Annotated in this window: 58 protein-coding genes and 2 tRNA genes; 57 read left to right on the top strand and 3 right to left on the bottom strand. The window is 42.8% G+C overall.

Annotated features, from left to right (window positions below; genetic code table 11):
* The first annotated feature begins 243 nt into the window (after positions 1 to 243).
* The 11 genes from ASU00_RS20910 (at position 244) to rsmI (ending at position 7,983) form a co-directional block, all read left to right on the top strand.
* Complete coding sequence (locus ASU00_RS20910; RefSeq protein ID WP_082630540.1) at positions 244 to 462, top strand: sigma factor G inhibitor Gin; 219 nt, start codon at positions 244 to 246, stop codon at positions 460 to 462.
* Between the two features lie 208 nt (positions 463 to 670).
* A complete protein-coding gene (locus ASU00_RS20905) occupies positions 671 to 2,125 on the top strand; it encodes an aminotransferase class I/II-fold pyridoxal phosphate-dependent enzyme (protein WP_057915392.1) in 1,455 nt (484 codons plus the stop codon).
* Positions 2,126 to 2,164: 39 nt separating this feature from the next.
* Positions 2,165 to 2,806 carry a dTMP kinase gene (gene tmk / locus ASU00_RS20900; protein WP_057915391.1) on the top strand — a complete coding sequence of 214 codons (642 nt, stop codon included), beginning with the start codon at positions 2,165 to 2,167 and terminating at the stop codon, positions 2,804 to 2,806.
* 102 nt (positions 2,807 to 2,908) lie between these two features.
* Complete coding sequence (locus tag ASU00_RS20895; protein WP_057915390.1) at positions 2,909 to 3,238, top strand: cyclic-di-AMP receptor; 330 nt, start codon at positions 2,909 to 2,911, stop codon at positions 3,236 to 3,238.
* Positions 3,239 to 3,262: 24 nt separating this feature from the next.
* Entirely contained in the window at positions 3,263 to 3,703 is a 441-nt protein-coding gene (locus ASU00_RS20890) for a YaaR family protein (protein WP_057915389.1), read from the top strand.
* A gap of 8 nt (positions 3,704 to 3,711) precedes the next feature.
* The gene (holB, locus tag ASU00_RS20885; RefSeq protein ID WP_152983809.1) at positions 3,712 to 4,716 is read left to right on the top strand and encodes a DNA polymerase III subunit delta'; all 1,005 of its coding nucleotides are present in this window, start codon (positions 3,712 to 3,714) and stop codon (positions 4,714 to 4,716) included.
* Position 4,717: 1 nt separating this feature from the next.
* The gene (locus ASU00_RS20880; RefSeq protein ID WP_057915388.1) at positions 4,718 to 5,548 is read left to right on the top strand and encodes a PSP1 domain-containing protein; all 831 of its coding nucleotides are present in this window, start codon (positions 4,718 to 4,720) and stop codon (positions 5,546 to 5,548) included.
* Between the two features lie 14 nt (positions 5,549 to 5,562).
* Complete coding sequence (gene yabA / locus ASU00_RS20875) at positions 5,563 to 5,937, top strand: DNA replication initiation control protein YabA (protein WP_057915387.1); 375 nt, start codon at positions 5,563 to 5,565, stop codon at positions 5,935 to 5,937.
* A 166-nt stretch (positions 5,938 to 6,103) separates the two neighbouring features.
* Positions 6,104 to 6,847 carry a tRNA1(Val) (adenine(37)-N6)-methyltransferase gene (locus ASU00_RS20870; RefSeq protein WP_057915386.1) on the top strand — a complete coding sequence of 248 codons (744 nt, stop codon included), beginning with the start codon at positions 6,104 to 6,106 and terminating at the stop codon, positions 6,845 to 6,847.
* Positions 6,834 to 7,094: a GIY-YIG nuclease family protein gene (locus ASU00_RS20865; protein WP_057915385.1), complete on the top strand. Its 261-nt coding sequence runs from the start codon at positions 6,834 to 6,836 to the stop codon at positions 7,092 to 7,094. The genes ASU00_RS20870 and ASU00_RS20865 overlap by 14 nt, the downstream gene beginning before the upstream one ends.
* A gap of 1 nt (position 7,095) precedes the next feature.
* Positions 7,096 to 7,983, top strand: a complete 888-nt coding sequence (gene rsmI, locus ASU00_RS20860; RefSeq protein WP_057915384.1) for a 16S rRNA (cytidine(1402)-2'-O)-methyltransferase — start codon at positions 7,096 to 7,098, stop codon at positions 7,981 to 7,983.
* A gap of 45 nt (positions 7,984 to 8,028) precedes the next feature.
* Here the strand turns inward: rsmI and ASU00_RS20855 are convergent, their stop codons facing one another.
* The gene (locus ASU00_RS20855; protein WP_057915383.1) at positions 8,029 to 8,313 is read right to left on the bottom strand and encodes an AbrB/MazE/SpoVT family DNA-binding domain-containing protein; all 285 of its coding nucleotides are present in this window, start codon (positions 8,311 to 8,313) and stop codon (positions 8,029 to 8,031) included.
* A gap of 611 nt (positions 8,314 to 8,924) precedes the next feature.
* On the opposite strand from ASU00_RS20855, the gene metG reads away from it, so the two are divergent.
* From metG to ASU00_RS20705, 30 genes are all read left to right on the top strand, one after another.
* Complete coding sequence (metG, locus tag ASU00_RS20850) at positions 8,925 to 10,886, top strand: methionine--tRNA ligase (protein WP_057915382.1); 1,962 nt, start codon at positions 8,925 to 8,927, stop codon at positions 10,884 to 10,886.
* 172 nt (positions 10,887 to 11,058) lie between these two features.
* On the top strand, positions 11,059 to 11,826 hold the full coding sequence (locus tag ASU00_RS20845; protein WP_057915381.1) for a TatD family hydrolase: 768 nt from the start codon (positions 11,059 to 11,061) through the stop codon (positions 11,824 to 11,826).
* 278 nt (positions 11,827 to 12,104) lie between these two features.
* On the top strand, positions 12,105 to 13,259 hold the full coding sequence (locus ASU00_RS20840) for a G5 and 3D domain-containing protein (protein ID WP_236712792.1): 1,155 nt from the start codon (positions 12,105 to 12,107) through the stop codon (positions 13,257 to 13,259).
* Positions 13,260 to 13,603: 344 nt separating this feature from the next.
* Entirely contained in the window at positions 13,604 to 14,167 is a 564-nt protein-coding gene (gene rnmV, locus ASU00_RS20835; RefSeq protein ID WP_057915379.1) for a ribonuclease M5, read from the top strand.
* On the top strand, positions 14,160 to 15,038 hold the full coding sequence (rsmA, locus tag ASU00_RS20830; RefSeq protein WP_057915378.1) for a 16S rRNA (adenine(1518)-N(6)/adenine(1519)-N(6))-dimethyltransferase RsmA: 879 nt from the start codon (positions 14,160 to 14,162) through the stop codon (positions 15,036 to 15,038). Before rnmV ends, rsmA begins: the two co-directional genes overlap by 8 nt.
* A 190-nt stretch (positions 15,039 to 15,228) precedes the next feature.
* Positions 15,229 to 16,107 carry a sporulation peptidase YabG gene (yabG, locus tag ASU00_RS20825; RefSeq protein WP_057915377.1) on the top strand — a complete coding sequence of 293 codons (879 nt, stop codon included), beginning with the start codon at positions 15,229 to 15,231 and terminating at the stop codon, positions 16,105 to 16,107.
* A gap of 314 nt (positions 16,108 to 16,421) precedes the next feature.
* A complete protein-coding gene (veg, locus tag ASU00_RS20820; RefSeq protein WP_034316343.1) occupies positions 16,422 to 16,673 on the top strand; it encodes a biofilm formation stimulator Veg in 252 nt (83 codons plus the stop codon).
* 139 nt (positions 16,674 to 16,812) lie between these two features.
* Positions 16,813 to 16,989 carry a protein sspF gene (locus ASU00_RS20815; RefSeq protein WP_082630538.1) on the top strand — a complete coding sequence of 59 codons (177 nt, stop codon included), beginning with the start codon at positions 16,813 to 16,815 and terminating at the stop codon, positions 16,987 to 16,989.
* Between the two features lie 323 nt (positions 16,990 to 17,312).
* Complete coding sequence (gene ispE / locus ASU00_RS20810; protein ID WP_057915375.1) at positions 17,313 to 18,182, top strand: 4-(cytidine 5'-diphospho)-2-C-methyl-D-erythritol kinase; 870 nt, start codon at positions 17,313 to 17,315, stop codon at positions 18,180 to 18,182.
* A gap of 61 nt (positions 18,183 to 18,243) precedes the next feature.
* A complete protein-coding gene (gene purR, locus ASU00_RS20805) occupies positions 18,244 to 19,068 on the top strand; it encodes a pur operon repressor (RefSeq protein WP_057915374.1) in 825 nt (274 codons plus the stop codon).
* Positions 19,069 to 19,081: 13 nt separating this feature from the next.
* The gene (locus ASU00_RS20800) at positions 19,082 to 19,456 is read left to right on the top strand and encodes a RidA family protein (RefSeq protein ID WP_057915373.1); all 375 of its coding nucleotides are present in this window, start codon (positions 19,082 to 19,084) and stop codon (positions 19,454 to 19,456) included.
* A gap of 190 nt (positions 19,457 to 19,646) precedes the next feature.
* Positions 19,647 to 19,943: a septation regulator SpoVG gene (spoVG, locus tag ASU00_RS20795; RefSeq protein WP_034316332.1), complete on the top strand. Its 297-nt coding sequence runs from the start codon at positions 19,647 to 19,649 to the stop codon at positions 19,941 to 19,943.
* Positions 19,944 to 20,574: 631 nt separating this feature from the next.
* Complete coding sequence (glmU, locus tag ASU00_RS20790) at positions 20,575 to 21,948, top strand: bifunctional UDP-N-acetylglucosamine diphosphorylase/glucosamine-1-phosphate N-acetyltransferase GlmU (protein WP_057915372.1); 1,374 nt, start codon at positions 20,575 to 20,577, stop codon at positions 21,946 to 21,948.
* 15 nt (positions 21,949 to 21,963) lie between these two features.
* Entirely contained in the window at positions 21,964 to 22,917 is a 954-nt protein-coding gene (locus tag ASU00_RS20785) for a ribose-phosphate diphosphokinase (protein WP_057915371.1), read from the top strand.
* Between the two features lie 296 nt (positions 22,918 to 23,213).
* On the top strand, positions 23,214 to 24,203 hold the full coding sequence (locus ASU00_RS20780; protein WP_057915370.1) for a sulfonate ABC transporter substrate-binding protein: 990 nt from the start codon (positions 23,214 to 23,216) through the stop codon (positions 24,201 to 24,203).
* A complete protein-coding gene (gene ssuD, locus ASU00_RS20775; RefSeq protein ID WP_057915369.1) occupies positions 24,200 to 25,372 on the top strand; it encodes an FMNH2-dependent alkanesulfonate monooxygenase in 1,173 nt (390 codons plus the stop codon). The genes ASU00_RS20780 and ssuD overlap by 4 nt, the downstream gene beginning before the upstream one ends.
* A complete protein-coding gene (gene ssuC, locus ASU00_RS20770; RefSeq protein WP_201786320.1) occupies positions 25,341 to 26,120 on the top strand; it encodes an aliphatic sulfonate ABC transporter permease SsuC in 780 nt (259 codons plus the stop codon). The genes ssuD and ssuC overlap by 32 nt, the downstream gene beginning before the upstream one ends.
* 13 nt (positions 26,121 to 26,133) lie before the next feature.
* A complete protein-coding gene (locus ASU00_RS20765; RefSeq protein ID WP_057915367.1) occupies positions 26,134 to 26,886 on the top strand; it encodes an ATP-binding cassette domain-containing protein in 753 nt (250 codons plus the stop codon).
* A 174-nt stretch (positions 26,887 to 27,060) separates the two neighbouring features.
* A complete protein-coding gene (locus ASU00_RS20760; RefSeq protein ID WP_057915366.1) occupies positions 27,061 to 27,699 on the top strand; it encodes a 50S ribosomal protein L25/general stress protein Ctc in 639 nt (212 codons plus the stop codon).
* A 252-nt stretch (positions 27,700 to 27,951) separates the two neighbouring features.
* Positions 27,952 to 28,512, top strand: a complete 561-nt coding sequence (gene pth, locus ASU00_RS20755) for an aminoacyl-tRNA hydrolase (protein ID WP_057915365.1) — start codon at positions 27,952 to 27,954, stop codon at positions 28,510 to 28,512.
* Positions 28,513 to 28,616: 104 nt separating this feature from the next.
* Positions 28,617 to 28,847 carry an anti-sigma-F factor Fin family protein gene (locus ASU00_RS20750; protein ID WP_057915364.1) on the top strand — a complete coding sequence of 77 codons (231 nt, stop codon included), beginning with the start codon at positions 28,617 to 28,619 and terminating at the stop codon, positions 28,845 to 28,847.
* Positions 28,848 to 29,010: 163 nt separating this feature from the next.
* A complete protein-coding gene (mfd, locus tag ASU00_RS20745) occupies positions 29,011 to 32,547 on the top strand; it encodes a transcription-repair coupling factor (RefSeq protein WP_057915363.1) in 3,537 nt (1,178 codons plus the stop codon).
* Positions 32,548 to 32,739: 192 nt separating this feature from the next.
* Complete coding sequence (spoVT, locus tag ASU00_RS20740) at positions 32,740 to 33,276, top strand: stage V sporulation protein T (RefSeq protein WP_057915362.1); 537 nt, start codon at positions 32,740 to 32,742, stop codon at positions 33,274 to 33,276.
* A 209-nt stretch (positions 33,277 to 33,485) separates the two neighbouring features.
* Positions 33,486 to 35,105 (top strand): putative polysaccharide biosynthesis protein, encoded by a 1,620-nt coding sequence (locus ASU00_RS20735; protein ID WP_057915361.1) that lies wholly within the window; start codon positions 33,486 to 33,488, stop codon positions 35,103 to 35,105.
* A complete protein-coding gene (gene yabN / locus ASU00_RS20730; RefSeq protein ID WP_057915360.1) occupies positions 35,098 to 36,570 on the top strand; it encodes a bifunctional methyltransferase/pyrophosphohydrolase YabN in 1,473 nt (490 codons plus the stop codon). Before ASU00_RS20735 ends, yabN begins: the two co-directional genes overlap by 8 nt.
* A gap of 24 nt (positions 36,571 to 36,594) precedes the next feature.
* Entirely contained in the window at positions 36,595 to 36,858 is a 264-nt protein-coding gene (locus tag ASU00_RS20725) for an RNA-binding S4 domain-containing protein (protein ID WP_057915395.1), read from the top strand.
* A gap of 76 nt (positions 36,859 to 36,934) precedes the next feature.
* Positions 36,935 to 37,243 carry a sporulation protein YabP gene (gene yabP / locus ASU00_RS20720; protein WP_057915359.1) on the top strand — a complete coding sequence of 103 codons (309 nt, stop codon included), beginning with the start codon at positions 36,935 to 36,937 and terminating at the stop codon, positions 37,241 to 37,243.
* Positions 37,240 to 37,872, top strand: a complete 633-nt coding sequence (gene yabQ, locus ASU00_RS20715) for a spore cortex biosynthesis protein YabQ (protein WP_057915358.1) — start codon at positions 37,240 to 37,242, stop codon at positions 37,870 to 37,872. The genes yabP and yabQ overlap by 4 nt, the downstream gene beginning before the upstream one ends.
* A gap of 18 nt (positions 37,873 to 37,890) precedes the next feature.
* Positions 37,891 to 38,277, top strand: a complete 387-nt coding sequence (locus tag ASU00_RS20710) for an FtsB family cell division protein (RefSeq protein WP_057915357.1) — start codon at positions 37,891 to 37,893, stop codon at positions 38,275 to 38,277.
* Between the two features lie 80 nt (positions 38,278 to 38,357).
* The gene (locus tag ASU00_RS20705) at positions 38,358 to 38,816 is read left to right on the top strand and encodes a S1 domain-containing RNA-binding protein (protein WP_057915356.1); all 459 of its coding nucleotides are present in this window, start codon (positions 38,358 to 38,360) and stop codon (positions 38,814 to 38,816) included.
* 154 nt (positions 38,817 to 38,970) lie between these two features.
* Here ASU00_RS20705 and ASU00_RS20700 read toward each other — a convergent pair.
* Positions 38,971 to 39,042: transfer RNA gene (locus ASU00_RS20700), tRNA-Glu, on the bottom strand.
* Positions 39,043 to 39,060: 18 nt separating this feature from the next.
* Positions 39,061 to 39,134 (bottom strand) — tRNA-Met (locus tag ASU00_RS20695).
* 328 nt (positions 39,135 to 39,462) lie between these two features.
* Here ASU00_RS20695 and spoIIE point away from each other — a divergent pair.
* The 16 genes from spoIIE (at position 39,463) to lysS (ending at position 56,639) form a co-directional block, all read left to right on the top strand.
* Positions 39,463 to 41,937, top strand: coding sequence for a stage II sporulation protein E (gene spoIIE / locus ASU00_RS20690; RefSeq protein ID WP_057915355.1), 2,475 nt, complete (start codon positions 39,463 to 39,465; stop codon positions 41,935 to 41,937).
* A 171-nt stretch (positions 41,938 to 42,108) separates the two neighbouring features.
* Positions 42,109 to 42,846, top strand: coding sequence for a VWA domain-containing protein (locus ASU00_RS20685; protein ID WP_057915354.1), 738 nt, complete (start codon positions 42,109 to 42,111; stop codon positions 42,844 to 42,846).
* Positions 42,812 to 43,795, top strand: a complete 984-nt coding sequence (locus ASU00_RS20680; RefSeq protein WP_413783536.1) for a protein kinase domain-containing protein — start codon at positions 42,812 to 42,814, stop codon at positions 43,793 to 43,795. Before ASU00_RS20685 ends, ASU00_RS20680 begins: the two co-directional genes overlap by 35 nt.
* 93 nt (positions 43,796 to 43,888) lie before the next feature.
* Positions 43,889 to 45,283, top strand: a complete 1,395-nt coding sequence (tilS, locus tag ASU00_RS20675; protein WP_057915353.1) for a tRNA lysidine(34) synthetase TilS — start codon at positions 43,889 to 43,891, stop codon at positions 45,281 to 45,283.
* A gap of 32 nt (positions 45,284 to 45,315) precedes the next feature.
* Entirely contained in the window at positions 45,316 to 45,855 is a 540-nt protein-coding gene (gene hpt / locus ASU00_RS20670; RefSeq protein WP_057915393.1) for a hypoxanthine phosphoribosyltransferase, read from the top strand.
* A gap of 117 nt (positions 45,856 to 45,972) precedes the next feature.
* Positions 45,973 to 48,033, top strand: a complete 2,061-nt coding sequence (ftsH, locus tag ASU00_RS20665) for an ATP-dependent zinc metalloprotease FtsH (protein WP_082630534.1) — start codon at positions 45,973 to 45,975, stop codon at positions 48,031 to 48,033.
* Between the two features lie 181 nt (positions 48,034 to 48,214).
* Positions 48,215 to 48,994, top strand: a complete 780-nt coding sequence (locus tag ASU00_RS20660) for a type III pantothenate kinase (protein ID WP_057915352.1) — start codon at positions 48,215 to 48,217, stop codon at positions 48,992 to 48,994.
* 36 nt (positions 48,995 to 49,030) lie between these two features.
* Complete coding sequence (hslO, locus tag ASU00_RS20655; RefSeq protein WP_057915351.1) at positions 49,031 to 49,912, top strand: Hsp33 family molecular chaperone HslO; 882 nt, start codon at positions 49,031 to 49,033, stop codon at positions 49,910 to 49,912.
* An 18-nt stretch (positions 49,913 to 49,930) separates the two neighbouring features.
* Positions 49,931 to 50,827: a peptidyl-prolyl cis-trans isomerase gene (locus tag ASU00_RS20650; RefSeq protein WP_057915350.1), complete on the top strand. Its 897-nt coding sequence runs from the start codon at positions 49,931 to 49,933 to the stop codon at positions 50,825 to 50,827.
* A 129-nt stretch (positions 50,828 to 50,956) separates the two neighbouring features.
* Entirely contained in the window at positions 50,957 to 51,883 is a 927-nt protein-coding gene (gene cysK / locus ASU00_RS20645; RefSeq protein WP_057915349.1) for a cysteine synthase A, read from the top strand.
* A gap of 156 nt (positions 51,884 to 52,039) precedes the next feature.
* Positions 52,040 to 52,876: a dihydropteroate synthase gene (gene folP / locus ASU00_RS20640; protein WP_057915348.1), complete on the top strand. Its 837-nt coding sequence runs from the start codon at positions 52,040 to 52,042 to the stop codon at positions 52,874 to 52,876.
* A gap of 1 nt (position 52,877) precedes the next feature.
* On the top strand, positions 52,878 to 53,237 hold the full coding sequence (gene folB, locus ASU00_RS20635; protein ID WP_057915347.1) for a dihydroneopterin aldolase: 360 nt from the start codon (positions 52,878 to 52,880) through the stop codon (positions 53,235 to 53,237).
* Positions 53,238 to 53,239: 2 nt separating this feature from the next.
* The gene (gene folK, locus ASU00_RS20630) at positions 53,240 to 53,767 is read left to right on the top strand and encodes a 2-amino-4-hydroxy-6-hydroxymethyldihydropteridine diphosphokinase (protein WP_057915346.1); all 528 of its coding nucleotides are present in this window, start codon (positions 53,240 to 53,242) and stop codon (positions 53,765 to 53,767) included.
* Positions 53,719 to 53,931: a helix-turn-helix domain-containing protein gene (locus ASU00_RS20625; protein WP_057915345.1), complete on the top strand. Its 213-nt coding sequence runs from the start codon at positions 53,719 to 53,721 to the stop codon at positions 53,929 to 53,931. The genes folK and ASU00_RS20625 overlap by 49 nt, the downstream gene beginning before the upstream one ends.
* 22 nt (positions 53,932 to 53,953) lie before the next feature.
* A complete protein-coding gene (gene dusB, locus ASU00_RS20620) occupies positions 53,954 to 54,952 on the top strand; it encodes a tRNA dihydrouridine synthase DusB (RefSeq protein WP_057915344.1) in 999 nt (332 codons plus the stop codon).
* 193 nt (positions 54,953 to 55,145) lie between these two features.
* Positions 55,146 to 56,639, top strand: coding sequence for a lysine--tRNA ligase (gene lysS / locus ASU00_RS20615; protein ID WP_161809764.1), 1,494 nt, complete (start codon positions 55,146 to 55,148; stop codon positions 56,637 to 56,639).
* Positions 56,640 to 57,040: the final 401 nt, after the last annotated feature.

The raw sequence follows: 57,040 nt of genomic DNA, 5'->3' as shown, positions 1-57,040 counted from the left end.
AGTTAAGCTCTTCAGCGCCGATGGTAGTTGGGGGTCTCCCCCTGTGAGAGTAGGACGTCGCCAAGCAATCTAAAGATCAGCCAATTGGGCTGATCTTTTTTTATTGAAAATCATCGGAAACTTTTATATAGAGACATACACGTATTGAAAATCTTCATCATACATTGTTAAAAGCAGCCCCGGTTCTCTTAAACTATTTAAAATGAATGTATGTGAACGATGGTTTTTGGGGAGAATGCAGGTATGGAGGTGGAGATGTTGGGGACAACAACAACCAAAACAACGGCAGGGGAATCGTGCGTGGTTTGTGAACAAATAAAAGGATTGGGAATACACGTATACACGACTTTCATTTGTGAGGAATGTGAAAGGGATATGATCGGTACCGATACAAATGATCCGCAGTATAAATATTACTTAAAGCAATTAAAAAAAATCAGCCATCCTGAAATTTTTTCATGAAAGGATAGGTATGGAAAGTTGGAGAGTCAGAGATTGAAGAAATGTAGTGTTTCTTTATTCTCTGACTCTTTTTATCGTACTTTAGCGGAATGCTGGTTGACTTCAGCCGACCGCATCGGGCTTGGTTCACTGCTTAATCTTCTGGTGAGATAAATTATAACTTATTTGATAAAATGAAAAGATAATATGATTTGAGGGACGATAATAAATGAATCAATTACAGACACCATTGTTCGATGCGATGAGTGCTTTTTATAAAAAAAAATCAATTTCACTTCATGTCCCCGGACATAAAAATGGACGGGTGTTTAGTGAAAAAGGACAAGCGTTATATAACCCCTTGCTGGGCATCGATGCTACGGAGCTAAGCGGCTTAGATGACTTGCATGCTCCTGAGGGTGCCATCTTAGAGGCCGAGCAGTTGCTTGCTGATTTATATGGAGTGAAAAAAAGTTATTTTCTCGTCAATGGGTCAACCGTAGGAAACATGGCAATGATCCTTGCAGCCTGCCGCGAAGGAGATAAGGTGCTTGTCCAAAGGAACTGCCATAAGTCGATTTTACATGGCTTGATGCTAGCGAATGTACAGCCGATTTTTCTGCAACCGGCTTTTTATGAGGAATGGGGCATTGCAGGTGGCGTAGGACCAAAATTGATTGAAGAAGCCCTCTGTGTCCACCCCGATGCAAAGGCAATCGTTGTAACTTATCCGAATTATTATGGACTAGGCGAGGACTTGAGCGAAATGGTGGAGCTTGCTCATCGAAGGGGGATACCAGTGCTTGTGGATGAGGCGCATGGCGCTCACTTTCAGTTAGGAGATCCGTTTCCCAATACGGCTATCTTGGCCGGAGCAGACGCCGTCGTTCATTCTGCACATAAAACATTGCCGGCCATGACCATGGGTTCATATCTTCATCTTCAATCAGCTTACATTGATGCCGATCAAGTATCCTTCTATTTACAAATGCTTCAATCGAGCAGTCCATCCTACCCCATCATGGGGTCACTTGATTTAGCAAGGGCCTACCTGGCCTCTTTCACCTCAGCAGATAAAAATGAATTAATTAGGAAAATTACAAAATTCAGGGGGGATTTGGAGGCTCTGCACTCAATTAAAGTGTTGGAGGCGCCAACGGGCACCCTTTGTGACCCATTGAAAGTCGTCATTTCATCAACAAATGGTTTAAGCGGGTTTGAATTGCAGCAGTTATGCGAAGCAAAGGGAATATATACAGAATTGGCGGACCCTCATAATATGCTGCTGATTTTACCTTTAATGAAGATGGATGCCGATTATCCTTTTTATGAAATCATTCAACATATAAAAAATGCGACTTACGGGAGAACGGGCAATGTCGAGACCATTCAAGCGGAAAGTTGGTTAGCTGGAAGGTCAATGACCGGTCTTGAAATGCCATACGGGCTCATGAAGCAAATAAAACCGAAATTGGTTGATATAAGGAAGGCCATAGGAAAGGTATCGGCTGAAATGGTCATACCATACCCTCCAGGGATTCCGCTAATTATGTCCGGGGAAATGATTACTGCCGAGCATATATCGAGCTTAAAGGGGCTTCTTGCACTTGGAGCGAGGTTTCATGGTGGTTCATCTCTTTCAACTGGAGAATTAATCGTTTATGAAAGCGGGCAATCAGGATAAAATGATATACTACAAACAAAGAAGCTTGGAGGTACATCAATGAAGCGTGGTATGTTTATTACAATGGAAGGCCCCGAGGGTGCCGGGAAAACGACGATTATCCAAATGCTTGGAAAGGCTCTGCAAGCAGAAGGCTATCAAGTGCTGTTGACACGTGAACCAGGCGGTGTTCCCATTTCCGAGCAAATTCGGGAAGTCATCCTCAATAAAGAAAATACAGCTATGGACCCTCGAACAGAGGCTTTATTATATGCAGCGGCAAGACGCCAGCATTTAGTCGAAGTGGTCATGCCTGAGCTCGATCGCGGCGGCATTGTCCTCTGTGACCGATTTATCGATAGTTCGCTGGCATATCAGGGCCATGCAAGGGGCTTGGATATAGAAGAGGTGTACAGCATCAATAAATTCGCAATTGGGGGCATGATGCCCGATGCGACATTCTTTTTTGATATTGAACCAGAAGAGGGACTGAGGCGCATCCAGGCGAATGGGGAACGAGAAGTGAACAGGCTCGACCTTGAAGCTCTGGATTTTCACAAAAAAGTTTGTGAAGGATATCAGCTCATCATCAATAGATGGAAAGGCCGTTTCATTATCGTGGATGCAGGGCGGACAATTGATGAGGTTTTTGATGAAACGAAAGCCGGCTTATTAAACATTTTGAAAGAGCCGGGAAAGTAATTATGTTCGTTTCCATATTATTCAACGGGATACTATTCCAGACAATGACAAGTTGATATAATAGAGGTAGAAAAAATTCAGAGTAACCGGAGGATGATAAGAATGAAAATGATCATTGCTGTCGTTCAAGACAAAGATAGCCATCGGCTGCTGAATGAATTAGTGGAAAACAATTTCGGAACGACCAAGCTTGCCAGTACTGGCGGGTTTTTAAAATCGGGTAATACGACTTTCATGATCGGCACGGAAGATGAACGTGTTGACCAGGCCATTCAGATCATCAAGGACAATTGCCAGTCGCGCTCCCAATTAGTGTCACCGGTTTCACCGATGGGCGGCAATGCCGAGTCCTATGTGCCTTACCCAGTGGAGATACAAGTAGGCGGTGCGACCGTATTCATTTTACCAGTTGAAAACTTTTTACAGTTTTAACGGGTAGATGCTTGGAGGTTCATTATGAAAATCAACCATGATATTCCTATAAAGCTGGATAAGGCGCGACAAGATGCTAAACATTCCCAGACAGTTAATGGAAGGTTCCAGCAAATGGTCCAGACACAGGACCAGAAGATGCAAATCCAAACCTTAAACCGTTTGATAGGTGATATCGAAGGGGCTGGCCAGCGTTTAGTCCGGTCACGTACTTTTAGGGAATTGGCAAAATATAAAACGTTGGTTAAACGGTTCGTTAAAGAAGCGGTTGAATATGGATTGGAACTGAAGCAATCCACGAGCTGGAACCAATATGGTCAAAGCCGGCCCTTGAAAACAGTGGAAACGATAGATGCAAGATTAGTTGAGTTAAGTGAGGAAATTCTTAATAAAGAGAAAAGCTCGCTTGAAATATTGGAAATGATAGGTGAAATTAAAGGCCTTCTGATTAATTTATATACTTAAGTGAGTTGATGGTTTTGGATAAAACATGGCAGGATATGAGTCGAATTCAGCCGCAGGTGATGACCATGCTGAAGAATAGCATAACGAAGGACAGAGTGGCCCATGCTTATTTATTTGAGGGGGAAAAAGGCACAGGTAAACAAGATATTAGCAATACCTTTGCCAAAAGCTTATTATGCGTTGCCCCAACAGCAGGTTATGAGCCATGCGAAACTTGCCGGAATTGCAAACGGATTTCAAGTGGCAATCATCCAGATGTCCATTTAATAGAAAAAGATGGACTCTCAATCAAGAAGGAACAAATTAAGGAGTTACAAGAGGAGTTCTCGAAAAAGAGTGTAGAGGCAGATCGAAAGGTTTATATGATTGCCGATGCGGATAAAATGTCAGTGAGCGCCGCCAATAGTCTATTGAAATTCTTGGAGGAACCGTCTGCCGATACTGTGGCGATATTGATGACGGAACAGCTTCAGAGAATTCTACCGACAATATTATCAAGATGCCAAGTGATTTCGTTCAAGCCATTATCCCCGGAGAATGTGAAGCAAAAGCTGATGGAACAGGATTTGGAGCCGCAGCTTGCCTCGGTTATTGCACATATGACACAGAATGTGGAAGCAGGAATCGAGCTTAGCCATGATGAATGGTTTGTACAAGCTCAAAAAATAGTGGTAAAATTGTATGAAGTGCTAAAACTCAATTCCTTGAAGGCATTATTGTACCTTCAAACGGATTGGTTCACACACTTTAAAGAAAGAGAACAGGTTGACAGAGGTCTTGATTTGTTACTTCTTATATATAAGGATTTATTATACATTCAGTTGGATAAAAAGGACCTTGTTGTATTTCAAAATAAATTGAAGGAATTTGAAACTCACGCTCTTCATCTTTCCTCAAGGCGCCTTGCCGAGCATATGGCGTGTATTTTGGAAGCAAAAAGAAAACTGATGTCCAACACGAATCCACAGCTGTTGATGGAACAGCTTGTGCTGAATTTGCAGGAGGGATCATGATTTGTATGATGTTGTAGGTGTCCGTTTTAAAAAAGCGGGCAAAATATACTACTTTGATCCGGGTGAATTCGCTATTCCTAAGGACGATTTTGTAATAGTGGAGACTGTCCGCGGCGTTGAATTCGGTAAAGTCGTTACCGCCCGTAAGCAAGTAGATGATAACGATGTTGTCCTGCCTTTGAAAAAAGTACTTCGGGTAGCCGATGCGAAAGATAAGCTTATTGTTGATGAAAACAAGGCTGCCGCAGAAGAGGCTTACTCAATATGTTGTCAGAAGGTTATTGAGCATAAGCTCGATATGAAGCTAGTCGATGTGTCATATACTTTCGATCGAAATAAAGTCGTGTTCTATTTTACAGCGGATGGTCGCGTGGATTTCCGTGATTTAGTCAAAGATTTAGCTGCCATATTCAGAACTCGGATAGAACTGCGCCAGATCGGGGTTAGGGATGAAGCGAAGATGCTTGGTGGCATCGGGCCTTGTGGCAGGATGCTTTGCTGCTCCACTTTTCTTGGGGATTTTGAACCAGTTTCCATTAAAATGGCGAAGGATCAAAATCTATCATTAAACCCTACAAAAATCTCTGGATTATGCGGTCGATTGATGTGCTGTCTGAAATATGAAAATGACGAGTATGAAAGTGCGAAGGAAATGCTTCCTGATTTAGGTGAAATGATTGATACGCCTGGTGGCAAAGGCAAGGTAGTGGGGCTTAATATTCTAGAACGCGTACTTCAGATTGAACTAATCGAGCAGGAAAGAGTATTAGAGTATACTCTAGATGAGATTCTAAAAGAGGGAGCCGTTTCTATTCAAGCCACAGATTATTAAGGTGGTGGGAGAGCGTGGATAAGAAAGCTATTTTTGAGTCGGTGACCAATATGGAAACCCAGATAGGCCAATTATATAAGCAGCTTGGGGAATTGAAGCAGAACCTGGCTGAAATCCTTGAGGAAAACCAGTCGCTAAAGCTGGAAAACGAGCACTTGCGTCATCGGTTAGGACTTGCGGAAGTCGAAACTGCGCCTGCTGCGGTAAAGATAAAGCAGAAAGTGAAAAATCGCACCGCTAGTGCGGATAAGGTTATGGATATCGGAGAAGGCTATGATAATTTAGCCCGTATCTATCAAGAGGGCTTCCATATTTGTAATCTGCATTTTGGCAGTTTACGAAAAGAAGGAGATTGCCTGTTCTGTTTATCATTTTTGAACAAGAAGTGATAATGGAATAATATAAAAGAATGCTCCATCTCTTTTAACGTGATAGATAGACCGTTTACAATATATAGTGATTCGGGGTCTGACGCATACTATGAGTCAGGCCCCTTTTTGTACGAGATGAATGTCGAAGCATGCTTTTCCATACATAATTAGGAGGGTAACAGCAATGGTAGAACTTAAAGGTGATGAACGCCTCGATTATCTATTGGCTGAGGATTTAAGGATCATCCAAAGCCCATCGGTGTTCTCTTTTTCACTGGATGCCGTTTTATTATCAAGGTTCGTAAATGTCCCGATCCAAAAAGGGAAAATCGTCGATCTTTGCTCGGGGAATGGCGTCGTACCATTACTGCTGAGTACAAGAACGAAAGCGGCAATTACGGGCGTGGAGATTCAAGAGCGGTTATATGACATGGCTCAAAGAAGCATGGACCACAATGGACTAACCTCCAGGATCGAGATGATTCATGGTGATATAAAAGAAATGCCAGAACAGATTGGCTATAGCAAATATGACGTCGTTACGTGTAATCCTCCTTATTTTCCAACGCCGTCAATCGAGGAAATAAATAAAAATGAACATTTTGCCATTGCCCGGCATGAAATTATGTGTAATCTTGAAGACGTCATGCGCGTTTCCAGCCAGTTGCTGCGTCAAGGCGGGAAAGCCGCTTTTGTCCATCGGCCGGGCCGTCTAATGGATATTTTACGGTTCATGAGGATGTACCGGATTGAACCGAAGCGTCTGCAATTCGTCTATCCAAAAAGCGCTAAGGAAGCGAATACGATTCTTATTGAAGGGATAAAGGATGGGAACCCTGATTTAAAGATTCTGCCTCCACTTGTTGTCTATAATGACGAAAATGAGTATAATCCGGAAATCAAAAGGATTTTATATGGAGAAAAATAAGCATTATTTTTATGTTGTAAGATGCCGGGACGACAGCTATTATGCAGGATATACAAATGACTTGGAGCGAAGGATTGCTGCCCATAATCAAGGCAAGGGAGCGAAGTATACACGAGGCCGTACCCCGGTTGAACTGATTCATCATGAGATATTCGAAACACAGACATTGGCGATGCAGGCTGAATATAAGTTCAAGCAACTGACTAGAAAGCAAAAACAAAATTGGATGGCGAAGGAGGACGTATGATATGTGGCAGCAGAAGAGTTTTGAAAAAGAAGGATTGGAACCAGCCCTATATCTAGTTCCTACACCGATAGGGAACTTAGAGGATATGAGCTTTCGGGCTTTAAGGATCTTAAAGGAAGCGAATGTCATTGCTGCCGAGGACACACGGAATACGAAGAAATTATGCAATTACTTCGAAATTTCGACACCTATCGTCAGCTACCATGAGCATAATAAGGAATATAGTGGGAAGCAGATGTTAGAGAGGCTGCGGTCAGGAGAGGTCATCGCTTTGGTAAGTGATGCCGGTTTACCGACGATTTCCGATCCTGGATATGAACTGGTCAAGGATGCGATTGCAGAGGAATTTAAAGTCATTCCGTTACCGGGCGCCAATGCTGCCTTAACGGCATTAATTGCATCGGGACTCCCGCCACAGCCCTTTTACTTTTATGGGTTTCTACAGCGCGGAGCAAAAGAAAAGAAGAGGGAACTGGAAAAATTAAAAAAGATGGAATCGACTTGGATTATTTATGAGTCGCCGCATCGACTAAAAGAAACATTGAAGCATATGCAGGAAATACTAGGTGACCGGCGCATCGTATTATGCCGTGAATTAACCAAGAAATTCGAAGAGTTCATTCGGGGGACGATAAGTGAAGCGTTGACATGGGCGACGGAGTCCGAAATCCGCGGTGAGTTCTGTTTAATCATCGAAGGCGGGCAATTGCCGGACGATGAGGCTTCCGAAGCCTGGTGGACGGAACTTGATTTAGTCGGGCATGTCAATCATTATATAGAGACCGGGCAGTACACTTCAAAGGACGCCATCAAGCAAGTCGCAAAGGATCGCGATATTCAGAAACGCGATGTGTATCAAGCATATCACATTGATGGTGAAGATAAATGAGCATAAAAAAACTTCCGTAATCCGGAAGTTTTTTTATGTATTGCCTTATTTAGAAGTAGTGAAGTTTTGTTGAATTTCTTGGATAAGTAATTCAGCACCCTCACGGCTAAGAATCAATTTACCATTGGCAAGTGTAAGGTTGTTATCGGAAACTTCACCTGTAACTTGGCAAGTCATGTTTGGTTTGTATTTTTTCAAGATGATGCGCTCGTCATCAACGTAGATTTCAAGAGCGTCTTTCTCGGCGATACCCAATGTGCGACGAAGCTCGATTGGAATAACGACCCGGCCTAATTCATCAACTTTACGAACAATACCTGTAGATTTCATTTTTAGAATTTCTCCTCTCAGATTACAATCTAGTACCCTATTTCTATTTTTTTCGCCATTATTCGACAAATTTTTTTATAAATTTATAATACCAGCCATTCCCATATTCGTCAATGATTTATTTTCATTTTTTTGTAAGAAAAGAGCATGACTACATTTCCATGCTTCAAAAAAGCTTTCCATGAGCAAAAACTGGATATGGCTTTATCAATTATTCGTTAAGCGGCTTCAAAAAATAACGCTTGTCCCCACAATTCGACAAATGGCTTCTTTATTATATGATTAAATGCAATTTAGTTTCAAAGCAAAAGATTTCAATTAAGGATAATTTACTGAGAAAGCTTTAAAATATGTGATTTGTTGCACAAAAAAAGAATTTTAGGTATATTTTGTGGAGGTAAGAGGTAATGCTGACAAAAAGGAAGTGACCTCCTGATCTTAAGTTCCAAGATGTGTATACATAATATACCAATATTATGTTGATTTGATTTGTGATTATTGTCGCGTAGAATCGCATATAGCGTTAAAATAGAGATAATAGCTTTTAATATAGACTGATGGCTTTGGCATTTTCTAAAGCCGGTTTTGTAAAAAGATGAGGAGGGAACGAAGTGCAAGATAAACTAAAAACATTTTATATCACGACACCCATATATTACCCTAGCGGTAATTTACATATAGGGCACGCGTATACGACAGTGGCAGGTGATGCCATGGCCCGCTATAAAAGGATGCGGGGCTTTGATGTCATGTATTTGACAGGCACTGATGAACACGGGCAAAAAATCCAGCGTAAAGCGGCTGAAGAAGGAATCACCCCTCAGCAATATGTGGATAATATCGTAACAGGAATCAAGGAGTTATGGGAAAAGCTTGATATATCATATGATGATTTCATTCGGACGACGGAAGATCGCCATAAAGCGGTGGTAGCGAAAATCTTCAAAAGGCTGCTTGATCAGGGCGATATTTACTTGGACCAATATGAAGGCTGGTATTGTACACCTTGTGAATCTTTCTTCACGGAACGTCAGGTTGAGGAAAGCAACGGAAACTGTCCGGATTGCGGCCGACCTGTCGAAAAGGTAAAAGAAGAATCTTATTTCTTTAAAATGAGTAAATATGCCGATCGATTATTGAAGTTTTACGAGGAAAACCCTGATTTCATCCAACCGGAATCCCGCAAAAACGAAATGATCAATAACTTCATTAAACCTGGGTTGGAAGATCTCGCCGTTTCCCGCACCACGTTCGATTGGGGCGTCAAGGTGCCCGGAGATCCGAAGCACGTCATTTATGTTTGGATTGATGCCTTGACCAATTATATAACCACTTTAGGATATGGAACGGACAATGATTCTAAATACTTGAATTATTGGCCTGCCGATGTACATCTGGTCGGGAAGGAAATCGTCCGTTTCCATACCATTTACTGGCCGATCATGCTGATGGCTCTCGATGTACCGCTTCCTAAGAAAGTTTTCGCCCATGGCTGGCTTCTTATGAAAGATGGTAAAATGTCGAAGTCAAAAGGCAATGTAGTCGATCCAGTTACGTTGATTGATCGTTACGGCCTGGACTCTTTACGCTATTACCTATTGCGTGAAGTTCCCTTTGGTTCTGACGGGGTATTCACTCCTGAGGGGTTTGTGGAACGAATTAATTTTGATTTAGCAAATGATTTAGGGAATTTGTTAAACCGTACGGTGGCAATGGTCAATAAGTACTTTGATGGTGTGATCCCGAGCTATCAAGGATCTTACCGTGAATTCGAAAAAGCCTTGCTGGAAATGAATCACGATACGGTCGGCAAGTATGAGGAAGCGATGGAGAATATGGAGTTTTCAGTTGCGTTAACCTCGATTTGGCAGCTTGTGAGCAGAACGAATAAGTTCATTGATGAAACGCAGCCATGGACCCTTGCCAAAGATGAAGCAAGAAAAGAAGAACTTGCCAGTGTCATGGTTCACTTGGCGGAATCATTACGCAGGACGGCCATCCTTTTGAAGCCTTTCTTGACACAAACTCCGGAAAAAATCTTTGCCCAGCTTAGCATCAAGGATGAAGTGTTAACTTCATGGGATAGTTTAGCCGAATTTGGCCAAATCCCTGCTGAAACGAAAGTGTTGAAGGGCGAGCCGATCTTCCCACGCCTGGACATGGAAGAGGAAGTTTCATATATTAAAGAGCAAATGCAAGGTGGTGCCCCAGTAGCGCCGGAAAAAGCGGAAGAGCCCATTCCAGAGGTTGATGAAATTACGATAGATGACTTCACAAAAGTGGAGCTTCGTGTTGCCCAGGTGATCGAAGTAGAACCGGTGAAGAAGGCGGACAAGCTTCTAAAACTGCAGCTTGATTTAGGCTATGAGAAACGCCAAGTCGTATCAGGCATAGCCCAGCACTATAAACCAGAAGATTTAGTAGGTAAAAAAGTGATATGTGTAACGAATTTAAAACCTGTTAAGCTTCGTGGCGAGCTTTCCCAAGGAATGATTTTGGCTGGCAGCCAGGATGGTGTACTATCTGTGGCTACAATCGATTCATCAATTCCAAATGGATCAAAGGTGAAATAATCCCTAAAAAAACATAAAGGTGTTTCATATGAAACACTTTTATGTTTTTTTCTTTATGATTTTGGAAAAAGTAAAGAGGTCTGCATTACCAGCTGTAATCTTTTTGTTATGTAATTGTGAAACATAATACATTCATTCTTAAATAAAATAGTGCTAGAAAGGAAGAAAAATAATGTTATTTGATACACACGTCCATGTAAATGCGGATCAATTCAACGAGGATCTCGAGGAAGTCATTGAAAGGGCCAAGGAAGCTGGTGTAAATAATATGGTAGTGGTCGGCTTTGACAGGCCTACTATCAAAAGGGCGATGGAATTAGTAGAAACTTATGACTTCATGTATGCCGCAGTCGGATGGCATCCTGTGGATGCGATAGATATGACCGAAGACGACCTACGATGGATAGAGGAGCTATCCAGTCATCCAAAGGTAGTGGCCATTGGTGAAATGGGTCTTGATTATCATTGGGATAAATCGCCAAAGGAAGTTCAAGTGGAGGTATTCCGGAAGCAAATACGGTTAGCGAAAAAAGTCGGGCTTCCCATCGTCATTCATAATCGTGAGGCGACTGCTGATATTGTGAGGATTTTAAAGGAAGAAGAGGCCTCAAGCGTTGGCGGTATCATGCATTGCTTTAGCGGCAGCGCGGAAACGGCTTTGGAATGCATTAATATGAATTTCTATATTTCGTTGGGTGGTCCTGTGACCTTCAAAAATGCAAAAAAACCAAAAGAGGTAGCAGCTGCCGTGCCTTTAGATCGTTTGTTGATTGAAACGGATTGTCCATATTTGGCACCGCATCCTTTTAGGGGGAAACGCAATGAACCTTCTTATGTGAAGCTGGTTGCCGAACAAATCGCGGAAATCAAACAACTAACGATAGAGGAAGTTTCCCAAGCAACAACGGAGAATGCCAAGAAATTATTCGGCATTAATTGACAGCATTTTTGACAATAAACCCCGGGGTTCGCTAGCCAAAATCGATTTTTTCAAGATTTCTACAAATCTCACTCCCCCTATGGGCTTAATATGTCGAGAAGTCGCCCTTTCCTTTTCATTCCGGACTATGCATAATAGGTAGTAATTTCCTGAATGAGAAGTGAATGGGTTGACAGCTTGATAACTAAGTCTATATAATCACCGGGAGGAAGGAGGAGTTTTTCATTCTATTAAAAACTATGAAAAACCTTATTCCCAAACCGCTTGGGAAGAAGAGAATGGCAATTGCCATATGCAGTGCGATTCTTGTTTCTGCAGCATTGGGATTACTAATCCATCAAGGAACGAAGCATACAGTCACAATCATGGTAGACGGGAAAAAAGAGGTAGTGCGGACACACGCAGCTACTGTAAATGATATGTTGAAAGATTTAGAGATTACCGTTCAAGCTGCGGACTATGTCCACCCGTCAAGGGACAGCAAGGTGGACGATAATTTAGAGGTTGTCTATAAGCCTGCACAAAAAATCGTCATCAATCAAGATGGTAAAACGGAGGAAGTTTGGTCAACCGCTGATACGGTAGACGAATTTTTACTTGAACAAGATCTGGATGTGAAGGAACAGGATAAAATCACGCCTTCAAACGATACGAAGCTAAAAGAGAATATGGAAGTTGCCATAGACAAAGCCTTTTCTCTGAAGTTAGTGGTGGGCGGTGACGAAAAACAAGTATGGTCAACTTCGACTACTGTCGCTGACTTTTTAAAGCAACAAGGAGTAAAACTCAATGATTTGGATCGAGTTGAGCCGGAACTAGCCGAGGAAGTTGAAGCTAAGAATACGGTAAACGTAATTCGAATTGAAAAAGTCACCGATGTAGTGGAAGAACCAGTTGACTTTGCTGTCATTACGAAAAAAGATGACTCCTTATCAAAAGGAAAAGAGAAAGTTGTCACAGAGGGAAAAGACGGACTCATTTCCAAGAAATATGAAGTTATGAAAGAAAATGGCAAAGAGGTCAAAAGAGATTTACTTTCAGAAAAAGTCGTGAATAAAAAACAGGATAAAGTTGTAACGGTCGGAACGAAAACAACGGTTGCGCAGGCATCACGCGGAGTAACCAACGTCAGTTCTACAAGTGGCAAAGAAATATACGTAGCTTCAACGGCTTATACAGCCAGTTGCAAGGGCTGTTCCGGTGTCACATCCACAGGCGTAGATCTTAAAAGTAATCCTGGTGCGAAAATCATTGCTGTCGATCCAAGTGTAATTCCATTAGGGTCGAAAGTCTATGTGGAAGGATACGGCTATGCAGTGGCTGCTGACAAAGGCGGAGCAATAAAGGGGAATAGGATAGACGTTTTCTTTTCTTCAAAAAATGATGCCTATCGCTGGGGTGTAAAGAATGTAAAGGTTCGCGTATTGGACTAATAAGGTTTCTCTCGCAGGAGATGAATTTGTCTCCTGTTTTTTGACGTTTTATTTTCCATTTGTTGAAAAACATCACGTAAAACTGTTTTAATAAGAAAGACGTATCTGAAAAATTGATATGAAATTGTGGTTGCTTGCATCTTCAGTTCTTGGCTTGAACGAACGGCCCGAGGGCGGGCCGCCTCTTAATAAACGAGATTTTAATTTTTTTAACCGCTGCTGACTGGATCCGTTTTCCCCGTTTACAAATTTTTCTTCAGCAAATGGGTATCCATCTTGCGGTAACCTAGGGCATGTTTCAAGAGCGATTCAAAGCGCTTGCGCTTTTCTGTATGGAGGATAAGATGAAAAAAATCAAAGAGATCATTGTTGTAGAAGGTAAGGACGATACGGTAGCGATAAAAAGGGCTGTTAATGCCGATACAATAGAAACGAACGGTTCAGCTGTGGATGAATCTTGTATTGAGCAGGTTAGGCTTGCACAAAAGACGCGAGGTGCGATCATTTTCACAGATCCCGACTTTCCTGGTCAAAAAATCAGGAATATCATTTCAGAACAGGTTAAAGGCTGTAAGCACGCCTTTTTAACGAAGAAGGAAGCCCTTCCTAAGTCAGGCAGGGGGATTGGTGTCGAGCATGCTTCTCCTGAGGCAATCCGGAATGCATTGAAGGATGCACAATTAATGGATGAAGAGGCCTCAGAAGAAATATCACAGCAGGATTTAATAGATGCAGGTTTAATAGGAGGTCCGGGCGCCAAGGAACGAAGGGAAAGGCTTGGAACGATATTGAAAATCGGATTCACCAATGGAAAGCAGTTATATAAGCGACTAAAAATGTTCCAAATATCAACCGAGGCTTTTTATGAAGCAATGGTACAGATCAATCAGGAGGAAAACCATGAATAAGGATATTGCAACTCCCGTCAGGACGAAGGATATACTGAAAAAGTACGGATTCTCCTTTAAAAAGAGCTTAGGCCAAAACTTTTTAATCGATACGAATATATTGAAGCGCATCGTCGAACATGCCAATTTGACAGAGGAAAGCGGCGCCATCGAAATCGGCCCGGGAATCGGCGCTTTGACGGAACAACTTGCGAAAAGCAGCAAAAAGGTTACGGCGTTCGAAATCGATCAGCGTTTACTGCCGATCTTATCGGATACACTGTCCCCTTATGACAATGTGAACATCATTCACGGAGATGTTTTAAAGGCGGACGTTAAGAAGGTCATTGAGGAAGAATTCGCCGGCTTCCCTGATTTGATGGTTGTTGCCAATCTGCCATATTATGTGACGACGCCAATCATTTTAAAGCTGTTGTCTGAGAACCTTCCGATCAGGGGCATCGTGTGTATGTTGCAAAAGGAAGTGGCTGATCGAATTGCCGCTAAACCTGGGACAAAGGAATACGGTTCCTTATCGATAGCGATTCAATATTATACGGAAGCCGAGACGGTGATGATCGTTCCCAAAACGGTATTCATGCCTCAGCCTAATGTCGATTCAGCAGTAATCCGTCTTACTAAGCGGGTTAAGCCGATCGTTGAGGTCCTTGATGAAGATTTCTTCTTCGTTGTCACAAGGGCTAGTTTCGCGCAGCGTCGGAAAACGATTTTAAACAACTTAACGAGCCAGCTGCAAGATGGTAAAACGAAAAAAGACCTTATACTTGCTGCTCTCGATGCAGCGGAAGTCGATCCGTCCAGACGTGGTGAAACATTGAGCATTGAAGAATTTGGACGCTTGAGTGATGCACTTTTGCCGAATTTCAAATAAGGAAAACAAAAAAACCGGAACGGGATCACTCCCAGCTTCCGGTTTTTTGTTTTGGCCGTTGGCGCGCTTCAATGTAAACTAACGATGAAGATGGCCCCGCTCCTTTCACCATTCAAGATTGGCTTGCATAACTTAAGAATGAAAATAAACTAGGGCGGGCTGAAAATAAGTCTTCTCATGGGGTGGGGCCATGAATATTCAAATTAACGATCTTGTTGGTCGGGTTTCCTATAAATGCGACGTGCTGTTCCGGGTAATCGATATCCGTGATATTGGCGGAAGGCGTGAAGCAGTATTGTATGGGGAAGATATCCGATTGATTGCAGATGCACCTTTTCAAGATTTAATGATCATTAATGACCACGAAAGAAATGATCGACAAAGGTCGAATGAGGCACTTCAAGAACAATCTTACCGCTTATTAACACAAGACCTTGAGTTGCAACAACAAAAAAACGGCTATCAATCCAGTCATGGATACCGGTATAGCGGTGAATATTTTCAAATACCAGGCAGGGTCCTCCATGTTGATGGGGATGCATCTTACTTAAGGAAATGCCTTGATTTATATCAAAAATTCGGTATCCCCGTCAACGGCGTTTATTGCAATGAAAAAGAAATGCCCCAAAGGATCGGGGGGCTGCTGGACCATTACAGACCGGATATTCTTGTTGTCACTGGTCATGATGCCTATTCAAAATCGAAAGGGCCGATGTCCGATATCAATGCTTACCGTCACTCCAAGGACTTTGTCCAGACAGTTAGGGAGGCAAGAAGAAAGGTTTCACATCTAGACCAGCTAATTATATTTGCCGGGGCTTGTCAATCTCATTTTGAATCACTTATCCAAGCTGGGGCAAATTTTGCAAGCTCTCCTTCACGTGTTAATATTCATGCTCTTGATCCCGTGTATATTGTCGGAAAGGTAAGCTTCACGCCTTTTACCGATAATATTCATGTATGGGATGTCCTGCGCAATACGTTGACGGGAGAGAAGGGGTTAGGCGGGGTCGAGACAAGAGGAGTATTACGGACTGGGCTGCCTTTCAAGCCATTCCAGGAAGAATGAAGGTGCTGCATTTTTAAAAGAATGCAGCTTGCTTTCATCGTATCAGGATTCGGATATCCTCCTCGAAAACCTGTTATTTAGCGAAATTTCGACAAGAGATCACGTTTTAATTACGAAAATTCGGCTGATTGAATAATGAAATAGTTCGTTTACATAATTTATCATTTCCCAGGATATAATAAAATTGTTCGCGATTTTGCCGAATTCGAGATAAAAATATATTGACTACATTTTTAAGTGCTGATATAATTTATTATTTTGTTTGCGTATATTTGTAAATTGTGATATACTTAACTTAGTGAGGTGGACCGAAAATGCCAAAAACTCTAGCTGATATTAAAACTGCACTTGATTCAAACCTAGGTAAACGATTGCTCTTAAAAGCAAATGGTGGAAGAAGAAAGACTGTAGAACGTTTTGGAACTTTGGCGGAAACTTATCCGGCTGTTTTTGTAATTGAGCTCGACCAAGATGAAAATGCGTTTGAAAGAGTATCTTACAGCTATGCGGATGTTTTAACGGAAACCGTAGAACTAACATTTTTAAACAAACAACAAGAGATGTAACTTAGAGGAGGCAGCGAACATTAGTTTGCTGCTTTTTGTTTTGCGTTGATGATCAAGAGGGTTTTTTTAAAAGGTGTAATGAAATAGCGTATGTTGCAAACACTAGGCATGTGACAGCATGTGAAAGGGGGCATTTCGCTTGAGCAGGAGAAAAGGGATTATGTCAGATGGCCTTAAAGAAGAATTGGCAAAAGAACTTGGATTTTACGATGTGGTCCAGAAAGAAGGCTGGGGAGGAATCCGGGCCAAGGACGCAGGAAACATGGTGAAGCTTGCTATCGAAAAAGCACAACATCAATTGGTGAACAAGGAGTAAGATGAACACTTAATTGTAGCATGCTGTCACTTTGAAAGAAGCCAGACTCCCTATACGATGTATAGCAAGATTCGTTTTTGCTTACATTGTAGATAAGAGTCTGGTTTTTTTATGTAGCATAAGTGCTATAGGATTATGTAGCGAGACTTTTTTTGAATAGGGAGGAGCTGCTTTTCCATTTGCCTACTGCATGTGCCTATTCTCCTCTGAAGGTCAACCTTAGCTTCAATACATTGAAATTACGATGAAAAAACCTTTAGAATATAAACAAATATGATAGAATAGGACAAGAACTTTTAAGAACGTTAAAGTAGGTGGACATATTGAAGCTTATGGAAAAAGCCCCGGCTAAGATTAATTTAGCTTTGGATGTGCTTTTCAAACGGCCTGACGGGTATCATGAGGTGGAAATGATCATGACGACAGTCGACCTTGCCGATAGAATTGAACTGAAGGAAATAATGGGAAACCAAATACAAATTCTATCCCATAATCGATTCGTTCCGGACGATCATCGGAATTTAGCATATCAAGCCGCATTTATTCTAAAGGAACGTTTTGGGATTAATAAAGGTGTTTCTATAACTATAGAGAAAAATATACCTGTAGCAGCTGGGCTTGCTGGTGGAAGTAGTGATGCCGCAGCTACGTTGAGAGGCTTGAACAGACTGTGGAAGCTTGGGCTTTCCATGGATGAGCTTGCGGAAATAGGAGCTGAAATAGGCTCTGATGTGTCATTTTGTGTATATGGGGGAACGGCATTGGCCAGAGGGCGCGGCGAAAAAATCACGCATCTGCCTGCACCGCCTAAATGCTGGGTCATTTTGGCCAAGCCGACAATCGGTGTTTCTACGGCTGATATATACAAAAGGCTCCAGGTTTCAAAAATGGATCATCCGGATGTACCTGCCATGATTACGGCCATCAAGGAAAACAGTTATCAGGATGTATGCGCTGGATTGGGTAATGTTCTGGAGCAAGTGACATTGCAGCTGTACCCAGAGGTTGCCAATATTAAAGATCAAATGAAGACATTTGGCGCAGATTCGGTCTTGATGAGCGGCAGTGGTCCGACTGTTTTTGGTTTGGTCGAACATGACTCGCGGATGCAAAGAATATATAATGGACTGCGGGGATTTTGTGATCAAGTCTATGCGGTTCGTTTGTTGGGTGATAGAAACAATCTTGAATAGAAACGTACATTAGTGGTATAGTTGCTATATAATATTCGGAATTCGCAAAGGGGGTGTCTCGATGAAATTTCGTCGCAGCGAGAGGCTTGTCGATATGACCAATTATTTATTAGAACATCCGGGGGAACTTGTCTCGCTGACCTATTTTGCTGAAAGGTATAGTTCGGCAAAATCCTCGATAAGTGAAGATTTGACCATTATTAAGGAAACCTTTGAACAACGCGGGATCGGATCTTTAACGACCGTTCCAGGTGCGGCAGGCGGCGTGAAATATATCGTTTCCATCAAGGAAGCTGAAGCCAATGCCTTCATCGATCAATTATGCGAAACGATCGCCAGTCCTGAAAGGCTTCTTCCTGGTGGCTATCTCTATATGACAGACATATTAGGACATCCGCAAACCGTGAATAAGGTTGGAAGGATCATTGCTTCCATGTATGCCAGGAAAAATGTATCGGTCATCATGACGATGGCAACTAAAGGGATCTCATTGGCATATGCCGTGGCAAACTACCTGAATGTTCCGGTCGTCATCGTGAGAAGGAATAATAAAGTGACGGAAGGTTCGACAGTGAGCATCAATTATGTTTCAGGATCTTCGAAGAGAATTCAGACGATGGTACTTTCGAAAAGAAGTTTGGTTGAAGGTTCGAATGTATTGATTGTGGATGACTTCATGAAAGCCGGGGGCACCATAAATGGTATGGTCAGTTTACTTGATGAATTCAAGGCAACGGTTGCCGGAATTGCCGTGCTGGTTGAATCTGAGCATACTGAGGAATGCCTAGTCGAGGATTATGTATCCTTAATCAAGTTGACACAGGTAGTCGAAAGAGACAAAAAAATCAATGTTAGCCGTGGAAATTATTTTTCGAAAAAAGGATAGGGGGAATACGTTCATGAAAACGATTCATACGAATGAAGCACCGGCAGCGATCGGCCCATATTCACAAGGCGTTATTGTCGATAAGTTATTTTTCAGCTCAGGACAAATACCACTAACCGCTTCTGGCGAAATGGTAACGGGTGATGTCAAGGAACAAACATACCAGGTGTTTAAGAATCTTCAAGCCGTTTTGAAAGAAGCAGGGGCCTCCCTGGAAACCGTTATTAAAGCTACTGTATTCATTAAAAGCATGGATGATTTCGGTTCGATTAATGAAGTATACGGAGAATATTTTTCAAGTCACAAACCTGCCCGTTCATGTGTCGAGGTTGCCCGCCTTCCTAAAGATGCACTGGTGGAAATAGAAGTGGTTGCGCTCGTTAAATAAACGGGCGTTTTTTTCATTTTAAGGGCATATGTAATGGGTATTTTTCCTGGAATAACAGGGGGATTTCTTTTAAATTTGAAAACTAGGCTGAATTTTCTAAAAAACTTACAGATAATAGAAGGAGTTCACGTTTTTTTGTTGAATATGTACTTTAAGTTTTAACAACAACAAAAAGGGATGGTGAGCTTAAATGGAAGTAACTGACGTAAGATTACGCCGTGTCAATACGGATGGTCGTATGAGAGCTATCGCATCAATTACATTGGATAATGAATTTGTGGTTCATGATATTCGTGTAATCGACGGAAACAATGGTTTATTTGTAGCAATGCCAAGTAAACGAACTCCAGATGGAGAATTCCGGGATATCGCTCATCCAATCAATTCCTCGACACGCGGAAAAATTCAAGAAGCTGTCTTGACAGAATATCATCGATTGGGAGAACTTGAAACTGAATTAGAGGAAGCTGGAGCTGGGGCTTCTTAATTAACCTTACTTTTAAACGTTAAAAATTAAACACGTGCATCTAGAGCCTACTTCATAAGTAGTGCTCTTTTTTAGTTTATTCGAAAGGCGGCAAGTATAGAACCTACCCTTTTTACCCAAAATGTTTCGCGTGATCGGGAATTAATGAAAAATATCTGCAGTCGTTCTTCAAAACTCAAATACCCGCCCTTTTTATTTTTTAAACCTTTTTATCATGATATGAAATTGAGATTTTGGGAAAGTCATGAACCATTTCTTTTTTAAAAAAAAGTGGATCATGTTGATTTCGGAATGATGGATTGCAGTCGACACTGCGCTGCTTAAAGGTGTCTACGTGGGTCGTGACGGGGTTGGAGTCGTTCTTAGGAATGATGGGGCTTTCCGGGAGGGGAGCTGGACTGCTCCGTGATTTACGATCATGCCTAGGAGCGTTCAACGAAACATAACTCTTTTTTAAAAGTTTCAAGGATACTAAAAAGGCCCAGTCGCAATGCTGCAAGACTCTCGGAAATCCGATGTTTTCTGATTTAAACCGTTGACAATAATATGTACTTTTAATTGTTACCTTGAAAAGAATCGCTATTTGAGATAATATTTTCAGTGGATAAAAAGGTGAAAATGGAGGCCTGTTATGAGTAATCGCTATGCAATAATATTGGCCGCTGGGCAAGGTACTAGGATGAAATCTAAGCTTTATAAGGTTTTGCACCCTGTTTGCGGGAAACCAATGGTACAACATGTTATCAATCATGTCAATCAACTTCAAATAGAGGATATTGTAACAGTCATCGGCCATGGAGCTGAAAAAGTTCAAGAGCAGCTTGGTGATTCATGCAAGTATGCGCTTCAGGATCAGCAATTAGGTACGGCGCATGCCGTCATGCAAGCGGAGAGCGTTTTATCCGGTAAAAGCGGAACGACCCTTGTAATTTGCGGTGATACGCCCTTGATCAAAGCGGAAACGATGGAAGAGCTCATAGCATTGCATGAGCGGAGTCAGGCGAAAGCAACAATCTTGACGGCAAATGCAGATAACCCAACTGGATACGGAAGGGTTATCCGCAGTGAAGGCGGGCTTGTAGAAAAAATCGTCGAGCATAAGGATGCCTCTGATGAAGAAAGATATGTTAAGGAAATAAATACCGGTACATATTGCTTCGATAACCAAGCATTGTTCAGCGCCTTGAAAAAGGTTTCAAATGACAATGTCCAGGGCGAATTTTACCTGCCGGATGTTATTGAAATCTTAAAACAAGAAGGCGAAACAGTGACAGCATTCCAATGCAGTGACTTCGAAGAGACTTTAGGCGTAAATGATCGTGTCGCTTTATCGCAGGCCGAGCAAATTTTACGGAAACGCATCAATGAATCGCATATGAGGAATGGTGTAACGATCATCGATCCACTGACGACTTTCATTGAAGCTGATGTGCAAATCGGACAGGATACGGTCATTAACCCTGGATCAAGCATCAAGGGGAACAGTGTGATCGGGCAAGATTGCATGATTGGTCCGAATACGGAAATCAACAATTGTGAAATTGGTGATGGTTCGGAAATTTTTCAATCGGTCGTGCATGAAAGCAAGATTGGAAGTGCCGTCAAAATCGGGCCCTTCGCTCATGTTAGACCTGATTCGGATATTCACGATTCCGTTAAAATCGGTAATTTTGTCGAAATCAAAAAGGCCGTTTTTGGCAATGGAAGCAAAGCCTCGCATTTGAGTTATATTGGTGATGCAGAGGTTGGAGAGAATGTAAATATTGGCTGTGGATCTATTACCGTGAACTACGACGGTAAAAATAAACATTTGACGAAGATTGAGGACAATGTCTTCATAGGCTGTAACTCTAATCTCGTTGCACCTGTGACAATAGGAGAAGGGGCATATGTAGCTGCAGGGTCAACCATTACGCAAGATGTACCGCAGGAAGCCTTATCCGTTGCCCGGGCTCGTCAAGTGAACAAAGAAGATTATGTGAAGAATTTAAAATTCAATAAATAACCGACGGAGGTCATCATGTCAAATCAGTATTTAGATCCTAATTTAAAAGTATTCTCGTTGAATTCAAACTTTGATTTAGCTCAAGAAATTGCAGCTGCAATCGGTGTTGAACTTGGAAAATGTAGCGTAACAAGTTTCAGTGACGGTGAAGTCCAAATTAATATTGAAGAAAGCATTCGTGGCTGTGACGTATATGTAATCCAATCAACAAGTCAACCAGTCAATGAAAATTTAATGGAACTTTTAATTATGATCGATGCTCTTAAACGTGCTTCAGCCAAGACGATCAACATTGTTATGCCATACTACGGTTATGCACGACAAGACCGTAAAGCACGCGCACGTGAACCGATTACAGCTAAACTGGTTGCAAACCTTCTGGAAACGGCTGGTGCCCATCGTGTCATCACATTGGATCTTCACGCGCCACAAATCCAAGGTTTCTTCGATATTCTAATCGATCACCTTGTTGCCGTTCCGATTTTAGCGGATCACTTCAAAGAAAAAGATCTAAGTGATATTGTCATCGTTTCTCCAGATCACGGCGGTGTTACGCGCGCGCGTAAAATGGCAGATCGCCTAAAAGCGCCTATTGCCATTATTGATAAGCGCCGTCCAAGACCGAACGTGGCAGAAGTCATGAACATCGTCGGTAATATTGAAGGAAAGACAGCTATCCTGATTGATGACATCATCGATACTGCCGGAACTATTACACTTGCTGCAAATGCACTTGTAGAAAACGGTGCTAAAGCTGTGTATGCTTGTTGTACCCACCCAGTCCTTTCAGGTCCTGCGATCGAAAGGATTCAAAACTCAACGATCAAGGAATTGGTCGTGACGAACTCGATCTCCCTTTCCGAAGACAAGAAAATCGATAAAATCGTCGGTCTTTCCGTAGCACCTTTAATTGCAGAGGCAATTATTCGTGTCCATGAGGAACAATCGGTCAGCACATTGTTCGATTGATAAAAATGTATATGCATTCGTAAAAGCATGGTGGGCCCTCAGGCTCACCATGTTTTTAGGTTAAAGGAACCAACATGAGGAATTGTTTAATTCTTAGTTGACAGGTAAGAATACTAGTAATAGAATGATAATACAATTTCCATCCATTTTTTTGAAATGGAAAATACGCTGATCGGGCTACCGAAGGCTCCTTTTTACTTACCATTGAATATGAGGCATTTTACTGTGCCTTTTATCCTTGGTGAAGAAAAGGAGCTTTTTATTATATATAAATAGTGGGGAAGGGTGTGCAGAGTATGAAAAAAAAGCGAATATGGCTGATGGCCATTCTGAGCGTCTTCTTGCTGATAATTGGGGGATGCGGACAGGAGAAAACCAGCTCAAAAAGTAACGATGCAAAAGATTCGGCTAAAACCATTCGGATCGGTTATCAAAAATTCGGGACATTAAATATTTTAAAGTCGAAGGGAGAGCTGGAGACACGTCTAAAAGACGCCGGTTATACCGCCGATTGGACAGAATTCCCCGCAGGACCTCAGCTGCTTGAAGCCTTGAATGTCGGCAGCATTGATATTGGGCACACCGGGGAAGCGCCGCCGATTTTTGCCCAGGCAGCCGACGCTCCCCTTGTCTATGTTGCCAATCAGCCGGCAAGTCCTGCGGGAGAGGCCATAGTCGTACGAAAGGATTCCCCCATTAAAAGTGTGAAGGGATTAAAAGGCAAGAAGGTAGGATTGAACAAAGGCTCGAATGTTCACTACCTATTGGTCAAGGCTTTGGAGGAGGCGGGCCTTACACTGAATGATATTAAACCTGTCTACTTACCACCGGCTGATGCCAGGGCTGCCTTTGAAGGCAATCAAATTGATGCATGGGTCATATGGGACCCTTTCTTATCGGCAGCAGAACTGGAACTGAAAACGAAAACGATCCAGGATGGAAAAGGACTTGTCGCGAATCGTGAATTCTTTTTGGCTACCGCTACCTTTGCCGAGAATGAGGAAGCTTTGAACATCATAAAAGAGGAAGTGATAAAAATAGATAAATGGATCGAAGAAAATCCAAGCGACGTCGCTGAGTTTTTATCACCAGAAATAGGAATGAGTGTTGAAGCATTGGAAAAAACATTAAAAAGAAAGAAATACGGTCTCGAGGAGATTTCCGATTCCGTTTTGGATGATCAACAAAAAATCGCCGATACATTTTACAATCTTAAATTAATCCCAAGCAAAATAAACGTGTTAGATGCATCCATTAAAAGTAATGAAGGGGGAAATGGAAAATGAAAATTTTTTGGTTTTTGCCATCACATGGGGAAAGTCGCTATTTAGGAACGACAAAGGGCGGAAGAGCGATTACACTGCCGTATTTAAAACAAATCGCACAGGCGGTCGATCAATTAGGTTTTGAAGGGGCTTTGCTGCCGACGGGCCGGTCTTGTGAGGATGCTTGGGTAGTAGGTTCTTCTTTGATTACCGCAACCGTAAGAATGAAATTTTTAGTGGCGGTACGTCCGGGATTAATGTCGCCAACCTTGGCTGCCCGGATGGCTTCAAGCTTCGATAGGCTGTCTGACGGCCGTCTCTTGATCAATGTAGTTACTGGCGGCGACCCTGTCGAATTGGCAGGCGATGGCGTATTTCTTGATCATGAGGAACGTTATGGGCAAACGGATGAATTCCTCGATATTTGGAGAAAGGCATTGGCAGGTGAAAAAGTGGATTTTGAAGGGGAACATTTGAAGGTTAAAGGGGGAAATATCTTGTTGCCGCCGGTACAAAAGCCGTATCCTCCGCTTTATTTCGGCGGTTCATCAGAACCAGCCATTGATATAGCTGGAAAGCATATTGACGTGTACTTGACTTGGGGTGAGCCACCAGTGCAAGTCGCTGAAAAAATCGAGAAGGTTCGTAAGAAGGCAGCGGAATATGGACGTGAGGTCAAGTTTGGCATAAGAATGCATGTCATAGTACGAGAAACGGAAGCGGAAGCTTGGCAGGCGGCTGAGGAACTGATTAAGTATGTGGATGATGAAATGATTGAAAATTCACAAAAAATATTCGGGCGTTTCGATTCAGTTGGCCAGAAAAGGATGTCACAACTTCATAATGGTAGCAGGGATTCGCTGGAAATCAGCCCTAACTTATGGGCAGGTGTCGGCCTTGTGCGCGGCGGGGCTGGTACGGCACTAGTCGGAAGCGCAGCGAATGTTGCCGCGAAAATGAAGGAATATGAAGACATCGGGATAGAATCGTTTGTTTTATCCGGTTACCCTCACCTGGAAGAAGCGTACCGTGTGGCGGAATTATTATTTCCCTTGCTTCCGATTGAACAGCAGCAAGCATCCGTTTCAAAGGCGACGAGCCCTTTCGGGGAAATACTGGCAAATGACCACTACCCTACAAAAGGAAGTGAAAGTGAAGATGCAGGAAAAGTTAAACAAAAAGCTCAATAACTCATATTTCATCTCATGGCTCGTCCCCCTTATACTGTTGGTGACCTGGCAGATGCTGTCTTTATGGGGTGTTTTATCGGAGAGAATATTGCCTGCCCCGACCGAGGTGCTTCAAGCAGGCGCCGCCTTATTGGAAACGGGAGATCTTGCCGAATATATCGGCATCAGTGCAAAGCGGGCTTTCATTGGCTTTTTAATAGGCGGAATCATTGGTTTTGTCCTAGGACTTTTAAATGGGATATCCAATATCGCGGAAACATTATTTGACACCTCCTTGCAGATGTTGCGTAACATACCGCATTTAGCGTTAATACCGCTTGTGATTCTTTGGTTTGGGATAGAGGAAGAGGCCAAAATCTTTCTTGTAGCCTTGGGGGTCCTTTTCCCTATCTATTTAAATACCTTTCATGGCGTGAAGTCAGTGGATAAAGATTTAATTGAAGCAGCGAGGGTTTATGGGCTTCATGGATTTTCTCTATTCTGGAATGTGATCCTTCCGGCAGCCCTTCCCTCCATATTGGTCGGTATCCGCTTCTCGCTTGGAATCATGTGGGTGACATTGATTGTCGCAGAAACGATATCCGCCAATTCGGGGATTGGCTATATGGCGATGAATGCACGGGAATTCATGAGGATGGACGTCGTTGTGCTAAGCATTCTCTTATATGCTTTACTGGGGAAGATATCGGATGTGTTTGCCAAAATAGTCGAAAAAAGATGCTTGAAGTGGCATCCATCATACCAGTGAGGAGGCCTTTATGATGAAAGATGGAAATTCGTTTGAGTTGCAGGAAGTAGCAAAGAGCTTCGGTGAACATGATGTGTTAAAGGGGGTGGACCTTTCTTTTAAAAAAGGGGAGTTCGTAGCTGTCGTCGGCAAGAGCGGATGTGGCAAGAGTACTTTGCTGCGTCTTGTCGCAGGTCTTGATAAACCGACTGGGGGTAAGGTTTTTGTGAATGGAAAGCCTCTGAACGGCTTGAATAAATCGTCACGCATGATGTTTCAGGATGGGCGGCTTTTCCCTTGGAAAAAGATCCTTCAAAACGTTGGTGTAGGGCTGAACGGAAATTGGAAGCATGAAGCTATGGAATTACTGGAGCAGGTGGGGCTTGCCGACCGTGCGCATGAATGGCCTTCCGTTTTATCAGGAGGACAAAAACAAAGGGTAGCTTTAGCGAGGGCATTGGTGAATCAACCTGACATTTTGCTCCTTGATGAGCCATTAGGGGCATTGGATGCCTTGACAAGGGTCGAGATGCAACGTTTGATTGAAGAACTATGGCGGAAAAGGGACTTTACTGCCTTACTCGTTACACATGATGTTGAAGAAGCCGTTACTCTGGCAGATCGGGTCCTTTTGATTGAGGAAGGCAAAGTCGTCATGAATAAGGAAATCAATCTGCCGAGACCGCGGCAAAAGGATCATCTTCAGTTTGTGTCGATAACTTCCCAAATCCTTAACAGAGTCATGCAAGTTGACGTAGTAATGGAGAACATGGCCATAAATGGATAGAAAACGAGAAAAAATTAATCGGGAATTTATTGGGTGAATCCTTTGTTACCTGTAGGTTCAAGCGGACATCAAGGCCTTCCAGAAATTTTCCTTTCATGTTTAATGCCTGTTAATTTAGGGAAACGTTAAATATAAAGAGAATTTGCAATTAAAATATAGGAAGGCGGAGGATGTATGAGTAACTTGTTAGCTGCAAAAGAACGTACGGATTTAAAACATTCCAACTTAAGGAATTTGCGCGAAAGCGGAGAAATTCCAGCCGTCGTTTACGGCAATCAAAACGGCAGTACAGCCATATCGGTCAATAATATTGAACTTCAAAAGACCATTAAAGAAATCGGCCGTAATGGTATCATTTCCTTGGATTTGGATGGAAAGAGTTATAAGGTCATGCTCTCTGACTATCAAAAAGACCCGATAAAGAATTTCATTTTTCATGCGGACTTTTTAATCGTCGATATGTCCGCCCAATTACAGGCGCAAGTCCGCATTAACCTTGTAGGTACTTCTAAAGGCGTGAAAGACGGCGGGGTCCTTCAGCAATCGCTTCATGAAGTGACGGTTACGGCTAAGCCGAATGACATTCCTGATGCCATCGATGTTGACGTTACAGAACTTCAGGTGGGAGATACAATCTACATATCCGATATCCAATCGAAGCAGCAAGTGACGATCGACAACAATGACGAGGAAGTGGTTGCATCTGTTTTGGCACCTCGTCAGGAAGAGGAGATAAGTACAGGGGAACAGCAGGATGGCGGGATTCCTGAAAATGAAGAAGGCAGGGAAACGAAGCCATCTTCAGAGTCATGATGCCGAGATTAAACAATTGAATCATGATATAATAGGCGTAGCTCTTCATGAGTTACGTCTTTTCAACCTCTGGATACATTCGTTTAAGCATTCGGGTATTAATTTCTTTAATTACAATTTTTTTCTAATTAGTTCTCCGGTCGCTTGCAACCCAGCTTGAAATTAAGGTACTATTTTTCTAAGGTCAATGATCTTCGAAAAACTTCGTCCCAACGTAACTCCCTAAATAACCGTAATGACGGAGTGTGAATCATGAAAATTATTGTAGGGTTAGGAAACCCAGGTAAACAATATGAAAAAACCCGGCATAACGTCGGTTTTGAAGTAATAGATGAGTTATCCAGTAAATGGTCGATACGACTTGATCAAGCAAAGCATAAAGGAATCTATGGTGTAGGTATGGTAAAGGGAGAAAAAGTGTTGTTGCTTAAGCCCTTGACGTACATGAATTTATCAGGAGAATCCATTTCGGCAGTCATGCATTTCTTTAAGGTGGAGGTCGAGGATGTTGTCATTATCTATGATGATCTCGATTTGCCTCCGGGGAAACTTCGTCTTCGTCAAAAGGGAAGCGCAGGCGGCCATAATGGAATAAAATCCTCTATTGCTCATTTGGGTACGCAGGAATTCAATCGGATCAGAATAGGGATTGGCCGTCCAATTGGCCGCATTCCGGTATCCGATTACGTTTTAGGGCGGTTTACGCCTGAAGAATGGGACCATGTAGGGGCGACCATCGAAAAAAGTGCATCTTCCTGTGCAGCGTGGTTGGAAAAACCATTTATACAGGTCATGAACGAATATAATCAATAAGCTAAGAGTAGATATAAATAAAGAATAAGATCTTCCTGTTTCGCTGAATAAACTCCCGCTATTTTTGTACATACTAACACTATTACAAAATAGGGGGTAACGAAATGGCTCTCCATTATCGATGCCGACATTGCGGAACGAAGCTGGGCTCAATCGAGGCACACTCATTGAGTACGGAGCAGTTAGGTTTTAATCAACTTACTGATGAAGAGCGACAAGAGATGATCGTTTATGATTCCGAGGGAGATATGCACGTAAAGGCAATATGTGAAGACTGCCATGAATCGCTGCAAAGATACCCTGAATTATATGAAAACGATTATATTATTCATTAGCGGGAGAGGGCTTTGGACAAAATCCAAAGCATTTTTCCGTTTGTCCAGTTTACAGCGGTAAAAGAAATGGCTTCAAACAAAAGTTGCTTGGGTCGAATGGGCCAAGTTAAAATAAAGGATTCGAGTTAAATTTTTTGCATGTTCATGAGAGGGGGGAAAGAAAATGAATGGATTACAAAACTTGTTCTCCAAACAAGAAGACGTTCATTCGTTAATAGCCGGCATCGATGAAGGGCTTAAAGAACAAATAGTCTCTGGTTTGACTGGTTCTTCGAGATCGCTATTGCTGGCTTCGGTATATGAAAAGACGAATCGGCCGATTTTACTGGTCACACATAATTTATTGCAAGCTCAAAAATTCCATGAGGACTTATCGAGTTTCATTCCCGAGGAAGAATTATATATATATCCCGCCAATGAATTGATTGCGGCTGATTTAAGCGTAGCCAGTCCGGAATTAAGGGCACAGCGTGTAGAGGCTTTGAATTTTTGGGCTGAAGGTAGGAAGGGCATTGTCATCGCCCCAATTCCAGGGGTTCGCCGCGTGCTGCCTTCCAAGGACATTTGGAAGAGGCATCAGCTTACGTTTAAGCTGGGGGAAGACATTGATCTCGAAACAGCGCTAAACAAATTTATTTCCATGGGATATAACCGGTCTGAAATGGTAGCTTCCCCCGGGGAGTTCAGCATTCGCGGCGGTATAATCGATATTTATCCGATTACGGAGCCCAACCCGATTCGTATCGAATTATTCGATACGGAAATAGATTCAATCAGGACATTTTCAAGTGAAGATCAGCGCTCCATCGAGAAACTCAAAATGGTGACGATCGGTCCGGTAAGTGAAGCATTGCTCGAGCCCGAGCATATCGATAGAATCATCACGAAGCTTGAAAGCGGTTTAAGTAAAAGCTTGAAGAAGCTTAAAGATGAGAAAGCGAAGGAACAGCTCGTTCAAACGATCGGCTATGAGCTTGAGCAGCTGAAAATGGGGAATAAACCCGACCAGATTTTTAAATACTTAAGCTTGGCGTATGAAGATCCAGCTAGTTTAATAGATTATTTACCCGTAAATGGCTTGGTATTCTTGGACGAAATCAGTAGAATTCAAGAAATCAATGATTCCCTGGAAAAAGAAGAAGCTGGCTGGTACACGGACCTTTTAAGTCAAGGGCAGATCATCCATGACATCAAATTGGCACATCCGATGCAGGAATTAATTATGAAATCGAGCCGGCCGTTTGTCTACCTTTCCTTGTTTTTGCGGCACGTACCGCACACAAACCCTCAGAATATCCTGAATTTTGCCAGTAAACAAATGCAGAATTTCCACGGACAGATGAATGTGTTCAAATCTGAACTGGAGCGGTGGAAAAAGGGTAAATATACAATTGTCATACTTGGACAGGATGACGAGCGGGTTAAAAAGCTGCATGCGGTATTAGCCGATTATGATATAGAGGCTGCCGAGCTCTTTGATGCGAACAGCATCCTACCGGGTAAAGTGCAGATTTTACGAGGCAGTCTCAACAGCGGCTTTGAATTGCCTATGCAGAAATTCAGTATCATCACGGAAACGGAATTATTTAATAAGAAGTCCAAGAAATCGATACGGAGACAGAAGCTATCGAACGCAGAGCGAATCAAGAGCTATTCCGAACTGAAAATCGGCGACTACGTCGTTCATGTTAACCATGGTATCGGCAAATATTTAGGCATTGAAACGCTCACGATAAACGGTGTTCATAAAGACTACCTACATATTCGTTATCAAGCTGATGATAAATTGTATGTCCCTGTTGATCAAATCGATCTTGTCCAAAAATATGTCGGTTCCGAAGGGAAGGAACCGAAACTATATAAGCTTGGCGGAACGGAATGGAAGCGTGTCAAAAGTAAGGTTCAGTCATCCGTCGAGAACATTGCGGATGATTTGATCAAGTTATACGCGGAACGGGAAGCTGCAAAAGGCTACGCCTTCTCCCCTGATGGTGATATGCAGAGGGAATTCGAAACCTCATTTGCCTATAACGAAACGGAAGACCAATTGCGTTCGATTGTCGAAATCAAAAAGGATATGGAACGAGAAAGGCCGATGGATCGATTACTATGCGGAGATGTCGGTTATGGGAAGACGGAGGTGGCGATCCGTGCCGCCTTTAAAGCCATTATGGATGGGAAGCAGGTAGCCTTTCTTGTTCCGACGACGATCCTCGCCCGGCAGCATTATGAAACGCTGAGGGAACGTTTTCAGGATTACCCCATTTCGATTGGCCACTTGAGCCGTTTCCGGACGAAAAAACAGCAAACGGAAACGATTAAAGGATTGAAGGCTGGAACGGTGGATATAGTCGTCGGCACGCACAGGATCTTATCCAAGGATATCGTCTATCGTGACTTGGGCTTACTTATCATTGATGAAGAGCAGCGCTTCGGGGTCACCCATAAGGAAAAGATCAAGCGGCTAAAAACCAATGTCGATGTCCTGACATTGACTGCGACACCGATTCCAAGAACCCTTCATATGTCCATGCTTGGGGTGAGGGATCTATCCGTCATCGAAACACCGCCTGAGAATCGTTTTCCGATTCAAACGTATGTTATGGAATATAACGGATCGTTGGTCACCGAAGCGATCGAGCGGGAATTGGCAAGGGATGGCCAGGTTTATTTTCTGTACAACCGGGTAGAAGATATAGCAAGAAAAGCAGAGGAAATTTCGATGTTAGTCCCTGATGCCCGAGTCACATTTGCTCATGGGCAAATGACCGAGCAAGAACTTGAAGCGGTCATGTTCGGCTTTTTAGAAGGTGAGTATGATGTGTTGGTAAGTACGACCATCATTGAGACCGGTGTCGATATCCCGAATGTCAATACTTTAATCGTGAATGAAGCGGATCGAATGGGGCTTTCACAGCTCTATCAACTCCGTGGTCGTGTAGGCCGGTCCAATCGGGTGGCTTATGCATTCTTCACGTATAGGAAAGATAAAGTGTTGACTGAAGTGGCTGAAAAGCGACTTCAATCAATTAAGGAGTTCACCGAATTGGGGTCAGGGTTCAAAATTGCGATGCGTGATTTATCGATCAGGGGAGCTGGAAACATTCTTGGGGCCCAACAGCACGGGTTCATTGATTCCGTCGGTTTCGATTTGTACTCGCAAATGCTTAAAGAGGCGGTTGATGCGAAACGCAATGACCAGCCTGCAGAAGAAAAAAATACCCTTGAGATCGACGTTGAATTAGATGCGTATATCCCTGATGCCTATATAAACGATGGACATCAGAAAATTGAAATGTATAAAAGGTTCAGAGGGATTGCTTCTCTTGAAGAAGTGGAAGAACTACAAGAAGAAATGCTCGATCGGTTCGGGGAATATCCAGAAGAAGTCGCCCTTCTATTCCTGATTGCCGAAATGAAAGTATATGCTGAGATAGCCGGAATTGAGAGCATTAAACAATTGAAGCAGGAAATTAGCATTCTTCTTAGTGAAAAGGTAAGCAGCGACGTGGATGGACAAAAGGTGTTTGAGCTTGGCTCGAAATATGGCCGGATGGTCGGCTTCGGAATGGATGGTAACCGGATGAAGCTCGTATTGCATCTAAAAGGCGTGGAGCAAAGCAAATGGCTCAATATCCTATTTGAGATGACGAAGGGCTTACAGCATGTGAAGAAAGAGACCCAAACGACCAATAACTAATCATGATTGATTATTCTCTTTTTAGAAAATGGTATGAAAGATATGATGGTAATGAAATGCAGAAAAAAGAAAAATTTTTTCAAAGTGCATAGAACTTACCATTAGAAAAATACTATGTACAATAGCTGGTGATGATTTTGCTACAAAAAGAGGATTTATCAAATCAATTAGATGAAAGTGAGGCAACATTTGATGAAAGCAACTGGTATCGTTCGCCGAATTGATGATTTAGGAAGAGTCGTCATCCCCAAGGAAATCCGAAGGACCCTTCGCATTCGTGAAGGGGATCCATTGGAAATCTTTGTCGACAGAGATGGTGAAGTCATCTTAAAGAAATACTCTCCCATTAGTGAACTAGGCGATTTTGCAAGGGAGTATGCAGAAGCACTTTATGATAGCCTTGGAAACCCAGTTATGATTTGTGATCGGGATACTTACATTGCAGTCGCAGGCGGCTCCAAAAAAGAATACTTAAATAAAAGCGTTAGTGAACTAGTTGAAAAAATCATGGAAGAAAGAAATCCGGTCTTGGAATCACCGAACGGACAAATTTCCTTCGTCGATTCAAATGATGAACAGGTGCAATCTTATACTGCCGCTCCAATCATCGCGAGCGGCGACCCGATCGGTGCCGTCCTGATTTTCTCTAAAGAAGGCACCATCGGTGAAGTGGAACAGAAATCGGTTGAAACAGCAGCAAGTTTCCTAGCCAGACAAATGGAACAGTAAGCTTGGACATGCCATTATAACCTAAGAGCGGAAAGGGCAGCAATCGCTGTCCTTTTTGCTTTTCATAAGAGCTGAATGTATTCTATGGAAAGGGGATATATTCTCATGAAGTGTATATGGAAGAGGGTTTACAGTATGGGCGCGAATGAAAAATAACCTCCAAATTATGCTATAATTACTACTACATATGAGTGAAAAGAGGAAAAAGAATGGCTGAAAAGCCTTATAAAACTTCAAATGAACTTTTACGAGGGGCGTTGATCCTAAGCGCAGCGGCGATCATCGTAAAAGTTTTGAGCGCAGCCTACCGCATACCTTATCAAAATATTGCCGGTGACATCGGCTTTTATATCTATCAACAGGTATATCCCTTCTACGGTGTTGCTTTAACATTGTCCACACTGGGCTTCCCCGTCGTCATATCCAAGCTGATTGCAGAACGGGAGTCTTCAAAAAATGAATTTGCGGTCAAGGACATTGTCGTGACGTCCTTTCTTGTCTTGAGTACGATGGGAATGATGATGTTTGTTGTGTTGTTCCTTGGCGCTGATTGGATTGCTGGCTTGATGGAGGACCCGAAATTAAGCAGCCTGCTGAAAATCATTGCCTTTTCCTATTTATTAATGCCGATATCCTCCGTTTTGAGAGGCTATTACCAAGGGATAAACGACATGCTTCCGACAGCAAGTTCACAAGTTGCTGAACAAAGTGTCCGGGTATTGACGATATTGGTTCTCTCCATACTATTTGTGCAGCAAGGCTACTCTCAGTATGTGGTTGGCAAGGGAGCTGTCTTCGGGTCGATCACCGGCGGTATGGCAGGTCTTGCGCTGCTCCTGGTTTACGTTATCTTAAAAGAAGAATGGCAGCTTTTTTTACGGATGGATATCAGACCGGCTAATTTCATCAAGATTTCCAAAGCCTTGGTTTTTCAAGGAGTGGCGTTTTGCATAACTGGCCTAATCCTTATCCTGTTTCAATTTGTCGACTCTCTGCACTTATATTCCTTATTAAGGGAAACCGGGATGGGGGAAAATGAAGCCAAAGGATGGAAAGGGGTTTATGACCGTGGCCAGCCTTTGCTTCAGCTAGGGACAGTGGCGGCCAATTCTTTTGCACTAGCGCTTGTGCCGGTGATATCCCGATTCCTTCAGAAAAATGATCAATATGAATTACTTAATAAAATCAAGCTGGCGCTGCGTGTCAGTGCCTCGCTTGGTCTGGCGGCAGCGATTGGCTTAGCGGTGATGATGAGCCCGGTCAATCAAATGCTGTTCACGGATGACAAAGGGACGGTTGCTTTAGCCATTTTTTCATTATCGATAGTATTCACGTCTCTAATCATGACCACGGCAGCTGTGATTCAAAGCCTCGGCTACTCCGTAGTACCGATGGTCATTACGATTATAGGGGTGTTCAGCAAATGGGTATTGAACCTTATGCTCGTGCCCCGTTACCATATCGTCGGGGCAGCCTCCGCGACGGTCCTAGCTCTTATGGTCATGTCAGTATTATTTTATGCGGTATTGAGAATACATTTGAAAAAGCCCTTAATGGAGAAGAACCACATATACATTATTTTAAAGAGTACGGTCTATATGGGTACGGTGGTTGTATTATATAATGCCTTGTTTCACTTGTTGTTTACAGGTGAGGGCCGGATGCTGGCGACGATCCAAGCACTGATCGGTGTAGCGATAGGCGCAGCCGTCTTTGTTGTGACTAGCATCCGTACAGGCTTGTTTGAGGAAGAAGAGCTATCGCATATACCTTTAGTATCGAAGCTTGAACGATTTATAAAAACGAATAGAGGTAAAAATCATGAATGAGATAACGATAATCGGCCTTGGTGCAGGAGATTTAGATCAGCTTCCGCTAGGGATTTATAAAAAATTAAAACAACCCCAGCGATGCTTCGTCAGAACGGTAGATCATCCGGTAATCGAGGAATTGAAACGTGAAGGAATCAATTTTACGGCTTTTGACGATATATATGAAAAGCACGATCAATTTGAAGCGGTATATGAAGAAATTGCAGCAACATTATTGCATGAGGCTTCAAACCGTTCCGTTTTATACGCCGTTCCGGGACATCCGATGGTTGCGGAAAAAACGGTTCAGCTTTTGCTCGAAAAGGGTCCGACTCTTGGTATATCCATAAAGGTGGAAGGCGGACAAAGTTTCCTTGACCCCTTGTTTCAGGCTGTCCGGATCGATCCAATCGAGGGGTTCCAGCTTTTGGATGGCACGGACCTTTCTCCAAATGATTTGCATATTACTCAGCATATGATAATCGGGCAGGTGTATGATGCCTTCAGCGCGTCCAATGTGAAGCTGACCTTAATGGAGAAGCTTCCGGATGACTACGAGGTATTCATCGTAACAGCGGCAGGCAGCAGTCAGGAAAAAGTGACAAAATGCGCTTTGTTCGAGCTCGACCGTCAGTTGGAGCTAAGTAACTTAACGAGTGTATATGTCCCTCCTGTTACAGAACAAGCGTTACAATATCGGGAATTTTCCATGTTGCGGCAGATCATTGCCCAGCTTAGGGGACCAGACGGATGTCCTTGGGATAAGAAACAAACGCATGAAAGCTTGAAGAAATACCTAATAGAAGAGGCCTACGAGCTTATTGATTCCATTGATGATGAGGACGATGAGGGCATGGTCGGAGAGCTAGGGGATGTCCTTCTTCAAGTGATGCTCCATTCGCAGATCGGCGAGGACGAGGGCATGTTCACGATAGATGACGTGATCGAGGGCATAACGGCAAAAATGATACGACGCCATCCCCATGTATTTGGAGATGTTGAAGTGCATGGCGAGGAAGACGTAATGGTGAACTGGCAGAAAATCAAAGCGGATGAGAAAGGCAGCGAAGCCAAGCTCGAGCATTCCATATTGGACGGGATCGAGAAATCCTTGCCAAATTTACTTCGCGCAGAAGAATATCAAAAAAGAGCTGCAAAAGTGGGTTTTGATTGGGACGAGGTTTCCGAGGCGTGGAAAAAGGTTAAAGAGGAAGTGCAGGAATTAGAAGATGAATTGGGTACCGCGAATTTCGATATCAAAAGAATCCAATCGGAGTTAGGCGACCTCTTTTTTGCGCTTGTCAACATTTCACGTTATTATGACATACAAGCGGAAGAAGCCGTCTACAATGCGAACCGGAAATTTCACCAGCGTTTTACATATATAGAACAATGCATCCTAAAGGCAGGCAAAAAGTTTGAGGATTATACTTTGGAAGAGCTGGATGCATATTGGGATGAGGCAAAAGGTAAAGGACTTTAATCAAGGGGGAGAAAAAGAATGTCGATGAGATTGGATAAATTCCTGAAGGTATCAAGGTTGATCAAGCGCCGCACTCTTGCAAAAGAAGTTGCGGATAAAGGGAGAATCACGATTAACGGACAACAGGCAAAAGCGAGCTCGAATGTGAAGGATGGCGACGAATTAACAGTACGCTTCGGTCAAAAGCTGGTGACGGTACGAGTCGATAAAATTCAGGAAACGACGAAAAAAGAAGCGGCTGCAGAAATGTATACGATCGTAAAGGAAGAAAAGCTGGCAGAGGAGTAAGGACAGGCTTGGTTCTATTTTCCTTCTTACAGACATACACTTGTACAAAATCAGTGGTACTGTGAGGGATGAAAAAATGAGCCAATTTAATGATCCGAATGCTGGTTATACAAAGGGAACGACCCAAGAGCATGATGTTACGATGAAAGGTCGCCGTTTACTGGATATTACTGGCGTCAAGCAAGTGGAAAGCTTTGATAATGAAGAGTTCCTGCTCGAAACGTCAATGGGTTTTCTATCAATACGGGGGCAAAACCTGCAAATGAAGAATTTGGACGTTGATAAAGGCATCGTGTCCATCAAGGGGAAGATTTTCGATCTCGTTTACCTGGATGAGCAATCAGGGGAGAAGGCTAAAGGCTTCTTTGGCAAGTTGTTCAAATGACCTTAACGATCCAATTTTATACGTTGCTAGCGATGATTGGCATGGGCAGTGGTTTTGGAGCTGCCCTGGATACGTATAGCCGTTTTTTGAAGCGTTCGGAAAGGAAAAGGTGGATTGTCTTCATCCATGACTTCCTCTTCTGGATCATTCAGGGCCTCCTTATCTTTTATGTGTTGTTTTTGGTGAATGAAGGGGAGTTTCGCTTCTATTTATTTTTGGCCTTATTTTGCGGTTTTGCTGCTTATCAAGCATTGTTCAAAGGATTCTATCAGCGGTTTTTAGAGTTTTTGATATTTCTGGTGATAAAGTTGGCAAGATTTATTACCGATTCTGTTCACATGCTGATTTTTCTTCCGATAAAATGGGTAATAGTATCCATAGTAGCCATCGTCATAGGGTTAGGCAAATTCGCCTTGGTCTTATTAAAATGGGCAGGGAAAATCGTTTTCTTTATTTTGAATATTTTCTGGAAGCCAATGAAGTGGGTTTTGACTTATATATGGAATTTATTGCCGTTTTTTGTTACGAAAAACGTCGGGAAGTTTTATAATAAAGGAAAAGGGATTTTATTGAAAATAAAGAATTCTATAAGTAGAACGCTGAATAGATGGAGAACTAAAAAGAAATGATGAGAGGAGTGATAAAACATGAGTAGCCTTCGTAAAAGGAAAGTGGCAAAAATAGAAAATGCCTACGTCGCCCAACAAGAGCAAAAAGTACAAACCGTTGAAAAAAAGAAGCGTGGTCTAATGCGCAGACTAACTCTTTATTCAGTATTTGCGGCTCTCTTTTTAATTTTGGCTGTTACCACCCTCATTACGCAAAATGCTGCACTCGATGAGAAAGTTCAACAGAAAAAGGAAATTCAAGTAAAGCTGGCTAAATTGGAAAAGGACGAGACCCTTCTTAAAGAAGAAATCGTAAAGCTTAATGACGACGATTATATTGCGAAGATAGCGAGACGCGATTATTTCTTATCGGATAATGGAGAGATCATTTTTACCCTTCCAAAAGGAAAGGAAGATAGTGACTAATATTGACACTGTTTTTTTACTTTCGTTATAATATAGGATGAAGAGATTTTTTAACATTTCTAAGGAGGAACATTTTTTTTATGTCAATCGAAGTAGGCAGCAAGTTACAAGGTAAAGTAACAGGCATAACTAATTTTGGTGCATTCGTAGAGCTCCCTCAAGGTTCGACTGGTCTCGTCCATATCAGTGAAGTGGCTGATAATTACGTCAAGGATATCAATGATCATTTAAAAGTGGGCGATACAGTTGAGGTGAAAGTCATCAATGTAGAAAAAGATGGCAAGATTGGCTTGTCCATAAAAAAAGCGATAGACCGTCCTGAAGGTGAGCAAAAACCTGCATACACACCACGTCCGCGCCAAGGAAGAGGGAATGACAACCGTTCCAAAGACTTCCGCTCAAAAGGTAATAGTTTTCAGCCAAAGGAAAACTTTGAGCAAAAGATGGCAAAATTCTTAAAAGATAGCGAAGACCGCCTAACGACCCTCAAACGTAGCACCGAAACGAAACGGGGAGGTCGAGGAGGAAGACGCGGATAAAACCTGCTGCTGAAAATAATAGTTTAGCAACTTTTCCTGTGAATACTTTCATAGTGTAGATAAAGGCAGGCAGCTTGCTTGTCTTCTTTTAATTGTATTAATACCAAAAAAAAGCGCTCCTGCACACTTCGGTTAAGTGTGCAGGAGCGCTTTTTGGNCCGTACGGGATTCGAACCCGTGTTACCGCCGTGAAAGGGCGGTGTCTTAACCGCTTGACCAACGGGCCATGGAAATAAAATAAAGATAGCGGCAGAGGGGATCGAACCCCCGACCTCACGGGTATGAACCGTACGCTCTAGCCAGCTGAGCTACGCCGCCATAATGGTAAGTGCTACTAAAGCACAAGTTATATCTTACATTCGTGAAGAAAAAATGTCAACAAAAAAAATAAAGTTTATCTATTTCCATATTTTAATCATTTATTCCTGTTATTTTCCGCAAAAATAACCTAAAAACTTTGCTTTTCTTCAAGAAAAAAAGGAACACTCGTTTCTGTATTGGAAAAAACGGTACAAAAACCTGTATACAATTGATTATTCAAGAAGAATTTCGTCGAACGTTTTTCTAATCCGCTTTTAAAATTCTGACAAAAAAATGACAATGCCCTCTTTATAATAAAAATCACTAATACGAATGGGGTGTTGAAATGGAAAAAGTAGAAAGACCAATGTTGGAACCTCTTGGAGATGTTCAATTAAAAGAAGCGAAAGCAGGTGCCATCAATTGGATTCAACAGCTGCAAATGAAATCGGAGGACATATTCATAAAGAAGGGTTTCTCTTTAGCCATTATCGGTTTTTTATTAGGACGAGCATTAATACTTTCACAGCTGGCACCATTTGGACTTCCGTTTTTCGCAGCCGTATTCCTCATGAGACGTGACAGGGCTCCACTGGCGCTATTCGGATTGATTGCCGGTGGTCTCACAGTCCACTATTCCAATAGTTTAGTCATATTCGCATCGGCGTTTCTGCTCCTGCTTTTTCATAAGATCAAGAAGCCCGCCGTCGAAGGACAATTCAAGACGATGTCGATGTACGTTTTCGCCTCACTGTTCCTGGTCAACCTGGCTGAGCAATATCTCGTGTTCCGGACGATTCAGCTGTACGACCTGATGATGATAGGAGTGGAGGCGGGACTCGCCATGATATTAACCTTAATCTTCATACAGTCCATCCCGCTTCTATCGATCCGTAAAAAATCCCAATCATTGAAGACGGAGGAAATCGTCAGTATCATCATCCTGCTGGCATCGGTGATGACCGGAACGATTGGCTGGATGATATATGATTTATCACTTGACCATATATTTTCACGATACTTGGTTCTCCTCTTCGGGCTGGCGGGAGGGGCCGCCATAGGCTCCACTGTAGGTGTAGTAACCGGATTGATCTTTTCCCTTGCCAGTATTGCCAGCCTTTATCAAATGAGCCTGCTTGCTTTTTCCGGCCTGCTGGGGGGGTTGCTGAAGGAGGGAAGGAAAATAGGGGTTGCCAGCGGCCTCTTGATCGCTACTTTATTGATAGGACTATATGGCGAGGGCACCAATAATATATTGGTGACACTTTATGAATCACTTATTGCTGTGTTGTTATTTTTATTTACACCATCATCAATCATCAACAAAATAGCGAAGCATATACCGGGAACTGTTGAGAATTCCGACGAACAGCAGCAGTATGCCCGCAAGGTGAGGGATGTTACTGCTCAAAGGGTGGAGCAATTCTCACATGTATTCGAGGCGCTCTCGAATAGCTTTTCCCAGGTGGATGAAAGAGGAAGATTGGAGGAAGATGAGAAAGAATTCGATTACTTTTTAAGCAATGTAACGGAAAAGACGTGTCAGCTCTGTTTTAAGAAGGAGCAATGCTGGTCCAAAAACTTTAATACAACGTATGACGGCATGCAGGAAATCATGCTTCAATTAAGTGAAAATAATGGACAGATCCCCCAAAAAACGGCGAAGGAATGGGGGAAGTATTGTACCCGCGGGCCTCAGGTCATTGGGGCGATAGCCCAGGAGCTCACATACTTCGAGGCAAATCAAAAACTGAAAAGGCAGGTGAAGGAAAGCAGGAAACTTGTAGCGGATCAGCTACGCGGCGTTTCGGCAGTGATGGATGATTTCGCCAAGGAAATTCAAAGGGAAAGGAAGAATCATCATTATCATGAGGAATCGATCATGGAGGCCATACAGGATTTTGGCCTCCATATAGGCCATGTTGAGATATACAGTCTAGAACAAGGAAATGTTGATATAGAGATGAGTGTCCCATACTGTCAGGGCAGAGGGGAATGTGAAAAGCTGATAGCGCCCATGCTGTCGGACATTTTAGGAGAAACGATAGTCGTACATTCAGAAGAATGCGCAACATATCCAAACGGGCAATGTGAGGTGATATTTAGGTCAGCAAAAAAATTCACGGTCGAAACGGGTGTGGCTCATGCTGCCAAGGGGGGAGGGCTTGTTTCGGGAGATAGTTATACGACGATGGAAATCGGTTGCGGTAAATTTGCCATAGCCATTAGTGATGGCATGGGAAATGGGGAAAGGGCCCATTTTGAAAGCACAGAAACATTGAAATTGCTGCAAAAATTCTTACAATCGGGAATAGAGGAAAAAATAGCCATTAAATCCGTAAACTCCGTTTTATCACTACGCACTACCGATGAAATATTTTCAACTCTTGATTTGGCAATGATCGATCTTCAGGACGCAAAGGCTAAGTTTTTGAAAATCTGTTCAATACCGAGCTTCATTAAAAGGGGAGATAAGATCATAAAAATTGAATCGAGTAACCTGCCGATGGGAATCATCCAGGATTTCGATGTTGATGTAGTATCAGAAGAACTGAAGGCAGGAGATATATTAATCATGATGAGCGATGGAGTGTTCGATGGACCATCACATGTGGAAAATATCGAGTTCTGGCTTAAACGAAAAATCAAGGAAATGGAAACGGACGATCCGCAGGAAATTTCCGATTTAATATTGGAAGAAGTCATCCGAACGAAAGGGATTATAGATGATGATATGACAGTCGTCACATCAAAAATCAAACACAATACACCGAAATGGGCTTCCATTCCCGTTTCCTCCAAAAACAAAAGGGCTCAGTAGGGGGCATTCATATAAATCGAATTTGAAATTAAACGAGGTGACGGAGGGTGGACTAAGTAAAAGATAAATAGGTTGAACGCTAATGTGACTTGATTGCGGATGTCTTTTGCGTATAATTTCCCCTTTTTTAGTCAATTATGGTAACAGATTGAAAAGAAGGGAGAGCAAAACATGAAAGCAGGAACATTAAGACAGATTTTGCTTATTACCGACGGATGTTCGAATCATGGTGAAGAGCCATCTGCCATGGCTGAACTAGCAAGGGAGCAAGGCATAACCATCAATGTCATAGGCGTCATGGAAAATGATGTAATAGATGAAAAGGGACTGAAGGAAATCGAGATGATTGCCGACTCGGGAGGCGGCGTAAGTCAAATCGTCTATGCCCAGCAGCTTTCCCAAACCGTCCAAATGGTGACTCAAAAGGCAATGACTCAAACCATACAGGGAGTTATCAATCGTGAACTTCAACAAATACTGGGAGATTCAAGCACGATGGAGGATCTTCCCCCGGAAAAACGAGGCGAAGTGATGGAGGTGGTCGATGAGCTTGGAGAAACAAGCAAGCTCGAAGTGTTGATTCTTGTTGATACAAGCGCAAGCATGAAGCATAAACTTCCTACCGTTAAAGATTCCTTATTGGACCTTTCCCTTAGTATGAACGCAAGAATGGGTGACAGCCGTTTTTCCGTATTCGTATTTCCTGGGAAAAGAAAGGATGTGGAAAAGCTGCTGGATTGGACCCCCAACCTTGAGGCCCTGACGGCGACATTTCCTAAGCTCAGTACGGGCGGACTCACTCCGACAGGTCCAGCCATTCGAGAGGCATTGACCTATTTCAATAAAAAACGTTCGCTGAGGGGATTGTTATCACATGATGATGAACAATACTTTGAGGAATCAATGTAATCTCCTGCCTGGCAGTTCAATCACTGGAAAGTGGAATAAAAACCAGTACAAAATCATTAAGGAATTGGGGTGTGGCGCTAACGGCATCGTCTATTTGGTGGAAAACGGAAATCGTCATTATGCTCTAAAGCTCAGTGATAATGGGACATCCATTATATCGGAGATGAATATCCTAAAATCCTTTTCAAAGGTCCAGGGGTCTACCCTTGGACCTTCCTTTTTGGAAGCGGACGATTTCATCAAATCAGGCAAGCAGCTCCCCTTTTATGTAATGGAATATATCCATGGACACGATTTTTTGCGTTTTATTGAAAAAAAGGGAGCATCCTGGATCGGTGTCTTAATGCTTCAATTACTAACCAGTTTATCCGCCTTGCATGCAAATGGCTGGGTATTCGGTGATTTAAAGCCAGAGAATTTGATCGTGACATCACCAGCTTATAAGGTGCGCTGCGTGGATGTAGGGGGCACGACCTTAATTGGCCGCTCGGTCAAGGAATTCACGGAATTCTTTGATAGAGGATACTGGGGGCTCGGATCAAGAAAGGCAGATCCTCAATATGACTTGTTCGCGGTAGGAATGATCATCATCAATTCAGCCTACCCAGGACGTTTCCACAAGAAGGGTGAGGGGTATAGTCAGCTAAACGACTTGATTAAGCAGAAAAAGGAACTGCTCCCCTATAGGAAGATGTTGGAGAAAGCGCTGCACGGGAAGTACGATTCGGCGCTGCAAATGAGGGAGGATTTAGTCACTGTGCTAAGTAAGCAAAACCACCAGAAGAAAACGGGGACGGTCCAGGCTTCAACGAGGCAGCCTACAACGAGGCAGGCGAGAAGGTCACAGAACCAGTCAAATAAGAAGATGGGAGGGCTATTTGAGACTTTTTTGCTCGTTGCGATAATTTCGATGCTCTATGTTCTTTACATATATGAACAGTTGTTATGATATAGTTAATGCAGAAATAACATGAAAAAGTTGGTGCCGTTTCATGTTTTGAAACGTATTAACCATTACCTGTCCATGAAGAAGGAAGATTGTATGTTAAAAGAAAAAGTTTTGAACACCATCTATAGAAACGGATTGATCGAGGAAAAAACGAAATTGCTTATAGGTGTTTCCGGAGGGCCGGACTCAATGGTGCTGCTCCACATCTTGAAGGAAATACAACCACTTTTTCAATATGAGATGCTCGTTGCCAGTGTTGACCATATGTTCCGTGGTGAAGAATCATATGAAGATTATCAATATGTCGAGCAAATATGCGCTCGATGGGGCATCGCTTTTGAAGGGAAACGGATTGATGTTCCTGCTAGGATGAAGCATACAGGGGAAAGCTCACAAATAACGGCAAGAAAGTTACGGTTTGCTTTCTATGAAGAAATGATGGATAAGCACCAGGCTTCCACACTTGTACTGGGGCATCATGGAGATGATCAAGTCGAAACGATGCTCATGCGTTTAACAAGAGGGGCGACGGGAAAGGCGCGGGCAGGGATTCCCATTAAGCGGCGCTTTCATACCGGCCAGCTGATCAGGCCTTTTCTTGAAATCACCAAGTCGCAAATCATGGAGTATGCCGACCTTCGTAATATCGCTCCAAGATTTGACCCGAGCAATGACCAAAATGACTATGTCAGGAATCGATTTAGACACGAAGTCCTGCCATTTTTAAAGCAGGAAAATGGAAAGGTTCATGAGCACTTCCAACGGTTCAGCGAAGAGCTTTATCAAGATGAGGCGTTTTTTTTGGACCTGGTTTCAAGTGAAATGTCGAAGGTTTGGATCCAGCAGGATGAAGATCAAGCAGTCATTAAGATTGATAAGGTTCTCGCGATGCCTAAACCTTTACAAAGAAGAGCGATTCAACTAATATTAAACTATCTTTATTTGGAGAGACCTTCATCGCTTTCAGCATTACATATTGACCAACTTTTAGTATTGTTTTTTAATCCTCAACCTTCTGCAGAATTGCATCTTCCGGAGGGCTTGATTGCGGAAAAATCATATCAAACCTGTACCTTTCGATTTTTTCGCCAAAAAAGCCAAGAATATTCCCTTAAATTACAAATTCCCGGTGAGACTATTCTTCCGAATGGATATAAGATTAAAGCGCACTATATAAAAGAAGAAATTCCGGCTCTTAGGGGAAATCGTTCTTTTATACTTCCTGAATCCGCTGTACAGTTTCCACTTACCGTCCGAACAAGGAAGGAAGGTGAACGAATGGCAGTCAAGGGATTGGGCGGCACGAAAAAGTTGAAGGATATTTTCATCAATGAAAAAATCCCGATGCAGGAAAGAAATGTGTGGCCGGTCATCATCGATCAGGCGGGGACGGCCATTTGGCTTCCCGGTTTAAAGAAATCGGATGTTGAGCCGGATATGTTATCTGATGAAACATCTTTAATCTACTTAGAATATAAAAAAGCTTAATTCTTCATGGGGGGCAATCAATTACAATGACCATGCAAAACGACATTGAAAAAGTGTTAATTACAGAGGAAGAACTTCAACAAAAAATCAGGGAACTGGGTGCACAGCTTGAGGCTGATTACCAAGGTAAGTTCCCCTTGGCTATCGGAGTGCTGAAAGGCGCGATGCCATTTATGTCAGACTTGCTGAAACGAGTGGATACACATCTTGAAATGGACTTCATGGATGTTTCAAGCTATGGTAACTCAACGGTATCTACCGGTGAAGTCAAAATCATCAAGGATCTTGATGCATCAGTGGAAGGCCGGGACATTTTAATCATCGAAGATATCATCGACAGCGGTTTGACACTAAGCTATCTTGCGGAGCTGTTCCGTTATAGAAAAGCAAAATCAATTAAAATCGTTACTTTATTGGATAAACCAACTGGTCGGAAAGTGGACATTTCCCCCGATTATGCCGGATTCATCGTTCCGGATGCATTTGTTGTCGGATACGGCCTCGATTTTGCAGAAAAATATCGCAATCTCCCGTATATTGGCATATTGAAGCCTGAAATTTACTCGAATTGATCGTACCTGTTTGAAAGCTAAGACCAGATTAAAACAGCGGTGTTAAATTATTGTAATTCCTTAATTTTGTATGATAGTATTTACTATAGTTTGTTTACCCGTGGGAGGAGGTAAGGGATGAATCGGATCTTCCGTAATACGATATTTTATTTACTGATCTTTTTGGTCATCATTGGGATTGTAAGCATCTTTAATAATAACAATGAACCAAACGTAAAAATGACCCAAGATGAATTCTATAAGCATTTGGAGAGTGGGGACGTTACATCACTTACGATGCAGCCTGAAAGCAGTGTCTTTGAAATCACTGGGAAGCTCAAAGGTTACAAGGATAACAAGAACTTCGTGACTTACGTGCCATTCAGTGAGTATTCGCAAAGCCGGATCAATGACGCTGTAGATAAGCTGGATAAAGACATCATCAATGTCGAACCTCCAGAAAAGACAAGTGGCTGGGTGACATTTTTCACTTCCATCATTCCATTTGTAATCATTTTTATCCTCTTCTTCTTTTTACTTAACCAAGCTCAAGGCGGCGGCGGTGGCCGCGTCATGAATTTCGGGAAAAGTAAGGCGAAACTGTATAATGATGATAAGAAAAAAGTACGCTTCAATGATGTAGCCGGAGCGGATGAAGAAAAGCAGGAGCTTGTCGAGGTCGTCGAATTCTTGAAAGATCCTCGCAAATTTGCCGAGCTTGGCGCACGTATCCCTAAAGGGGTGCTCTTGGTTGGTCCTCCTGGTACAGGTAAAACGTTACTTGCACGGGCAGTGGCTGGTGAAGCAGGAACTCCTTTCTTCTCAATCAGCGGTTCTGACTTCGTTGAGATGTTCGTGGGTGTAGGTGCATCCCGTGTTCGTGATTTATTTGAGAATGCTAAGAAAAATGCACCATGTATCATCTTCATCGATGAAATTGATGCAGTGGGACGTCAACGTGGCGCAGGTCTTGGTGGCGGTCACGATGAACGTGAACAAACACTGAACCAATTGCTCGTTGAAATGGACGGGTTTGGCGGCAATGAAGGCATCATCATCATAGCTGCGACTAACCGTGCAGATGTTTTGGATCCGGCATTATTGCGTCCAGGACGTTTTGACCGTCAAATTACGGTCGGTCGCCCGGATGTCAAGGGCCGTGAAGAAGTTCTGAAAGTGCATGCACGCAATAAACCTTTGGCAGAAACCGTCGATTTGAAAGCGATCGCCCAGCGTACACCAGGGTTTTCGGGAGCAGATCTAGAAAACTTACTGAATGAAGCGGCACTTGTGGCTGCCCGTCAAGATAAGAAGAAGATCGACATGTCCGATTTGGATGAAGCTTCGGATCGCGTTATTGCCGGTCCTGCCAAGAAAAACCGTGTCATCTCCAAAAAGGAACGAAATATCGTAGCATGGCATGAAGCAGGCCATACGATAATCGGGTTGGTTTTGGATGATGCGGAAATCGTTCATAAAGTTACGATTGTCCCTCGCGGTCAAGCTGGTGGTTATGCAGTAATGCTGCCGAAAGAAGATCGTTTCTTCATGACGGAGCCTGAACTGAAAGATAAAATCGTAGGACTTTTAGGTGGCCGTGTAGCCGAAGAGGTTACATTCGGTGAAGTGAGTACAGGGGCGCATAATGACTTCCAGCGTGCAACGGGCATAGCTCGCAGCATGGTTATGGAATATGGCATGAGTAAGCTTGGACCTCTTCAATTCGGTAATTCTCAAGGTCAGGTCTTCCTAGGCCGCGATTTCAACAATGATCAAAACTATTCGGATGCAATCGCATATGAAATTGATCTTGAAATTCAACGTATCATCAGAGAAGCGTACGAAAGATGTAAGAAGATCCTTACTGAAAATCGTGAAAAACTTGATTTGGTTGCTAAAACCTTGCTTGAAGTGGAAACACTTGATGCAGCTCAAATCCAAGGTTTATTCCATAACGGTAAATTGCCAGAACGCGATTATACCGCTTTGAATGGGAACTTAACCACCGATGAGAATGTTAAGGTGAACATCAATACGAAGAAGGAAGAAAAAGAGGCCCTTTTAGATCCATTGGATAAGAGAGGACCTGAGGACCTTGAAATAACGGAGGAAGGACTGAATACTCCTCCAATCAATGAAGGGACACCTCAAGATAAGCCGCTTTCCTTCCCGAACGAAGATGACAATAAAAAGTCTTAATGCGACTAACAGAAAAGGGTATTTCCGCCTCGGAAATACCCTTTTCTTAACCCTTAAATGAATTGTTTAAACTTAAGAAACGGGATTGGAATATTATTGGCTTTAGAAAAGCGTGGCTAATAGCGTGTGAAATAACAGTGTGGTATGATGTTGGAGAATAATTTACCGGAGTGATGAAACGATGATTTTTGTATTGGATGTTGGAAATACGAATATAGTATTAGGCGTATACGATGAAGATATTTTAAAATATCATTGGCGAATCGAGACTAGCCGCCATAAGACGGAAGATGAATATGGAATGGTCATAAAGTCTTTGCTGCAGCATGAAGGCCTTACGTTTGATCAATTCGATGGAATTATAATTTCTTCGGTAGTTCCGCCAATCATGTTTGCGCTAGAACGTATGTGCAAGAAATACTTTGGCGTAAAACCGCTAATAGTGGGACCAGGAATAAAAACCGGTTTGAATATTAAATATGAAAATCCCCGTGAAGTGGGTGCGGACCGAATCGTTAATGCTGTTGCAGGCATTCAGGAGTATGGTAGCCCTCTTATTATCGTGGATTTTGGCACGGCAACGACATATTGCTATATAAACGAGGATAAACAATACATGGGAGGGGCGATTGCTCCTGGTATTAACATTTCAACAGAAGCGCTCTACTCGAAAGCTGCCAAGCTTCCAAGGATAGAAATTAGCCGGCCTGACGGCATCATTGGCAAGAACACGGTATCGGCCATGCAAGCTGGGATATTATATGGATATGTTGGACAGGTCGAAGGAATCGTCAACCGAATAAAGGAGCAAAGTAATCTGGAACCAACGGTAATCGCAACAGGCGGACTGGCAACCTTGATTGCTAATGAGTCTACTGTAATTGATGTCGTTGAACCATTTTTGACCTTGAAGGGATTACAGATGATCTATAAACGTAATCGTGAACAAGTGAAGAAATAAAGAATATATTTGCACAACATGGAAGGAGCACTTTAAATGAAGGATTATCTAGTGAAGGCGTTAGGCTATGAGGGACAGGTTCGCGCATATGCCGTTTCAACAACGGATACTGTAGGAGATGCACAAAGGCGTCATTATACATGGCCAACTGCCTCGGCAGCCCTTGGTCGTGCCATGACGGCCGGCGTGATGATGGGCAGCATGCTAAAAGGTGAAGAAAAACTCACGATTAAAATAGAGGGCGGAGGTCCGATCGGGTCGATCCTTGTTGATAGCAATGCAAAGGGAGAAGTTCGTGGATATGTTACGCACCCGCAAACTCATTTTGATTTGAATGAACACGGAAAGCTTGATGTCAGGAGAGCGGTCGGAACGGAAGGGTTGCTGACGGTCGTCAAGGATATCGGTCTTCGGGATAACTTTTCAGGGCAAGTGCCAATTGTGTCTGGCGAATTAGGTGAGGATTTTACCTATTATTTTGCCACTTCTGAACAGGTGCCATCTTCAGTGGGGGTAGGGGTCCTGGTGAATCCTGATAATTCGATTCTTGCGGCGGGTGGATTCATCATCCAATTGCTGCCGGGTACATCCGACGAGACGATTTCCAAAATTGAGAGTCGCTTAAGCACAATCGAGCCTGTCTCTAAAATGATTCAAAGAGGTTTGACACCGGAAGAGATCCTAACGGAAATTTTAGGTGAGGGCGATGTGAACATATTAGAAAAAATGGATGTCGAATTTTCTTGTCAATGTTCAAGGGAGAGAATTGCCAATGCATTGATTAGCCTTGGACAAGCAGAGATTCGTGATATTATCGAGACAGAGGGGCAAGCAGAGGCGCAATGCCATTTTTGTAATGAAACCTACCAATTCTCGAAAGAAGATCTTGAAGAACTTGAAGCAGAAACACAAAAATAATTGACGGAGGAAAAGGTTTTGCCTAAACAAAAGCTTCGGGCGATTATTGCTGGCCTTGCCTTTTTGAACCTTTTGACTATCATTATCTTTGTCATAAAGCCATTAATCATCTCTAAATCCGTAATCGGAGAGGAAACGGCCGCCAAGGTTGGTTCTAAGGATATTTCCCGGGAAGCATGGATTAATGAGCTCGAAAAGAGATATGGAGAAGACGTACTTGAGGAAATGGTCGATAAAGAGGTAGTCAAGCAGGCAGCAGAAAAATACAAAGTGAAGATTTCGGATAAAGAGGTCGATCGTGAACTTAAAATGATGAAGACGATGTATGGGACTGCCGGCCAGACTGTTAATAAAAGCACCGCTCAACTAAGGCAGGAAGTTCAGTCGAGCCTACTGCTCGAGAAGCTGCTCACCAAGGATGTCTCTGTTTCCGGGACCGTCATGGAGAAGTATTATGATGATAATAAGGATCTCTATCGAATTCCCACCACGTATCATTTATCCCATATTACCACGTCCACGAATAAGCAGGCGGAAAGAATCCGGGACGAGTTGGCGAAAGGCGTTTCCTTTGAGGTTTTGGCGATGGAAAAATCCATGGATGAATTCACGGCCAATCAGGGGGGCGACATGGGATATATATCTCAAGATAACGAGCAGGTTCCTAAGGAATACATTTCAACAGCAAAAAACCTAAAGGTGAATAAGTGGAGTGGGCCGGTCAAAACGGAAGATGGCTGGGCCGTTCTCTATTTGCATGAAAAAATTGAAGGTAAGCAATATAAATACGATGAAGTTAAAGAAAAGATACGCCGCCAAATAGCTCTTGAACAGATTCAGGCACCGGTATCCGGAAAGATTTTTTGGGATGATTTTGATGTAGAATGGTTTTATGAGTTGAAGGAAGAAAAGTAGGTCAAATGATATGTGAGAAAATTTAGAATATAATAGATAATCATTGACAATGAACTAATGAAACTGGTAACTTTAAAATTATAAAACCAATAAAGATACTCGGTATTAAAAATGTGGGGAGTGGAGAAAATGGCACGTATAGCTAATTCTGTAATCGATTTAATTGGTCAAACACCTATCGTGAAGTTAAACAAGCTTCAACCTGAAAACGGTGCAGATATTTATTTAAAACTTGAGTACTTCAATCCGGGCAGTAGTGTAAAAGACCGTATCGCCCTTGCGATGATCGAAGCAGCAGAAAAGAATGGCAACCTTAAGCCGGGAGATACGATTATTGAACCTACTAGCGGAAACACAGGTATCGGCCTTGCGATGGTAGCGGCCGCGAAGGGCTATAAATCAATCCTTGTCATGCCGGAGACGATGAGTCTGGAACGACGTAATTTACTTCGTGCTTATGGAGCGGAATTAGTTCTTACGCCTGGACCTGAAGGAATGAAGGGGGCCATTGCCAAGGCAACTGAGCTTTCTAAAGAAAAGGGTTACTTCATTCCGCAACAATTCGAGAATAAAGCTAATCCTGAAGTTCATCGTAACACAACTGGTCCTGAAATCGTCGAAGCTTTTGGTGATGATGGCCTGGATGCTTTCGTAGCCGGGATCGGTACTGGCGGAACGATTACAGGTGCTGGTGAAGTTCTGCGTGAGAAATATCCTGACATTAAAATTTACGCCGTCGAGCCTGAGGATTCTCCTGTATTATCTGGTGGAAATCCAGGACCGCATAAAATTCAAGGAATCGGAGCAGGATTCGTCCCGAGTATTTTAAATACAGACCTCTATGACGAAATCATTCAAGTCAATACCGATGAATCATTCGATTATGCTCGTCGTGCAGCTAAAGAAGAAGGGATTCTTGGTGGGATTTCTTCGGGAGGTGCCATTGCTGCGGCCATTAAAGTGGCTGAAAAGCTGGGGAAAGGCAAAAAAGTCCTAGCTATCATCCCGAGCAATGGTGAACGATACTTAAGTACACCACTATATAATTTTGAATAATAGATGCGATGAATGAGAGCAAAGTCCCTCGGGGGCTTTGCTCTTCTTTTTTTTTAAAAAAGACTACGAGTCCTTCCCGATCTTCGCGGATAGCTTGCACTAAGCGCTGGTATTTCGGTAAACTCGTAATATACTTTAGGCGAAGGAGAACGTTGGATGTCATTAGCTGAAGCTTCAAAACTTACATGCGGTTCATTTGAATTGGATTACAGCAAGAAAACGTTAATTATGGGAATTTTGAATGTAACACCCGATTCGTTCTCGGATGGCGGGAAATATAATCGGGTAGATGCTGCTTTGAAGCATGCGGAACGGATGGTGAAGGACGGGGCGGATATCCTGGACATAGGTGGAGAGTCCACCCGCCCTAACTATGAGAGGATATCGGATGAGGAGGAAATAGAAAGGGTCGCTCCGATCATAGAGGCAATTTCCCGGAATATTGAAATCCCAATCTCGATCGATACGTATAAATCAAAGGTAGCGAAAGAAGCTGTAAAGGCAGGAGCCCATATTTTAAATGATATTTGGGGAGGCAAAGCCGATTCTTTGATGGCGAACGTTGCAGCGGAATTTGGTGTGCCGATCATTTTGATGCATAATAGGGATAATATGGAGTATGGTCATTTCGTCCGGGATGTCCTTCAGGATCTATTCGAAAGCATCATGACTGTAAAGCGTGCTGGAGTCAAGGAAGAAAACATCATCCTCGATCCAGGCATCGGGTTTGCAAAAGACTTAAAGCTTAATTTGGAAATGATGAGGAATCTTGATAAGCTTGTAGCAATAGGCTATCCAGTGTTGCTTGCGACTTCCAGAAAGTCGATGATCGGGCATGTTCTCGATTTGCCTCCTGGTGAGCGGATGGAAGGCACCGCCGCTACGATCTGTCATGGAATTCAACAAGGCTGTCAAATGGTTCGGGTGCATGATGTTAAGGAAATGGCGCGAACTGCAAAGATGATGGATGCCCTTATAGGAAAAGGTGAATGAGATGGATAAGATATTTGTCAACAAAATGGAGTTTTATGGGTACCACGGTGTTTTCCCTGAAGAAACGAAGCTTGGACAGCGGTTTAAAGTGGATCTGATCGTCGAGACTGATTTATCCAAAGCTGGACAGAGCGACGAGCTTGAGGACTCGATTAATTATGGTGAGTTATATGAAGTGTGTAAAGGTGTGGTCGAAGGGAAACCTTTTAAGCTAGTGGAGGCTGTTGCTGAAAAGATTGCTTCTGAACTGCTTCGTGCATATCCTTCAATCAATAATTGTACGGTCAAGGTGTACAAACCCGATCCCCCTATAGCCGGGCACTATGACTCGGTAGCTATAGAAATCGTGAGAGGGCGCTGATTGTGGGAAATATCGCTTACCTTTCAATTGGATCGAACCTAGGTGATCGGCTTGAAACTTTCCGAAAAGCCTTCCAATTATTTACTGATAATCCGCATATCACGTTGGCTGCATGCTCTTCTTTTTATGAAACGGATCCGGTAGGATATGCCGATCAGGACTGTTTTTTAAACGCTGTCCTAAAGGTGAAAACCGACTTGCAACCAGAGGAGTTACTTCGCGTTTGTATGCAAATTGAGCAAGAGTTAGGAAGAAAAAGGGAAATAAGATGGGGTCCTCGTACTTTGGACCTTGACATTTTATTATATAATCTTGAAAATATTGAGACAGAGATCCTTTCGGTCCCGCACCCTCGTATGCACGAGAGGGCGTTTGTCATCGTGCCATTAATGGAAGTGGACCCTGATATCGTGCTTCCGCACATGCATGCACCTTTGAGCGACTTGCTTGAACAGATTCCGGATAAAGAAGGAGTTCGATTATGGAAGGTGAAAAATGGGGAAGGCGCATTCGCGCTTTTCGAAAGCTAAAGGGTTATACACAGGAAGGCTTTGCGAGAGAAATAGGCGTTTCCGTTTCCTTGCTAGGGGAAGTTGAAAGAGGGAACCGCAACCCTTCAGAGGCTTTTTTACTGGAAGTGGCGGAGACCCTTCACGTTTCCATCGAGGAGCTTCAACCACCTGAGGATAAATGAAAGACGTTATAGGAGGTCACACGTGTTAAAAATAGGCGATATAGAAATGAAGAACCCGGTAGTGCTAGCACCGATGGCAGGGGTTTGTAACTCGGCATTCCGCCTGACCGTCAAAGAGTTTGGTGCTGGGCTGGTTTGTGCGGAGATGGTCAGTGACAAGGGAATCGTACTTCAAAATGCTAGAACGATGAATATGCTTTATATAGATGAAAGAGAAAAGCCGTTAAGCTTGCAAATCTTTGGCGGGGAAAAGAAATCATTGGTGGAAGCGGCTCGATTCGTCGATAAGAATACAAACGCCGACATCATTGATATCAATATGGGATGCCCTGTCCCGAAAATCACGAAATGTGATGCAGGGGCGAAGTGGCTTCTCGACCCGAATAAAATTTATGAGATGGTTTCCGCTGTTGTGGATGCCGTAGACAAGCCAGTAACCGTTAAAATGCGCATAGGCTGGGATGAAGAGCATGTGTTTGCGATTGAAAATGCACAGGCGGTCGAACGCGCGGGTGGTAAAGCCGTTTCCATGCATGGAAGGACCCGGGTTCAAATGTATGAAGGAAAAGCTAACTGGGACATCATTCGCGAAGTGAAGAAATCGCTCAATATTCCCCTTATCGGGAATGGAGATGTTGAAACGCCACAGGATGCTGAACGTATGTTGAAGGAAACCGGGGTTGACGGTGTCATGATTGGCCGTGCAGCTCTAGGTAACCCGTGGATGATTTACCGGACCGTGAAGTATTTGGAAACCGGTCAATTGATGGATGAACCTACAGTTCGTGAGAAGATGGATGTTTGCGTACTTCACATGGATCGTCTGATTGCACTGAAAAATGAATTCGTCGCTGTTCGTGAAATGCGTAAGCATGCTTCTTGGTATTTAAAAGGTGTTAAAGGGAATGCTAAGGCTCGTAAAGGGATTAATGATTGTGAAACAAGAGAAGATGTCGTGAGACTCCTTTATGGAATGGTCGATGATATTGAAGCGAAGGAAATGAACATCCAAATGGTCTGATGTTGACTTCGCCTTCCTGTTTTCCTATAATACGCATATCTTAAACTGCCAGTAAACCTGGCAGTTTTTATATATACATAAAGAAGTTTTTAAGATAAAAAGCTGTTGAATTCCTGTACTTTATGTAAGAATAAATACGTATGCAAAAGAAGTTTTGATTAATTATATAAAGCCTTTATTAATAAAGATGGAGATGATTTTCGTGAGTCATGAAGAATTGAATGATCAATTGCAAGTAAGACGCGATAAAATGCAGACTATGATTGATAATGGACAAGACCCTTTCGGGAGCAGGTTCGAGCGCACGCATAGCACACAGGAGTTAGTTCGTGCTTATGGTGAATTGGAAAAAGAAGCTCTTGAGGAAAAAGAAATCGAGGTTACCATCGCTGGCCGTGTCATGACCAAGCGTGGAAAAGGGAAAGCGGGATTTGCCCACATCCAGGATATTAGCGGCCAAATCCAAATCTACGTTCGCTTAGATAAAATAGGTGAACAAGCTTACCAAATTTTTAACCAAACCGATCTTGGCGATATAGTTGGGATTACTGGTGTCATTTTCAAGACGAAGGTTGGCGAACTTTCCATTAAAGCGAATGACTATGTATTCCTTTCAAAAGCACTTCGTCCGCTACCTGATAAATTTCATGGTCTTAAGGATGTTGAAGAGCGTTACCGGAAGCGTTATGTTGATTTAATCACGAATGAGGAAAGTAAAAACACATTGATCATGCGCAGTCGTATCGTGCAATCCATGAGAAGATATTTGGATGATCATGGTTACCTGGAAGTGGAAACGCCGTTGTTGCACTCTGTTGCTGGCGGGGCTGCTGCTCGTCCTTTCCTTACTCATCATAACGCGTTGGATATGCCTTTGAATTTAAGGATTGCCATTGAACTTCATTTGAAACGCTTAATTGTCGGCGGTTTAGAGAAAGTTTATGAAATTGGCCGGGTTTTCCGTAACGAAGGAGTATCAACAAGGCATAATCCGGAATTTACATTGATTGAATTATATGAGGCGTATGCCGATTACAAGGATATCATGAGTTTAACGGAGAACTTGATTGCCCATATAGCTCAAGAGGTTCTTGGTACCACTACCATCCAGTATGGAGAATATGAGATCGAGTTAAAACCAGAATGGAAACGACTTCACATGGTCGACGCTGTAAAGGAATATACAGGTGTTGACTTCTGGGCTCACATGAGTAAAGAAGAAGCGCGGCAGCTCGCTAAAGAGAACGGAATTGAAATCAAGGACTCCATGGAGTTCGGTCATATCGTGAATGAGTTTTTTGAACAGAAGGTGGAAGACAAGTTAATTCAGCCTACGTTCATCTATGGACATCCGGTGGAAATTTCCCCACTAGCAAAGAAAAATCCTGAAGATGCCCGTTTCACTGATCGTTTCGAGTTGTTCATAGTGGGCAGGGAGCATGCAAATGCCTTCACGGAACTTAATGACCCTATTGATCAACGTCAACGCTTTGAAGCTCAATTGAAAGAGCGCGAGCAAGGAAATGATGAAGCTCATGAAATGGATGAGGATTTCCTGGAAGCTTTAGAGTACGGAATGCCGCCAACTGGTGGATTGGGAATAGGTGTGGACCGTCTCGTTATGTTATTGACCAACTCACCTTCCATACGTGACGTTCTGTTATTCCCATTAATGAGACATCGCTAATAGGCAAGATGAGATAATGATTTCAGGACCGAATTGGAAAGCTGGAATCCATTGGGGTTAGCCTCTGGATTTCGGCCGTTTCAATTCGGTTTTTGTTTTTCAATTATAGTTTCGTAACATTTAAATGATTGGATTTCCACGGTAAAAAAGAAAAACATTATTATTTCGAAAAAACTTAATAAAAGCTATTGCACAGTTAACGTAATGGTGTTATATTTATATCTGTCGTTACGAACGAGTTGCAAACGAATGACAAACTTTAAAAAAGTTTTAAAAAGTTGTTGACTTGATGTAATGAAAAATGTTATTATAAATAAGCTGTTTCGAAAGACATTGCTCTTTGAAAACTGAACAAAACAAAGCGCCAACGTTAAATTTTAAGTGAGCACACACTATTAAAA

Source organism: Peribacillus muralis, assembly GCF_001439925.1.
GTDB lineage: Bacteria > Bacillota > Bacilli > Bacillales > DSM-1321 > Peribacillus > Peribacillus muralis.
This window is presented reverse-complemented; position numbering and strand designations above follow the sequence as displayed.

What these genes read in the sequence shown, in the direction of transcription:
- yabQ (WP_057915358.1), top strand. Translation starts at nt 37,240, where the DNA reads ATGACCTTAACGATCCAATTTTATACGTTGCTAGCGATGATTGGCATG.
- veg (WP_034316343.1), top strand. Translation starts at nt 16,422, where the DNA reads ATGCCAAAAACTCTAGCTGATATTAAAACTGCACTTGATTCAAACCTA.
- spoIIE (WP_057915355.1), top strand. Translation starts at nt 39,463, where the DNA reads ATGGAAAAAGTAGAAAGACCAATGTTGGAACCTCTTGGAGATGTTCAA.
- glmU (WP_057915372.1), top strand. Translation starts at nt 20,575, where the DNA reads ATGAGTAATCGCTATGCAATAATATTGGCCGCTGGGCAAGGTACTAGG.
- rsmI (WP_057915384.1), top strand. Translation starts at nt 7,096, where the DNA reads ATGTGGCAGCAGAAGAGTTTTGAAAAAGAAGGATTGGAACCAGCCCTA.
- holB (WP_152983809.1), top strand. Translation starts at nt 3,712, where the DNA reads ATGGTTTTGGATAAAACATGGCAGGATATGAGTCGAATTCAGCCGCAG.
- ASU00_RS20870 (WP_057915386.1), top strand. Translation starts at nt 6,104, where the DNA reads ATGGTAGAACTTAAAGGTGATGAACGCCTCGATTATCTATTGGCTGAG.
- ASU00_RS20800 (WP_057915373.1), top strand. Translation starts at nt 19,082, where the DNA reads ATGAAAACGATTCATACGAATGAAGCACCGGCAGCGATCGGCCCATAT.
- cysK (WP_057915349.1), top strand. Translation starts at nt 50,957, where the DNA reads ATGGCACGTATAGCTAATTCTGTAATCGATTTAATTGGTCAAACACCT.
- ASU00_RS20865 (WP_057915385.1), top strand. Translation starts at nt 6,834, where the DNA reads ATGGAGAAAAATAAGCATTATTTTTATGTTGTAAGATGCCGGGACGAC.
- ASU00_RS20725 (WP_057915395.1), top strand. Translation starts at nt 36,595, where the DNA reads ATGAGATTGGATAAATTCCTGAAGGTATCAAGGTTGATCAAGCGCCGC.
- ASU00_RS20660 (WP_057915352.1), top strand. Translation starts at nt 48,215, where the DNA reads ATGATTTTTGTATTGGATGTTGGAAATACGAATATAGTATTAGGCGTA.
- ASU00_RS20685 (WP_057915354.1), top strand. Translation starts at nt 42,109, where the DNA reads ATGAAAGCAGGAACATTAAGACAGATTTTGCTTATTACCGACGGATGT.
- ftsH (WP_082630534.1), top strand. Translation starts at nt 45,973, where the DNA reads ATGAATCGGATCTTCCGTAATACGATATTTTATTTACTGATCTTTTTG.
- ASU00_RS20735 (WP_057915361.1), top strand. Translation starts at nt 33,486, where the DNA reads ATGGCTGAAAAGCCTTATAAAACTTCAAATGAACTTTTACGAGGGGCG.
- rsmA (WP_057915378.1), top strand. Translation starts at nt 14,160, where the DNA reads ATGAATAAGGATATTGCAACTCCCGTCAGGACGAAGGATATACTGAAA.
- ASU00_RS20895 (WP_057915390.1), top strand. Translation starts at nt 2,909, where the DNA reads ATGAAAATGATCATTGCTGTCGTTCAAGACAAAGATAGCCATCGGCTG.
- lysS (WP_161809764.1), top strand. Translation starts at nt 55,146, where the DNA reads ATGATTTTCGTGAGTCATGAAGAATTGAATGATCAATTGCAAGTAAGA.
- ASU00_RS20840 (WP_236712792.1), top strand. Translation starts at nt 12,105, where the DNA reads ATGGCAATTGCCATATGCAGTGCGATTCTTGTTTCTGCAGCATTGGGA.
- ASU00_RS20890 (WP_057915389.1), top strand. Translation starts at nt 3,263, where the DNA reads ATGAAAATCAACCATGATATTCCTATAAAGCTGGATAAGGCGCGACAA.
- ASU00_RS20705 (WP_057915356.1), top strand. Translation starts at nt 38,358, where the DNA reads ATGTCAATCGAAGTAGGCAGCAAGTTACAAGGTAAAGTAACAGGCATA.
- rnmV (WP_057915379.1), top strand. Translation starts at nt 13,604, where the DNA reads ATGAAAAAAATCAAAGAGATCATTGTTGTAGAAGGTAAGGACGATACG.
- hpt (WP_057915393.1), top strand. Translation starts at nt 45,316, where the DNA reads ATGCAAAACGACATTGAAAAAGTGTTAATTACAGAGGAAGAACTTCAA.
- tmk (WP_057915391.1), top strand. Translation starts at nt 2,165, where the DNA reads ATGAAGCGTGGTATGTTTATTACAATGGAAGGCCCCGAGGGTGCCGGG.
- spoVT (WP_057915362.1), top strand. Translation starts at nt 32,740, where the DNA reads ATGAAAGCAACTGGTATCGTTCGCCGAATTGATGATTTAGGAAGAGTC.
- ssuD (WP_057915369.1), top strand. Translation starts at nt 24,200, where the DNA reads ATGAAAATTTTTTGGTTTTTGCCATCACATGGGGAAAGTCGCTATTTA.
- ASU00_RS20680 (WP_413783536.1), top strand. Translation starts at nt 42,812, where the DNA reads ATGATGATGAACAATACTTTGAGGAATCAATGTAATCTCCTGCCTGGC.
- tilS (WP_057915353.1), top strand. Translation starts at nt 43,889, where the DNA reads ATGTTAAAAGAAAAAGTTTTGAACACCATCTATAGAAACGGATTGATC.
- ASU00_RS20780 (WP_057915370.1), top strand. Translation starts at nt 23,214, where the DNA reads ATGAAAAAAAAGCGAATATGGCTGATGGCCATTCTGAGCGTCTTCTTG.
- spoVG (WP_034316332.1), top strand. Translation starts at nt 19,647, where the DNA reads ATGGAAGTAACTGACGTAAGATTACGCCGTGTCAATACGGATGGTCGT.
- ASU00_RS20845 (WP_057915381.1), top strand. Translation starts at nt 11,059, where the DNA reads ATGTTATTTGATACACACGTCCATGTAAATGCGGATCAATTCAACGAG.
- folB (WP_057915347.1), top strand. Translation starts at nt 52,878, where the DNA reads ATGGATAAGATATTTGTCAACAAAATGGAGTTTTATGGGTACCACGGT.
- yabN (WP_057915360.1), top strand. Translation starts at nt 35,098, where the DNA reads ATGAATGAGATAACGATAATCGGCCTTGGTGCAGGAGATTTAGATCAG.
- pth (WP_057915365.1), top strand. Translation starts at nt 27,952, where the DNA reads ATGAAAATTATTGTAGGGTTAGGAAACCCAGGTAAACAATATGAAAAA.
- ssuC (WP_201786320.1), top strand. Translation starts at nt 25,341, where the DNA reads ATGCAGGAAAAGTTAAACAAAAAGCTCAATAACTCATATTTCATCTCA.
- yabP (WP_057915359.1), top strand. Translation starts at nt 36,935, where the DNA reads ATGAGCCAATTTAATGATCCGAATGCTGGTTATACAAAGGGAACGACC.
- ASU00_RS20905 (WP_057915392.1), top strand. Translation starts at nt 671, where the DNA reads ATGAATCAATTACAGACACCATTGTTCGATGCGATGAGTGCTTTTTAT.
- ASU00_RS20625 (WP_057915345.1), top strand. Translation starts at nt 53,719, where the DNA reads ATGGAAGGTGAAAAATGGGGAAGGCGCATTCGCGCTTTTCGAAAGCTA.
- ASU00_RS20910 (WP_082630540.1), top strand. Translation starts at nt 244, where the DNA reads ATGGAGGTGGAGATGTTGGGGACAACAACAACCAAAACAACGGCAGGG.
- mfd (WP_057915363.1), top strand. Translation starts at nt 29,011, where the DNA reads ATGAATGGATTACAAAACTTGTTCTCCAAACAAGAAGACGTTCATTCG.
- purR (WP_057915374.1), top strand. Translation starts at nt 18,244, where the DNA reads ATGAAATTTCGTCGCAGCGAGAGGCTTGTCGATATGACCAATTATTTA.
- ASU00_RS20855 (WP_057915383.1), bottom strand. Translation starts at nt 8,313, where the DNA reads ATGAAATCTACAGGTATTGTTCGTAAAGTTGATGAATTAGGCCGGGTC.
- ASU00_RS20710 (WP_057915357.1), top strand. Translation starts at nt 37,891, where the DNA reads ATGAGTAGCCTTCGTAAAAGGAAAGTGGCAAAAATAGAAAATGCCTAC.
- ASU00_RS20765 (WP_057915367.1), top strand. Translation starts at nt 26,134, where the DNA reads ATGAAAGATGGAAATTCGTTTGAGTTGCAGGAAGTAGCAAAGAGCTTC.
- hslO (WP_057915351.1), top strand. Translation starts at nt 49,031, where the DNA reads ATGAAGGATTATCTAGTGAAGGCGTTAGGCTATGAGGGACAGGTTCGC.
- ASU00_RS20785 (WP_057915371.1), top strand. Translation starts at nt 21,964, where the DNA reads ATGTCAAATCAGTATTTAGATCCTAATTTAAAAGTATTCTCGTTGAAT.
- ASU00_RS20760 (WP_057915366.1), top strand. Translation starts at nt 27,061, where the DNA reads ATGAGTAACTTGTTAGCTGCAAAAGAACGTACGGATTTAAAACATTCC.
- folP (WP_057915348.1), top strand. Translation starts at nt 52,040, where the DNA reads ATGTCATTAGCTGAAGCTTCAAAACTTACATGCGGTTCATTTGAATTG.
- yabG (WP_057915377.1), top strand. Translation starts at nt 15,229, where the DNA reads ATGAATATTCAAATTAACGATCTTGTTGGTCGGGTTTCCTATAAATGC.
- ASU00_RS20750 (WP_057915364.1), top strand. Translation starts at nt 28,617, where the DNA reads ATGGCTCTCCATTATCGATGCCGACATTGCGGAACGAAGCTGGGCTCA.